This window comes from Streptomyces sp. MGP-P1 (genome assembly GCF_057766565.1).
Genome location: NZ_JBYMEM010000007.1, coordinates 2,280,131 through 2,337,801 on the forward strand (window position 1 = coordinate 2,280,131; position 57,671 = coordinate 2,337,801).

Annotated in this window: 40 protein-coding genes and 4 pseudogenes (2 of these 44 running past the window's edge); 24 read left to right on the plus strand and 20 right to left on the minus strand. The window is 71.8% G+C overall.

Features of this window, described 5'->3' with window-relative positions; genetic code table 11:
• Together AC3CH1_RS31755 and AC3CH1_RS31760 are read right to left on the minus strand one after the other, a co-directional pair.
• Window positions 1-723, minus strand: partial view of an MFS transporter gene (locus AC3CH1_RS31755; RefSeq protein WP_488466009.1) — the 5' portion only. 648 nt of this gene lie to the left of the window's left edge; 723 of the gene's 1,371 nt are visible here — the first part of the coding sequence; its start codon is at window positions 721-723; the stop codon falls past the left edge of the window.
• A 539-nt stretch (window positions 724-1,262) separates the two neighbouring features.
• On the minus strand, window positions 1,263-1,658 hold the full coding sequence (locus AC3CH1_RS31760) for a RidA family protein (protein WP_488466785.1): 396 nt from the start codon (window positions 1,656-1,658) through the stop codon (window positions 1,263-1,265).
• Between the two features lie 144 nt (window positions 1,659-1,802).
• Between AC3CH1_RS31760 and AC3CH1_RS31765 the strand changes: the two genes are divergently transcribed.
• The gene (locus AC3CH1_RS31765; protein ID WP_488466010.1) at window positions 1,803-2,771 is read left to right on the plus strand and encodes a helix-turn-helix transcriptional regulator; all 969 of its coding nucleotides are present in this window, start codon (window positions 1,803-1,805) and stop codon (window positions 2,769-2,771) included.
• Here the strand turns inward: AC3CH1_RS31765 and AC3CH1_RS31770 are convergent.
• From AC3CH1_RS31770 to AC3CH1_RS31790, 5 genes and pseudogenes are all read right to left on the minus strand, one after another.
• A complete protein-coding gene (locus AC3CH1_RS31770) occupies window positions 2,743-3,294 on the minus strand; it encodes an FBP domain-containing protein (protein ID WP_488466011.1) in 552 nt (183 codons plus the stop codon). The two genes, AC3CH1_RS31765 and AC3CH1_RS31770, sit on opposite strands and share 29 nt — an antisense overlap.
• Before the next feature lie 124 nt (window positions 3,295-3,418).
• Window positions 3,419-3,850 carry an RNHCP domain-containing protein gene (locus AC3CH1_RS31775; protein ID WP_488466012.1) on the minus strand — a complete coding sequence of 144 codons (432 nt, stop codon included), beginning with the start codon at window positions 3,848-3,850 and terminating at the stop codon, window positions 3,419-3,421.
• A 26-nt stretch (window positions 3,851-3,876) separates the two neighbouring features.
• Complete coding sequence (locus AC3CH1_RS31780) at window positions 3,877-4,257, minus strand: RNHCP domain-containing protein (RefSeq protein WP_488466013.1); 381 nt, start codon at window positions 4,255-4,257, stop codon at window positions 3,877-3,879.
• A gap of 357 nt (window positions 4,258-4,614) precedes the next feature.
• Window positions 4,615-4,710: pseudogene (locus tag AC3CH1_RS31785) on the minus strand (type II toxin-antitoxin system Rv0910 family toxin); the annotation flags it as partial.
• Between the two features lie 150 nt (window positions 4,711-4,860).
• Window positions 4,861-5,055 carry a hypothetical protein gene (locus AC3CH1_RS31790; RefSeq protein ID WP_398068782.1) on the minus strand — a complete coding sequence of 65 codons (195 nt, stop codon included), beginning with the start codon at window positions 5,053-5,055 and terminating at the stop codon, window positions 4,861-4,863.
• A gap of 244 nt (window positions 5,056-5,299) precedes the next feature.
• On the opposite strand from AC3CH1_RS31790, the gene AC3CH1_RS31795 reads away from it, so the two are divergent.
• From AC3CH1_RS31795 to AC3CH1_RS31805, 3 genes are all read left to right on the plus strand, one after another.
• On the plus strand, window positions 5,300-5,842 hold the full coding sequence (locus AC3CH1_RS31795) for a peptidase (RefSeq protein WP_488466014.1): 543 nt from the start codon (window positions 5,300-5,302) through the stop codon (window positions 5,840-5,842).
• Window positions 5,843-5,953: 111 nt separating this feature from the next.
• Window positions 5,954-6,991: an EamA family transporter gene (locus tag AC3CH1_RS31800; RefSeq protein WP_488466015.1), complete on the plus strand. Its 1,038-nt coding sequence runs from the start codon at window positions 5,954-5,956 to the stop codon at window positions 6,989-6,991.
• A gap of 160 nt (window positions 6,992-7,151) precedes the next feature.
• A complete protein-coding gene (locus tag AC3CH1_RS31805) occupies window positions 7,152-8,111 on the plus strand; it encodes a DMT family transporter (protein WP_488466016.1) in 960 nt (319 codons plus the stop codon).
• A gap of 150 nt (window positions 8,112-8,261) precedes the next feature.
• Here the strand turns inward: AC3CH1_RS31805 and AC3CH1_RS31810 are convergent, their stop codons facing one another.
• Complete coding sequence (locus AC3CH1_RS31810; protein ID WP_488466017.1) at window positions 8,262-8,957, minus strand: pyridoxamine 5'-phosphate oxidase family protein; 696 nt, start codon at window positions 8,955-8,957, stop codon at window positions 8,262-8,264.
• Window positions 8,958-8,992: 35 nt separating this feature from the next.
• Here AC3CH1_RS31810 and AC3CH1_RS31815 point away from each other — a divergent pair, with 35 nt between their 5' ends.
• Complete coding sequence (locus tag AC3CH1_RS31815; RefSeq protein ID WP_488466018.1) at window positions 8,993-10,324, plus strand: aminotransferase class I/II-fold pyridoxal phosphate-dependent enzyme; 1,332 nt, start codon at window positions 8,993-8,995, stop codon at window positions 10,322-10,324.
• Here the strand turns inward: AC3CH1_RS31815 and AC3CH1_RS31820 are convergent.
• Window positions 10,311-11,468 carry a DMT family transporter gene (locus AC3CH1_RS31820; RefSeq protein WP_488466019.1) on the minus strand — a complete coding sequence of 386 codons (1,158 nt, stop codon included), beginning with the start codon at window positions 11,466-11,468 and terminating at the stop codon, window positions 10,311-10,313. The two genes, AC3CH1_RS31815 and AC3CH1_RS31820, sit on opposite strands and share 14 nt — an antisense overlap.
• 74 nt (window positions 11,469-11,542) lie before the next feature.
• On the opposite strand from AC3CH1_RS31820, the gene AC3CH1_RS31825 reads away from it, so the two are divergent.
• The gene (locus AC3CH1_RS31825) at window positions 11,543-12,481 is read left to right on the plus strand and encodes a LysR family transcriptional regulator (RefSeq protein WP_488466020.1); all 939 of its coding nucleotides are present in this window, start codon (window positions 11,543-11,545) and stop codon (window positions 12,479-12,481) included.
• A gap of 38 nt (window positions 12,482-12,519) precedes the next feature.
• Here the strand turns inward: AC3CH1_RS31825 and AC3CH1_RS31830 are convergent, their stop codons facing one another.
• Window positions 12,520-12,990, minus strand: a complete 471-nt coding sequence (locus tag AC3CH1_RS31830) for a pyridoxamine 5'-phosphate oxidase family protein (protein WP_488466021.1) — start codon at window positions 12,988-12,990, stop codon at window positions 12,520-12,522.
• 199 nt (window positions 12,991-13,189) lie between these two features.
• On the opposite strand from AC3CH1_RS31830, the pseudogene AC3CH1_RS31835 reads away from it, so the two are divergent.
• Window positions 13,190-13,880 (plus strand): annotated as a pseudogene (locus AC3CH1_RS31835) (cysteine hydrolase family protein).
• Here the strand turns inward: AC3CH1_RS31835 and AC3CH1_RS31840 are convergent.
• On the minus strand, window positions 13,867-14,325 hold the full coding sequence (locus tag AC3CH1_RS31840) for a Rieske (2Fe-2S) protein (RefSeq protein ID WP_488466022.1): 459 nt from the start codon (window positions 14,323-14,325) through the stop codon (window positions 13,867-13,869). The pseudogene AC3CH1_RS31835 and the gene AC3CH1_RS31840 sit on opposite strands and share 14 nt — an antisense overlap.
• 186 nt (window positions 14,326-14,511) lie before the next feature.
• Between AC3CH1_RS31840 and AC3CH1_RS31845 the strand changes: the two genes are divergently transcribed.
• From AC3CH1_RS31845 to AC3CH1_RS31860, 4 genes are all read left to right on the plus strand, one after another.
• Window positions 14,512-17,313: an ATP-binding protein gene (locus AC3CH1_RS31845; RefSeq protein ID WP_488466023.1), complete on the plus strand. Its 2,802-nt coding sequence runs from the start codon at window positions 14,512-14,514 to the stop codon at window positions 17,311-17,313.
• 203 nt (window positions 17,314-17,516) lie between these two features.
• Window positions 17,517-19,295 carry a S8 family serine peptidase gene (locus AC3CH1_RS31850; protein WP_488466024.1) on the plus strand — a complete coding sequence of 593 codons (1,779 nt, stop codon included), beginning with the start codon at window positions 17,517-17,519 and terminating at the stop codon, window positions 19,293-19,295.
• Window positions 19,296-19,565: 270 nt separating this feature from the next.
• Entirely contained in the window at window positions 19,566-20,714 is a 1,149-nt protein-coding gene (locus tag AC3CH1_RS31855; protein ID WP_488466025.1) for a DUF475 domain-containing protein, read from the plus strand.
• A 118-nt stretch (window positions 20,715-20,832) separates the two neighbouring features.
• Complete coding sequence (locus AC3CH1_RS31860; protein WP_488466026.1) at window positions 20,833-21,459, plus strand: TetR/AcrR family transcriptional regulator; 627 nt, start codon at window positions 20,833-20,835, stop codon at window positions 21,457-21,459.
• Window positions 21,460-21,592: 133 nt separating this feature from the next.
• Here the strand turns inward: AC3CH1_RS31860 and AC3CH1_RS31865 are convergent, their stop codons facing one another.
• Both AC3CH1_RS31865 and AC3CH1_RS31870 read right to left on the minus strand, forming a co-directional pair.
• Window positions 21,593-23,338, minus strand: coding sequence for an ABC transporter ATP-binding protein (locus AC3CH1_RS31865; RefSeq protein WP_488466027.1), 1,746 nt, complete (start codon window positions 23,336-23,338; stop codon window positions 21,593-21,595).
• The gene (locus AC3CH1_RS31870; protein ID WP_488466028.1) at window positions 23,335-25,095 is read right to left on the minus strand and encodes an ABC transporter ATP-binding protein; all 1,761 of its coding nucleotides are present in this window, start codon (window positions 25,093-25,095) and stop codon (window positions 23,335-23,337) included. Before AC3CH1_RS31870 ends, AC3CH1_RS31865 begins: the two co-directional genes overlap by 4 nt.
• Window positions 25,096-25,209: 114 nt before the next feature.
• Between AC3CH1_RS31870 and AC3CH1_RS31875 the strand changes: the two genes are divergently transcribed.
• The 4 genes from AC3CH1_RS31875 (at window position 25,210) to AC3CH1_RS31890 (ending at window position 29,088) form a co-directional block, all read left to right on the plus strand.
• Window positions 25,210-26,265 carry an ABC transporter substrate-binding protein gene (locus AC3CH1_RS31875; RefSeq protein ID WP_488466029.1) on the plus strand — a complete coding sequence of 352 codons (1,056 nt, stop codon included), beginning with the start codon at window positions 25,210-25,212 and terminating at the stop codon, window positions 26,263-26,265.
• Between the two features lie 9 nt (window positions 26,266-26,274).
• Window positions 26,275-27,378 carry a FecCD family ABC transporter permease gene (locus tag AC3CH1_RS31880; protein ID WP_488466030.1) on the plus strand — a complete coding sequence of 368 codons (1,104 nt, stop codon included), beginning with the start codon at window positions 26,275-26,277 and terminating at the stop codon, window positions 27,376-27,378.
• Window positions 27,375-28,244, plus strand: a complete 870-nt coding sequence (locus AC3CH1_RS31885; protein WP_488466031.1) for an ABC transporter ATP-binding protein — start codon at window positions 27,375-27,377, stop codon at window positions 28,242-28,244. The genes AC3CH1_RS31880 and AC3CH1_RS31885 overlap by 4 nt, the downstream gene beginning before the upstream one ends.
• Window positions 28,245-28,593: 349 nt before the next feature.
• A complete protein-coding gene (locus AC3CH1_RS31890; protein ID WP_488466032.1) occupies window positions 28,594-29,088 on the plus strand; it encodes a helix-turn-helix transcriptional regulator in 495 nt (164 codons plus the stop codon).
• 107 nt (window positions 29,089-29,195) lie between these two features.
• On the opposite strand, the gene AC3CH1_RS31895 is transcribed toward AC3CH1_RS31890, so the two are convergent.
• Both AC3CH1_RS31895 and AC3CH1_RS31900 read right to left on the minus strand, forming a co-directional pair.
• Window positions 29,196-30,254 carry a methyltransferase gene (locus AC3CH1_RS31895; protein ID WP_488466033.1) on the minus strand — a complete coding sequence of 353 codons (1,059 nt, stop codon included), beginning with the start codon at window positions 30,252-30,254 and terminating at the stop codon, window positions 29,196-29,198.
• A 4-nt stretch (window positions 30,255-30,258) separates the two neighbouring features.
• Window positions 30,259-31,794: an FAD-binding oxidoreductase gene (locus AC3CH1_RS31900; RefSeq protein WP_488466034.1), complete on the minus strand. Its 1,536-nt coding sequence runs from the start codon at window positions 31,792-31,794 to the stop codon at window positions 30,259-30,261.
• Between the two features lie 316 nt (window positions 31,795-32,110).
• On the opposite strand from AC3CH1_RS31900, the gene AC3CH1_RS31905 reads away from it, so the two are divergent.
• Both AC3CH1_RS31905 and AC3CH1_RS31910 read left to right on the plus strand, forming a co-directional pair.
• Complete coding sequence (locus AC3CH1_RS31905) at window positions 32,111-33,691, plus strand: aminotransferase class III-fold pyridoxal phosphate-dependent enzyme (protein WP_488466035.1); 1,581 nt, start codon at window positions 32,111-32,113, stop codon at window positions 33,689-33,691.
• A gap of 94 nt (window positions 33,692-33,785) precedes the next feature.
• Entirely contained in the window at window positions 33,786-34,814 is a 1,029-nt protein-coding gene (locus AC3CH1_RS31910) for a methyltransferase (RefSeq protein ID WP_488466036.1), read from the plus strand.
• Window positions 34,815-34,960: 146 nt separating this feature from the next.
• Here AC3CH1_RS31910 and AC3CH1_RS31915 read toward each other — a convergent pair whose 3' ends face one another.
• On the minus strand, window positions 34,961-36,349 hold the full coding sequence (locus AC3CH1_RS31915; RefSeq protein WP_488466786.1) for an aldehyde dehydrogenase family protein: 1,389 nt from the start codon (window positions 36,347-36,349) through the stop codon (window positions 34,961-34,963).
• Window positions 36,350-37,774: 1,425 nt separating this feature from the next.
• Between AC3CH1_RS31915 and AC3CH1_RS31920 the strand changes: the two genes are divergently transcribed.
• Window positions 37,775-38,974, plus strand: a complete 1,200-nt coding sequence (locus AC3CH1_RS31920; RefSeq protein WP_488466037.1) for an NAD(P)/FAD-dependent oxidoreductase — start codon at window positions 37,775-37,777, stop codon at window positions 38,972-38,974.
• A 325-nt stretch (window positions 38,975-39,299) separates the two neighbouring features.
• On the opposite strand, the pseudogene AC3CH1_RS31925 reads toward AC3CH1_RS31920, so the two are convergent.
• The 4 genes and pseudogenes from AC3CH1_RS31925 to AC3CH1_RS31940 all read right to left on the minus strand — a co-directional run.
• A pseudogene (locus AC3CH1_RS31925) lies at window positions 39,300-40,328 on the minus strand (amidohydrolase family protein); the annotation flags it as partial.
• A 3-nt stretch (window positions 40,329-40,331) separates the two neighbouring features.
• On the minus strand, window positions 40,332-40,610 hold the full coding sequence (locus tag AC3CH1_RS31930) for an AMP-binding enzyme (RefSeq protein WP_488466787.1): 279 nt from the start codon (window positions 40,608-40,610) through the stop codon (window positions 40,332-40,334).
• Between the two features lie 218 nt (window positions 40,611-40,828).
• Window positions 40,829-42,016, minus strand: a pseudogene (locus AC3CH1_RS31935) (AMP-binding protein); the annotation flags it as partial.
• Window positions 42,013-42,240 (minus strand): acyl carrier protein, encoded by a 228-nt coding sequence (locus AC3CH1_RS31940; protein WP_488466038.1) that lies wholly within the window; start codon window positions 42,238-42,240, stop codon window positions 42,013-42,015. The pseudogene AC3CH1_RS31935 and the gene AC3CH1_RS31940, both read right to left, overlap by 4 nt.
• A gap of 436 nt (window positions 42,241-42,676) precedes the next feature.
• Between AC3CH1_RS31940 and AC3CH1_RS31945 the strand changes: the two genes are divergently transcribed.
• From AC3CH1_RS31945 to AC3CH1_RS31970, 6 genes are all read left to right on the plus strand, one after another.
• Entirely contained in the window at window positions 42,677-43,951 is a 1,275-nt protein-coding gene (locus tag AC3CH1_RS31945; protein WP_488466039.1) for a DegT/DnrJ/EryC1/StrS aminotransferase family protein, read from the plus strand.
• Window positions 43,948-45,132 carry an FAD-dependent oxidoreductase gene (locus tag AC3CH1_RS31950; protein WP_488466040.1) on the plus strand — a complete coding sequence of 395 codons (1,185 nt, stop codon included), beginning with the start codon at window positions 43,948-43,950 and terminating at the stop codon, window positions 45,130-45,132. Before AC3CH1_RS31945 ends, AC3CH1_RS31950 begins: the two co-directional genes overlap by 4 nt.
• A gap of 88 nt (window positions 45,133-45,220) precedes the next feature.
• Window positions 45,221-52,702, plus strand: a complete 7,482-nt coding sequence (locus AC3CH1_RS31955; protein ID WP_488466041.1) for an amino acid adenylation domain-containing protein — start codon at window positions 45,221-45,223, stop codon at window positions 52,700-52,702.
• 117 nt (window positions 52,703-52,819) lie between these two features.
• A complete protein-coding gene (locus tag AC3CH1_RS31960) occupies window positions 52,820-56,026 on the plus strand; it encodes a non-ribosomal peptide synthetase (RefSeq protein WP_488466042.1) in 3,207 nt (1,068 codons plus the stop codon).
• On the plus strand, window positions 56,023-57,198 hold the full coding sequence (locus AC3CH1_RS31965) for an acyl-CoA dehydrogenase family protein (protein WP_488466043.1): 1,176 nt from the start codon (window positions 56,023-56,025) through the stop codon (window positions 57,196-57,198). The genes AC3CH1_RS31960 and AC3CH1_RS31965 overlap by 4 nt, the downstream gene beginning before the upstream one ends.
• A protein-coding gene (locus AC3CH1_RS31970; protein WP_488466044.1) for a thioesterase II family protein crosses the window boundary here: on the plus strand, window positions 57,191-57,671 show its 5' portion. Its footprint extends 239 nt past the window's final position; only the first 481 of its 720 coding nucleotides appear in the window; it begins with the start codon at window positions 57,191-57,193; its stop codon lies off the right edge, out of view. The genes AC3CH1_RS31965 and AC3CH1_RS31970 overlap by 8 nt, the downstream gene beginning before the upstream one ends.

Sequence of the window (57,671 nt, forward strand, 5' to 3'; positions counted from 1 at the left end):
GCGCAGGCCTTCGACGATCCGGCGCCGGACCGGGGAGACGCGCTCCGGTACTGCCACACGCCCGAGTACGGCTTCGGGGTGGCGGATCCGCCTCAAGGACCCGAACGAAGCCGCGAAGAACAGCGCGCCGGTGGCCACGGCGACCGGCGCCGACAACAGCGACACCAACGCGCCGCCGAGCGCGGGGCCGCCGATCTGCGCCGCGGACCGGCTGCCCTCCAACGCACTGTTGCCCCGAACGAGTTGGTCGCGCCGCACCATCCGTACGAGGGACGCCTGGTACGCCACGTCGAAGAGGACCGACAGGGCTCCGACGGTGAACGCCACCACGAACAGCGCGGGCAGGCCGAGCAGTCCGAGGAGACCGGCCACGGCCGCCGCCCCCAGGGCCACGGCCCGGCCTGCGTCGGTGAGCACCATCACCGTACGGGCCCGCCACCGGTCCACCCAGGCACCCGCGAGGAGGGAGAGCAGCAGGATCGGCGCCTGCCCCACGGCGCGGAGGGCGCCCAGCTGGCCCGCGCCCGCGTCGAGCGTCAGGACGGCGAAGAGCGGCAGCACGACGAGCGTCGTGTGTTCGCCGAGCTGGGAGGCCGTCTGACCGGCCCAGAGCCTGCGGAAGTCGGCGTCCCGCCAGGGACCTGACGGCACGGCCCTGCCGGACTCCGGTACGCCGGAGGGAGGGGTGGGGGAGGAAGGAGAGGGGAAGGGAAGGGGCCGCACAGGAACCTCGTGGGTCGCCGGGCACGAGACCCGCGGCCCGGCGCACGGAAGCGTGCCCGGGCAACGGGCGGGAGAAGGGCTCGCTGTGCCGCGACCTCAAGGGCAGCACGCGATGACGGGCCGATCTGGCTACGACGTCAGCGCGCGCTCGGACGACCGGGCATGTCTCTCCGCTCCTGGTGGGGTCACTCCTGGCGAGCCATTCGCCGCCCGGAACGCTAGCGCTTGCCGAGCGGGGGAGAAAGGCAATTACGGGAGTGGGCGGGAGGGTACGGGAGGCGTGCCCGGCCTCGTACGGGTGCGACCGGGCGGTATCCCTCGGCGTCCGCGATGCGGAGCACCGGGGATCGGATCACCGCCCTGCCGTTCTCACCGCCCGTACCGTCCCCGCCGCCCGTACGGTCCCCGCCGCCCGTACGGTCCCCGCCGCCCGTACGGTCCCCGCCGCCCGTACGGTCCCCGCCGCCCGTACGGTCCCCGCCGCCCGTACGGTCCCCGCCGGTTGGGGCGACGGAAACCGTGCGGGCGGTGAGGCCGCGTCACGCGACGGCGGTGCCTTCGAGCTCGACCAGCTGGCCGGGGACCGCCAGTCGCGTCACGCCGAGCAGGGTGCTGGCCGGCGCCACTTCGGCCGCGCCCAGCCGCCCCGCCAGCGCGCCGTAGTGCCGGCGGAGCAGATCGACGTCGGTCGTATAGACGTTGAGGCGGACGAGGTTCGCGAGAGACATGCCCGCCTCGCTCAGCACGGCCTCCAGGTTGTCGATGCTCAGCGTCAACTGTGCCGCCATGTCCCCGTCGTGCTGGGGCTTGCCGTCGTCGCTCATCGAGGTCTGCCCCGAGACGTACAGGGTCCGGGTCTGCCCGGAAACGACTTCACCCTGGTTGAACCCCAGGTCCACCGACCAGGTCACCGGGTTCACGGCCGTTCGTTCCAGCGCCACTTGAGCTCCATTCGATGCATTGGATTCATGGGAGTACGGAGGCCCGTCGGCCCGGCGGTCGCCGGCCTCGACGTCCTACGGGGGAGCCTTCCAACAAATGACGACACCCTTGGTCATGTATTTCGCTACCGTTCCCGCATGCGCGCCGACCGATTGGTCTCGTTGGTACTGCTGCTGCGTCAGCGCGGGCGGCTGACCGCCGACACGCTGGCCCGTGAGCTGGAGGTGTCCACCCGTACCGTGCTGCGCGACATCGAGGCACTGTCCGCGGCCGGAGTCCCGGTCTACGCCGAACGCGGCAGGCACGGCGGGTTCGCCCTGCTGCCCGGTTTCCGGACCGAGCTCACCGGGCTGAACCACGACGAGACCCTCGCCCTGCTGGCCGCCGGATCGGGACGCGGGGAGCAGATGTTCGGCCTCGGACCGGCGCTCGCCTCGGCCATGCGGAAGGTGGTCGACGCACTGCCCGAAAGCCATCAGGCCGCCGCGAGCGACGCGGCCCAGCGGTTTCTCGTCGACCCGGAGACCGACCTCCTCTCGCGCCGGCCGGACATGGACCAGGTACCGGGCACCACCATGATCGAGGTCCGCCGGGCCGTGCTCTCCGGACACAAGCTGCGCATCCACTACGCGGCCACGGGCCGGGCGCCGCAGTGGCGCACGGTGGACCCGATCGGTCTGGTGACCGTACGGGACCGGGGCTACCTGCTGGCCACCAGATCAGGCGCGGACCGCACCTACCGGCTGTCACGGGTGCTGGCCGCCGAGGAACTGCCCGAACCGGCCCAGCGACCGAACCGGGTCGACCTGGACCGAATCTGGCGGGACCGTTCCGCGCGATTCCTCGCGGGCGGCGACCACGTCACCGCGCTGGTACGGGTCAATCCGGCGCGGCGGGAGGAACTGCTGGGCACCGTGCTGGCCGTCCGCGCGGAAGATCCCGACACGGACGGCTGGCCGCGGCTGGAGGTCACCTTCCAGGACGCACGGCACGCCGAATGGGCACTGTGGCGTCTCGGTACGGATGCGGAGGCCCTGGCCCCGCAGTCCTTGCGCAGCGCCCTGCGCGACATCGCCGTCACCCTCGCGGCCCGCTACGAGACCTAGTCGATGTCGTCCCGGTCGAGGCCTGCCGCGGTTCGGCGACCGAACGGACGAAGGTGATCGTGCGTGAGCGCAGGCCTTCCCGGCGCGAGGCGATGATCTCGTCGACCGGACGGTCGAAGGCCTCGCGGACCGGCCTGCCGTGCACCTTCACCGCGCAGTCGAGGTCGGTGCACAGCAGGAGACCGATCGCGTCGAGGCGTTGGCGTTTGTCACGTGAGGGGCGTTGGGCGGTGAACAACGAGACCTCGTTGAAGCGGCGGGCGAACCGGCACAGGTCGCACATCACCGCGCGCGAACCGCGCGCCGAGTCGTTCGGGGCCTGGCGCAGCAGCACTCCCCGCGCGTTGCCGTCGACCTCGGTGACGAGGTAGGCGTGGGCCGGGGCGCGCAGGTCTCTCCAGCCGAGGTAGTCGATCCGGTGCCATCGGACGTCGTCGAACCGGGCCGGCAGGCGGACCTTCTTCGCGGCCGGGTCCAGGTTCACGATCGCGCCGCGCACCTCTTCCCTGGTCATGGGGCGCATGGCTTCTCCTTGTGCGTCGCACACGAGTGCGATCTGTTGGGGGGCGGGGACGGGGGAAACCCTGAGCGTCAAGGCGTGGGGGTGGTGGGTGCCGTGTGCCACGGCATCGCGGGGGACGGCCGGGTCACGGCGCGAGCCGCATGCGATGGGCGACGCCGGGGTCCCGCAGGGGCTTGAGCGCCAGGCGCACCAGAGTCAGTGCGTTGTCGTCACCGGCGATGCGATTGGCGCTGAGCTCGCCGCAGGAAACGCACTGGTGGATGAGCATCCACTCGCCGTCGGGTCTGACCGACATGCCCAGGGCTTCCATCCGGGCGCGGCAGTCCGCGGCCCGGTCGCCCGGCACCCGCCGGTCGACGTGCAGGCTGACCAGGCAGTTCGGGCAGTGGTTGCGGTGCGTGGTGCCGGGTGCTTCCAGGGACACGTCCAGCCGGCAGCCCGCGCACCGGAAAGCGTCTCCCCGGTGCCCTCCCTGGCTGTGCAGGACGTCCTTGTACCGCTGCGGCCGCCGTGCGGCCCGGGCACGGCGGCGGGTGTTCTTCGCTCGTCTCGGCATGGCCGGTCCTCTCCTCTCCTACCGGTTCAGAGGTCGCCGAACGCTTCGAGCGGAAAGGGAGGTTGCGCCAGTGGCCGGACGGCCAACCGCATCAGGATGAGCTGGTTGTCGTCCGTGCGGGTGGGGTGGGAGGTCAGCTCGTCGCAGCGCACGCAACGGTGGATGACCACCCAGTCGCCCGCACGTGGCACGGCGACGGCGATCGGCGACATGCGGCCCCGGCAGTCACTGGAGCCGCCGTCGGCGGGGTCGAGAACATGCCGGTACTGCAGGCACGACGGGCAGTGATGGCGCCGTGCGCCGTCGTCGGAGACGGCGAGCACGGTCCGGCCGCACCACGCGCAGGAGGAAGCGCTGTTCGGGGTGGTGTGTGGAGTGCTGGAGAGAGTTTCGTTGGTGCTGGACACCCGGGGTGCTCCTTGCTGGGAAGTCTGTGATGACAGCAAGAGCAGGCCGAGCGGCCTCGACGAAGACGCCCACCCCGTACGACGCGACATGCGTGCGGACGGGGGCAGGGGCTGATTCAGTGCACCGGAGAGTCACGTCCGGACGCCGTCGGAGAAGGACGGCAGCAGAAGGACGGACTACTGGCTAGACGGTGCAGCGAGGCGCGCGCGGCGCGGGCCGGAACATAAGAATCTCTCTTTTCCAGGGCGCGGAAGCCCAGAACAGACCGAGGAACGCCGTCAGCGTAACCACAGCTCGGGCGGGGGGCGAGTGATTATTTCCGGGTACCGTCGCGTGCCGCGCGGTCGTGGGCGTGGTCAGGACGTGACGAGCCCGGCGAGCTTGCGCAGCGACTCCTGGAGTGCCGCCGTCGCGGAGTCCTTGAGCTTGCCGCCCATCAGTGAGACCGCCGCAAGTCCGTCAGGCGGCCCCAGACCTTCCCGGCGGGCGCCTCGATGCGTGCCTCGGCGCTGACTTCAGCCATGCGGCCACCCCTGGTTCGTCCGGTTTCGGTGTCGCGGAAGGTAGCGGGGGCCGCGTCGACATTCCATGCTGATGAGACGTCAGATCTGTTGGGGCTGCCTGTTCCGCCAGATCACCGCGGAGTCGAACCTGTCCGACGCGCGGGGGTGGGGGCCCTCGTCGTGGCAGTGGAAGGCCGCCCAGAAGAGATCGGCGGGCAGGGCGTCGTCGGGTGCGTACACGCGGTAGACGTACTGCAGCCCGTCCTGGGCGAGCAGCGCGACCATCCAGAACACCCGCCCCTCCCCTCTCGCCCCCGCCGCTTCCGTGTGGCGTGGGGGACGAGCGCGCGGGGGCCTGCGGTTGCCGCCGGGGCGTGGGACGCAAGGCGGCGCGCGCTCCGGACCGTCATGGTTGTGCCGTTCGGCACGATCTCATCCGCAAGGATGACGGACGGCTGCGGTCTCCCCAACTTCGGTGGGATGCCCAATGGGTCGCTCCGGGGATGTCTTCCGGCCGTGGGACTGATGGGGTAGAGGTGTGCAAAACCGGACGCCGCGCATGCCTGACCAGCCCGCACCGAACCACGCCGAGAACGATGCCCGCTTCACCGTGGAACTGGCATCGGTGCTCAACGGTGCGCGCAGGCGCGCGCTGCGCGACGGTGACCGGCAGATCGACACCGCCCACCTCCTGCATTCGCTGATCGAGACGGACCCCGAAGTCCGCGAGGCCTTCGACGGCGGGCCCCAGGTGGCCAAGGTGCTCGGTTATCTCGTTCAGCGCAGCATCGGCTACGGGCTCCGCTGGCAGGGCTCCGTCGAGGACTCCGGCGCCGTTCCGGTGGTGCGCGACCCGGTGGTCGACGGCTGGTCGCCCTCGGCCCTCGCCGCGATGGAGGGCGCGCTGTGCCGCGCGGCGTCGCGCGGCACAGCGCGCGCCGCCGGCCTCGATCTGCTCGCCGCCCTGGCGGCCGACACCGAGTGCCGTGCGGTGGAGGTGCTCGCCCGCGGGGGCGTGGACGCGCGGTGGCTGGCGGACCGGGTCGCCGTGCTCACGGCCGAGGCGGCGCGACACGCTTGAGCCGCGCCGTGACGGTGACCCCGCACCCCCTTCCCGTAGTCGCGGTCGGAGGGCCGTCTCGACAGGTGTCATGGGGATGACGGTGCTGTCGACTGCTGCCATGATGTGCCGATGCAAGCGTCTTCGGGATTTCAGGGCAGAAGCGCCGGGCTGGGCCTCGCGCTGGTCTCGGCCTTCGCCTTCGGCGGTTCGGGAGTGGCGGCCAAGCCGCTGATCGAGGCGGGGCTCGACCCGCTGCACGTGGTCTGGCTGCGAGTGGCGGGCGCCGCCGTCATCATGCTCCCGGTCGCCTGGCGACACCGGAATCTCGTACGGGAACGCCCCGCGCTGCTGGCCGGGTTCGGCCTGTTCGCGGTGGCCGGGGTCCAGGCCTTCTACTTCGCCTCCATCTCCCGTATCCCGGTCGGTGTGGCGCTCCTGGTGGAATACCTGGCGCCCGCGCTGGTCCTCGGCTGGGTCCGCTTCGTGCAGCGCAGGCCCGTCACCCGGGCCGCCGCGGTCGGTGTGGTGCTGGCGGTCGGCGGCCTGGCGTGTGTCGTCGAGGTCTGGTCCGGGCTCAAGTTCGACCTGCTCGGCCTGTTGCTCGCCCTCGGCGCGGCCTGCTGCCAGGTCGGCTACTTCGTTCTCTCCGACCACGGCGGGCAGGACGGCCGGGACGGCGGGGGCAAGCACGCCGAGCCTCCGCACCCCGTCGGGGTCATCGCGTACGGACTGATCGTCGGCGCGGCCGTCCTCACCGTCGTCGCCCGCCCCTGGGGCATGGACTGGTCGCTGCTCGGCGGCAGCGCGGGCATGAACGGCGACGAGGTCCCCGCCTGGCTGCTGCTCGGCTGGATCGTGCTGCTCGCCACCGTGCTCGCGTACGTCACGGGCGTCGTCTCGGTCCGGCTGCTCTCGCCCCAGGTGGCCGGAGTCGTCGCCTGCCTCGAAGCGGTCATCGCGACCGGACTGGCCTGGGTGCTGCTCGGCGAGCACCTCTCCGCACCGCAGCTCGTCGGCGGATTCGTGGTCCTGACCGGTGCGTTCATCGCCCAGTCCGCCGCGCCGAAGCCCCCGACGGGTCCCGTCGCCTCCGGTGCCGGTGCCGGTGCCGGAGCGGTGGCCGGGGCCGTCGAGGGCGAGTTGTCCGGCGGCCGGGCCCCGCATTAGTGTGACGGCCATGCATCTGACTGTGCTGCCGCCCCCTGCCGCCTAGCGCGGGCGGCCACTCCTGACGAAGACCGGGCTCGGGCAGTCCCCGAGCGGCTCGTCGCTGCCCGCATGCGGAGCCGAGCGACCTGCCGACCCTGTCCTCCTCTGGAGAAGTCATATGTCCATCCCTGTTGCTCCCGCGCTGCCCGTCGGGCGGAGCATGCTGTATCTGGTCGTCGCCGGAGTCGCCTGGGGCACCGCAGGCGCGGCCGCGTCCCTGATCTTCCGGATCAGCGATCTCGGCCCCCTCGCCCTGTCCTTCTGGCGCTGCGTGGGCGGTCTCCTCCTGCTGGCCGGGGCGCTCGCACTGCGCCCCCGCCGGACGCCCCGGGAGCCCGAACCCCGACATCGCCGCCTGCTCCGGATCCTCGGTACGGGCATCGGTCTCACCGTGTTCCAGACCGCGTACTTCGCGGCGGTCGAGGTCACCGGCCTTGCCGTCGGCACCGTGGTCACGCTCGGCGCCGGGCCCGTCCTGATCGCCTTCGGAGCGCGTCTGCTGCTGGGCGAACGCCTCGGCCGGGGCGGCCTGGTCGCCGTGACCGGCGCGCTGACCGGGCTCGCCGTGCTGGTCCTGGGCGGCGAGGGCGGCGAGGTCGTGCCGGCCGGGATGCTGCTCGCGCTGCTGTCCGCCTCCGGGTACGCGGCCATCACGCTGCTCACCCGGTGGCTCGGGCGGCACGGCGGCGGCGGTGACGCGCTCGCCACCAGCGCCTGGGCGTTCGGCATCGGAGCGGTGGGCCTGCTGCCCATGGCCCTCGCCGAGGGGATGCTGCCGCACACCGCCGAGACGGGGCAGGTGCTGTGGCTGCTGGTCTATGTGGCCGCGGTCCCCACGGCGCTCGCCTACGCGCTGTACTTCGCCGGGGCGGCCGCCGTCCGATCGGCCACGGTCTCCGTGATCATGCTCCTGGAGCCGGTGAGCGCGGCCGTCATCGCGGTGACCGTGCTGCGGGAGCGGCTGACGACGGCCACGGTCCTCGGCACGCTGCTCCTGCTGACCGCGGTGGCCGGACTGGCCCTCGCGGAGGCGCGCGGCGCGGCGGCGGCCCGCCGGAAGGAGGCGCCGGCGGTGTGACGACCCTGCCCGGCGGCGTGGCGGCGTGGCGGCGTGGCGGCGTGGCGGCGTGGCGGTGCGGCGGCGTGGCGGTGCGGCGGTGCCGGTCGCGGTGGCCATGGCCACCGCGACCTCGGTCGGTCGGCATGCCGCCGCGGCCTCCGTCGGCCTTCAGAGCATGGACAGGTACTCCGGTACGGCGATGGCCGGATCCATGTCGTCCGCGGGGACCGGTGCCGCATAGCCCCGGGTGAGCGGCACGATGCCGGTCCAGTGGGGAAGGGCGCTGTCCTCGGGCTCGTCGTTGGGCCCGCCGGTGCGGACCTTCGCGGACACTTCGTCCAGGTCCAGCCGGATCACCGCTGTCGCGGCGAGTTCCTTGGCGTCGGCCGGCCGGGAGTCGCGGGAGCGGCCGGGCACGACCTGGTCCACGATCGCGTCCAGGGCGAGCCGACGCTCCTCGGGGTCGGTCACCGTCACGGCCGTGCCGTGCACCACCACCGAGCGGTAGTTCATCGAGTGGTGGAAGGCGGACCTGGCCAGCACGAGGGCGTCGACATGGGTGACCGTCAGGCAGACCGGCAGCCCGGGGTCGGCGCTCCTCGCCGACCGCAGCGGTCGTGAGCCCGTGGAGCCGTGGACGTACAGCCGCTCTCCTATCCTGCCGAAAAGGGTCGGCAGGACGACCGGGGCGCCGTCGCGCACGAAGCCCAGGTGGCAGAGGTAGGCCTCGTCGAGGATGGAGTGGACCAGCTCGCGGTCGTAGGAGGCGCGGTCCTTGGACCGGGTGGGCACCGTGCGGTCGGTGGGCAGGTAGGGGGCGGCGACGCCGGAGCCCGTGTCGTCGGGCGTTGCGGTGTGCTGCATTGCTTACTCCATTGCACTAGTGCATACTGTTGTTTGTGCTAGGAGAGTATCGGATCAGTGGGCGGCGCGCAGCGGAGATCGCCGCCAGTGTGGAGCGCGGGGTCGGCTCCGGAGACCTTCCGCCGGGTCATGTGCTGCCCCCCATGCGGGAGTTGGCCGCTCGTCTGGAGGTCAACCCCAATACCGTGGCCGCCGCCTACCGGACGCTGCGCGAGCGCGGCGTGATCGAGACGGCGGGCCGACGGGGGAGCCGGGTGCGTCCGGCCCCGGCCAGCACGTCGCGCGGGTCGCTGCGGATCGAAGCGCCCCCGGGCGTCCGGGACCTCGGCGAGGGCAATCCCGATCCGGAGCTGCTGCCCGACCTCGGGCCGGCGCTCGCGGCGGCCGCCGTGGCAGACGCGGAGAGCCATGGTCTGTACGGGCAGGCCGCGGTGGTCGCCGAGTTCGCCGCGTACGCCCGCGCCGCGCTGGACGCCGACGGGGTGCCCGCCGGGCCGGTCGCCGTGACGTCCGGAGCACTGGACGCGATCGAGCGGGTCCTCGCGGCGCACCTGAAGCCGGGTGACGCGGTGGCGGTGGAGGACCCCGGCTGGGGCAGCGTGCTCGACCTCGTGCCGGCGCTCGGGCTGCGCGCCGTGCCGGTCGGCGTGGACGACTCCGGTCCGCTGCCCGCGGATGTGGAGCGGGCGCTGCGGGCCGGGGCGCGGGCCCTGGTCGTCACCGACCGGGCGCAGAACCCGACCGGCGCGTCCCTGGACGCGCCGCGCGCCCGGGAGCTGCGCGCGGTTCTCGGACGCCACCCGGACGTGCTGCTGATCGAGGACGACCACGGGCACGCCATCGTCGACCTGCCGCTGCACCCGCTGGCCGGGGTGACGGCCCACTGGGCGTTCATCCGTTCGGCGGCCAAGGCGTACGGCCCCGATCTGCGGGTCGCCACGCTCACCGGGGACGCCGTCACGGTCGACCGGGTGGCGGGGCGGCAGCGGCTCGGGCCCGGGTGGGTCAGCCGGCTGCTCCAGCGTGCCGTGCTCCAGCTGTGGACCTCGGGAGCCGTCGACACCCGGGCGGTGTCCCGCTCCTACGGGGACCGACGGGACGCGCTCATCCATGCGCTGGCGGAGCGCGGAGTGAGCGCCCGGGGCCGTAGCGGGATGAACGTGTGGGTGCCCGTGAGCGACGAGACCGGGGCCGTCGCCCGGCTGCTCCACGCGGGCTGGGCGGCGGCCCCGGGCGCGCGCTTCCGGCTGGACACGCCCCAGGGGGTGCGGCTCACCGTCTCCCCGCTGTCCGCGGCGGACATCGGCCCCCTGGCGGACGCGGTGGCCGCGGCCGCTGGTCCCGCACGGCCGGTCAGCTACGGCTGAGACCGGCGGCGTCCGCGTCGGGCGGCAGGGCGCGGTCCGCCGCGGGCCCCGGCGGGGCGGCGGCGACCGGAACGTCCGCGGGCTCCGGTGCGGCGGTGGCGAGAGCTTCCGTGGGCTCCGGTGGGACAGCGACAAAAGCCTCCGCGGGCCCCGGTGGGGCGGCCGGGCGGGCCCTGCTCTGGGTGAGGGCCGCCCCGACGAGGACGATCAGCGCCCCGACCGGGGTGTTCCAGCTCAGCTCTTCGCCGAGCAGGGCGACGCCTGCCGCCGTCGCGATCACCGGGATGAAGTACGTGACCATCTGGGCCGTCGTCGGACCGACCTCCTGGACCAGGCCGTACTGGAGCAGGACGGCGAGGCCCGTGCCCAGCGCGCCCAGGGCGAGCACCGAGAGCGTCGGGAGCAGCGGAAAGGACGTCGGCGCCGAGGTGAACAGCGGCGTCACCACGGCCAGTTGCAACGTACCGAGGAAGAGCTGGCTGCCCGTCAGCGCCAGCGTCGACGACCCGGTTCCGGCCAGGGTGCGGCGTACGTAGATCCAGCCGACCGGGTAGCAGAACGAGGCGAGCAGCGCCATGCCCGTACCCGGCAGGTCCAGGCCGGAGAAGCCCTGCCAGGCGCCCAGCACCGTGAGGACGCCGAGGAAGCCGACGCCGAGACCGCCCACCCGGCGGCGGGTCGGGCGGTCCTCCGACAGAGCGATCACCGAGAGCGCCATGCCCCACAGCGGCGAGGTCGCGTTGCAGATCCCGGCCAGCGTCGAGGGGATCGTCAGCTCCGCGTAGGAGAAGAGCGAGAACGGCAGTGCGTTGAGGAGGAGCGCCGCGACCGTGAGGTGCCCCCAGGTCCGGGCGGAGCGCGGAAGGCGCTCCCGGCGCATCGCCATGGCGGCGACCAGCACCGCCGTACCGGCCAACAGCCGGCCGAAGGTGACCTGGAACGGGGCGTAGCCCTCGGTTCCGACCTTGATCAGCAGAAAGCTGAACCCCCAGATGAGCGAGAGCCCCGCGAACCGGATCCGCCAGTCGAGGGCGGGGCGCCGCGCGGCGGGCGCGATCGGGGCGGGCGGAGGAGGCGGCGGAGGAGGCGGCGGGGAAGGTGCTGACGCCGGGGCCGTGACCCCCGGCTCGCAGGGAGCGCTCATGAGGTCAACCCTGACGAAGATGACGTCGTAGGACAAGCGAATCTTTCTGGGCTCGTTCGCGTAGTATCGCTTACATGTTGAACCTGGAGCGGCTGCGCACGCTGGACGCCCTCGCCCGGCACGGCTCGGTGAGCGGGGCGGCCGACGGGCTGCACGTCACGACCTCGGCGGTCTCGCAGCAACTGGCGAAGCTGGAGCGCGAGGTCGGGCAGCGGCTGCTCGCCAGACACGGCCGAGGCGTCCGCCTCACCGACGCCGGCCGGCTGCTCGCGGACCACGCCGCGCGGATCCTGTCGCAGGTGGAGCTGGCCCAGTCCGACATCGAGGCACAGCGCGGCGAGGTCGTCGGCGAGGTGCGGATCTGCGCTTTCCCGACGGCGGCTCGCGGGCTGTTCCCCGCGATGCTCACCACCCTGCGCGCGGACCACCCCGATCTCACCGTCCGTACCCGGGAGCTGGAGCCCGAACAGGGGCTGCGCGCGGTGCTCCGCGGAGACGTCGACCTGGCCGTCGTGCTCGACTGGAGCAACAAGCGGCTGCCCGTGCCCGGAGGTCTGGCCAAGGCCGAACTCCTCGACGACGCACCGGACATCGCCATGCCGGTCGGGCATCCTCTGGCGGACCGGGAAGAGGTGGAGCTGGAGGACTTCGCGGACGACCCGTGGGTGTCCTGGCCCGAGGGCGAATTCTGTTACGAGTGGCTGATGTTCACGCTCCGCTCCCGCGGCATCGAGCCCCGCATCGCCCATCTGGCGGGTGAGCACCATACGCAACTCGCTCTTATCGCGGCCGGGTTCGGCGTCTGCGTGGCTCCTCGCCTGGGGCGCGGCCCGGTCCCCGAAGGCGTGCGGCTGGTGCCGGTGCGGCAGACCATGCGGCGGCACGTCCACGCGGTCTGGCGCACGGACGCGGACCGCCGGCCGTCGGTCCGCGCCGCGGTGAAGGCGTTGCGGGCGGCGGGGGCGGGTGTGGGTGTGGGTGTAGGTGTGGGTGTGGCGGCGGACGGTGGGTGAGCCCCGGAAATCGGGGCGTCGGGGCCGCGGGCGGTAGCTCAGGCGAGATCGGCGAGCTTGCGGAAGTCCCAGGAGGTGATCGTCTCCGGGGTGAGCCGCAGCCAGGCGTGCCGTCCGTCGTGCGGCATCTCCGTCATGCCGAAGTACTTCACGGGGAACAGCCGCTCCGGCTCGACGAGTTCGGGGCAGGGCTCGCCCGTGCGGGGCGCCTCGCCGACGAACACCGCCCGGCCGGTGAGCTCCACGCCGCGCAGCTCCTCGTACCCCTCGCCGTCGTCCACGACCACGGCGATCCTGGCATCCCCGCGCAGTTGGGACCAGCGCAGGCTGCGCGTGATGGAGTAGAGCCAGAGGGAGTCGCCTTCCCAGACGAACCACAGGGCGCCGATGTGCGGGGCGCCGTCGGGGCCGAGCGTCGCCACCCGGCAGGTGCGCTGTTCACCGAGATAGGCGTCACGCTCCTCGGGCGTCATCATGATCCGGCGGCCTCGTCGCTGGGTGTCGGTCATGGTCGCCCTCCCGAAATGTGACTGGACGTCAGGAATCATGGACGCTCTTCCTTCATGACGCAATGGCCGCTACTCTCGCGCGCCCGGTCCTCCACCGAAGTCGTCCACCGAAGTCGTCCGCCGAAGTCCGTCCGCAGGAGTCCGTCCGCGGGAGCCCGTCCTCCCGGGCGGCGGTCACCGAGCAAGGAGAGGGGCGCCCGTGCCGTCGAGGTCGTCACAGGAGCGGCTCACCGAACTGCTCGACCCCGCCACCACCGTCCTGCCTGCTGACCGTCGAGAGCCAGCAGGGCGTCGTGGGCCCGGGCAGCGCCCTGCCCGAACTCGCCGCCGCAGCCAGCCCGCTCGTTGGGCGCGCTCGACAACATCGCCCGGCTCGTCGCCGCCGCCCACGGGAGCGGAGTCCAGGTGATGCACGCGGTCACCGAGAGCCGGCCCGACGGTCGCGGCGCCAACCACAATGCCCGGCTCTTCCGCGCCGCCGCCCGGCTGCCCGTCCAGCAGCACACCGGCAGCACGGCCGTCCGGGCCGCGGCCCCCATCGAGGTGGCCGACGAGGACCTCGTCGTCCGCCGGCTGCACGGCCTCTCGCCGCCGGCCGGCACCGGCGTCGACCCGCTGCCGCGCAACCTCGGCTGCCGGACGCTCGTCGTCACCGGCGTATCGGCCAACATCGCGATCCCCAACGCCGTCCTCGACGCGGTCAACCTCGGCTACACGGCCGTCGTCCCGGCCGACGCCATCGCGGGGGTGCCCGCTGAGCACACACCCCCGCGATGGTCCGCAACACGCTCGCCCTCGTCGCCACCGTCACCACCACGGACGCCGTACTCGGCGGCTGGAAGCGACCGCGCAGGCAGGGGACGGGGCAGGGAGCGGCTACGCCAGCCTGATCGAGTCGCCCTCGACGGTGATCTCGCGTGCGGGCAGCGGTTGCGTGGCGGGCCCGCCGGTCGGGCTGCCCGTGGCGGCGTCGAACGTGGAGTTGTGACAGGGGCACGTGATCGCGCCGTCCGAGACGGCCTTGACCGCGCAGCCCTGATGGGTGCACGTGGACGAGAACGCCTTGAACTCGCCCGGCTGCGGCTGCGTCACCACGACCTTCTGCGCGGCGAAGACCACCCCGCCGCCCTCCGGGATGTCCGCGGTCGCTGCGAGTACCTCTCCACCCTTCCCGCCGCCGCTCCCGGGCTGCTCGACCGCGTCCGAACCTTCCGAACCCCCCGAGCCGTCCGATCCGCCGCACGCGGTGAGGGCGGCGGCCGCTCCGGCCGCTCCCACCGCGGCGACGACCGTGCGGCGTCCGAGGAGGCTCCGGCGCTCCTGCGTTGCGCTCATCGCGGCATTCCCTTCGTCGGTCTTCTCGTCGGTCTTCTCGGCTCGGTCACTTCGGTCAGGGGTACGTGCCCCGGGGACACGATGTTCACGCCGGGATCCCGCGATGTCGGGATGCCGCTGGACGGCCCCGTCGGCCGGGGGTAGTTTCCCCGACATCTGCCGCCGCCGTCAGGGGAGTCCGCGTTCATGCTGGTCGGACGGACCGGAGAGCTGCACGCCCTGCTCGACGCGATGGCCCACCCGCCGTCGGTCGCCCTGATCGAGGGGGAGGCGGGCGTCGGCAAGACCCGGCTGATCCGGGAGGCCGTCGGACACCCGGTGCCCGGCCCCGGCCGCCCGCCCGGCGCCCGGGTCCTCGCCGGGGCCTGCCCGCCGCTGCGCGAGCCCTTCCCGTACGGTCCCGTCTTCGACGTCCTGCGCACCCTGGAGGGCGCGGTCCCCGAGCGGCTCAACCCGGTCTGCGGGGCCCTGCGCCCCTACCTCCCCGAGCTGGCCGGTCAACTTCCGCCCGATCCGGCCCCGTTGCTCGATCCGCAGGCGGCGGCCCACCGTCTCTTCCGGGCCGTGCGCGCCCTGCTCGCGGCGGTGTCCCCGGTGGTCCTCGTCGTGGAGGATCTGCACTGGGCCGACGACGGCACCCGGGACCTCCTCCGCTTCCTGGCCGACGACCCGCCGCCGGGCCTGTCCACCGTCCTCAGCTACCGCCGCGAGGACCTCAGGAGCGGGGCGCTGCCCCTGGGCCGGGCCTATCGGCACTCGCCGGGCGTCACCTCGGTGGTCCTCCCGCTGAGCCCGCTCGATGTCGCCGGAGTCAGGACCCTCACGGCGGCGCTGACCGGCCGTGACGTCCCCGCCGTCATGGCGCGCCGACTGCACGAACGGACGGCCGGCATTCCCTTCGTCCTCGAATTCGTCCTGGAGGAACCGGGCGAACTCGACGGCTCCCAGGGGGCGGTGCCCCTCCTCCTGCGCGACGCCATGACCGAGCGGGTGGCGGGCCTCTCGGAGCCGGCGGCGGCCGCCGTGCACGCCGCCGCCGTGCTGAGGGTGCCCGCCGCCGAGGAGCTGATCGGCGCGGTCGCGGACCAGCACGGCGAAGAGGCTGCCGACGCCCTGCGCGAGGCCCTGCGCGCGGGCGTGCTCCACGACTGCGGGGAGGACCGCTACGGATTCCGGCACGGACTGGCCCAACAGGCCGTCTACGAGGGGCTTCTGAGGCCGGACCGACGACGTCTCCACCGACGCGCCACCGCCGTGCTGGCAGCCCAGGAACCCCCGCCACTGGTCCAGCTCGCCCACCACACCCGCCAGGCGGGCGACCTGACCGCCTGGCGCACGTACGCCGAACAGGCCGCCGAATCCGCCCGGAAGCTCGGTGACGCGGCGCTCGCCGTCGAGCTCTACGAGGGGGTCCTGGACGACCCACTCCTCCCGGAGGCGGACCGGGCACGGCTCGCGGTGCGCCTCAGCCGGGCGGCCCTCTTCGGGCTGGCCCACCGGCGATCCAGCCGGCTGCTCCGCCGCGTCGTCTCCTCGGCCGCCTCCGCCGAACTGCCGGACGCCGTACGGGGTGAGATCCGGCTCAACCTGGGGCTGCTGCTCAACAACCAGGCGGGCCGGCACGAACAGGGCCGCCTGGACACCGAGCTGGCCGTGGACGAGCTGCGGACACGCCCCGAGCTGGCCGCCCGCGCCATGGCGGGCCTCGCCATGCCGGTGTGGGGCGAGCACCCCGTCGCCGTCCACGCCCACTGGGCCGAACGGGCCGAGGAGCTCGCCGCCCGGCACGGTGACCGCGCGCTGCGGATCGCGGTGCGGGGCAACCAGCTGGCGCTGCGGGTCTGCCTCGGCGACGGCGACGCGGTGCGCGAGGAAGCCGAGAGACTGCTCGCCGACGGGCGGAGCCCGGCCGAACGCGTCGAACTGGCCCGGATGTGCGCCAACGCGGCCGACGCCTGCGCCTGGGTGGGCCGGTCCGCCGACGCCGAACGCTTTCGGGAGGAGGGGGTTCGGCTGGCGGAAGCGGCCGGAGCGCCCTTCCTCAGCGGCATCATCGAGGGCACCGCCCTGCGCATGGCCTGGACGCGCGGCGCCTGGCGGGGACTCGCCGAACGGGCCCGTACGGTCCTGGCCGACGCGCCCGGCGTCTCGGGCATCGCGTCCGACGCCCACCTCGTCCTCGGGCTGCTCGCCGAGACCCACGGCGAGTGGGACGCGGCGCTGGAGCACCTGGACGCGGCGGCGCTCGGGGACCCCGTCAACGCCCCGGCGCCCGCACTCGCCGCCGCGTCGGCCGCCGCCGTACGGATCCGGCTGGAGCGGGGCGAGAGCGACGAGGCGTGCGCGGAAGCCGTGCGAGCGCTGGACCGGGTCCGCCGCAAGGGCGTCTGGGGCTGGGCCGCGGAGCTGGTTCCGGCCGCGCTGACGGCGTACCGCCGGGCGGACCGCGCCCCCGAAGCACACGCCGTGCTCGCCGAGTTCACCGCCGGGCTCGGTGACCTGGACGTGCCCGCCGCGCGCGCCGCGCTCGCCGCCTGCCGGGGAGACCACGCCGGCGCCGCCGAACAGTACGCGGCGCTCCCGGCCCCGTACCCGGCGGCGCTGTGCGCGGAGCGGGCCGCCTCAGGAGAGGTGGAGCGACTGCGCGAGGTCGCCGCGCGCTTCGAGGCGCTGGGCGCCGTACGGGACGCAGCGCGCTGCCGCAGCTCCCTGCGGGAGCGGGGTGCGGGAACTCCGCCCGGGCCCCGGCGGGGGCGCAGGGGATACGGCAACGAACTCTCCCCGCGCGAACGGGACGTCGCCCGCCTGGTGGCGACGGGACACACCAACCGGGAGATCGCCGACGTGTTGTTCCTGTCGCCGCGCACCGTGGAACAGCACGTCGCGAAGGTGCTCCGAAAGCTGAACGTCTCCGCCCGCGGAGAGGTGCGGGAGATCCACCCGGAGGGCGGCCCGGATGATTCCGGGCGTACGGGGGCCATTGAATAGGTGGCGCTACGCAGTGCCGTACGGATTGTTCCGACCCGGGCCGGACCGGAGAGTTGCCCCCGTCGTCGCACCGGGCACACACCCTGCCCCACGCCCCAGCCCGGAGCGGCGGCTCCTGTGTCACCCGTGCCGGGCCGCCCTCCCCAACTCTCGGCGGCCCGGCACGGTTCCCCATCACACGGAGCCAAGGGAGCAACCAGATCATGCGCACAACCAGCAGACCGCGCCTCGTCGGCGCACTGTGCACCGCCGCCGCCGCGGTCATGGTGCTCGGACTCGCCGGAACCGCCCCCGCCCACGGGGCGACCGCCCCGGCCCCGCCCGCCGAGGGCCGCGTCCTCGGCGCGGACCGGGCCGAGGCCATACCCGGCCGGTACATCGTGGCCCTCGACGACGCGCCCTCGATCGCCGCGGGCACCACCGCCGCCGACCTGGTCGCGGAGCACGGTGGCACGGTGCGCACCGTGTACTCCACCGCCTTCAAGGGCTTCGCGCTCAGGGCGACCGCCGCCCAGGCGAAGAAGCTGGCGGCCGAGCCCGGCGTCCGCTACGTCCAGGCCGACGCCGAGGTCCGGACCACCGGGACCCAGCCCAACCCGCCCTCCTGGGGCCTGGACCGGGTCGACGGCGTCAAGGACTCCTCGTACGCCTACCCCAACGAGGGCGAGGGCGTGACCGCGTACATCGTGGACACGGGCCTCTACCGCCAGCACACCGACTTCGAGGGCCGGGCGTCCTCGGGGTACGACTTCATCGACAACGACGCCGACTCCGCCGACTGTCAGGGACACGGCACCCACGTCGCCGGCACGGTCGGCGGCAAGAGCTTCGGCGTCGCCAAGAAGGCGAAGCTCGTCGGCGTTCGGGTGCTCAACTGTCAGGGCACCGGCTCGACTTCGCAGATCGTCGCGGGCATGGACTGGGTCGTCCGCAACGCCCAGAAGCCGGCCGTCGCCAACCTGTCGCTCGGCGGCGGCGTCGACCGGGCCATGGACGACGCGGTCCAGGGCGCGATCAACGCCGGCATCCCGGTCGCGGTCGCCGCGGGCAACGACAACCGGGACGCGTGCAACACCAGCCCCGCACGGTTGCCCGCCGCCATCACCCTCGGCTCCACCGACAGCAACGACGGCCGCTCCAGCTTCTCCAACTACGGCCGCTGCCTGGACCTGTTCGCCCCCGGCGGCTCCATCGTCTCCACGCGCATGGGCGGCGGAGCCCAGACCATGAGCGGTACGTCGATGGCCACCCCGCATGCCGCGGGCGCGGCGGCGATCCACCTCTCCGCCCATCCCGACGCCACCCCGCAGCAGGTACGGGACGCCCTGGTGAACAACGCCCTCTCCGGCGTCGTCACCAACCCCGGCTCCTCCTCCCCGAACAGGCTGCTGGACGTCACCGACCTCGGCGGCGGCCCGTCCGAACCCGGCAAGCCGGTCGCCGCGTTCACCTCCCAGTGCTCCACCACCACCCCGGCCTGCACCTTCGACGCCTCCGGCTCCACCGACCCGGACGGTGACATCGCCTCCTACGCCTGGGACTTCGGCGACGGAACCGAGGGCGAGGGCGCGAAGCCGTCCCACACCTACACCAAGGCCGGCACCTACGCCGTCGAGCTCACCGTCACCGACGACAGCGGCGAGATCGACACCCTGACCAAGCAGGTCACCGCCGGCACCACCGAGCCCTCGCCCGGCCAGGCCCCGACCGCCTCCTTCGCGCTCTCCTGCTGGTACGGCGACTGCTCCTTCGACGCCTCCGCCTCCAGCGACCCGGACGGCGACATCGCCTCGTACGCCTGGAAGTTCGGCGACGGCACGACCGGCTCCGGCGCCACCGTCACCCACCGCTACCCGTCCGTCCAGCGCACCTACACCGCGCAGCTGACCGTCACGGACCGGGGCGGGCGCACGGGCACGACCTCCCGCCAGGTCTCCTGCTTCGCCTTCTCCGGCGGCCAGCCGCTCTGCTTCGCGGGCTGACAGCCGTACGCAGGGAAAGCCGTGAGCCGCGGCGGGCCCGGGAGACCCCCGGGCCCGCCGCGGCTCCGCCGTAGGTCAGCGGTCGTGCCGGGCCGGCCGGCCATCGCCGCCTTCAGCGTCGACGCCGGGTTGGTCGGTCACCGGCGCTGGAGGCCCTGGACTTGGCCTGTACTTGTCAGGGTGTCGAGGTTTCGCTCTAGACTTCGATCAGTGTTCGGTGGGGCCGGATACGGTCGGCGGGGGAGCCCCGCACGGATGATGGGGTAGACAGTGATTCTGAAGACGTTCGGCTGGTCGTTCGCGGTGACCGCGCTCGGCCTCGTCGTGGCGGTGCTGTACGGGGGGTGGGCGGCCTTCGGGGTCGTGGCGATCCTGTCCATCCTCGAGATCTCGGTGTCCTTCGACAACGCCGTGGTCAACGCCGGGATCCTGAAGAAGATGAACGCCTTCTGGCAGAGGATCTTCCTCACCATCGGTGTGCTCATCGCGGTCTTCGGCATGAGGCTGGTCTTCCCCGTCGTGATCGTCGCGATCAGTGCCAAGGTCGGCCCCATCGAGGCCGTCGATCTCGCGATCAACGATGCCGAGCGTTACGAACAGCTCGTCACCGACGCCCACCCGTCGATCGCGGCCTTCGGCGGCATGTTCCTGCTGATGATCTTCCTCGAGTTCATCTTCGAGGACCGTGACATCAAGTGGCTCGGCTGGCTGGAGCGCCCGCTGGCCAAGTTCGGCAAGATCGACATGGTGTCGGTCTGTATCGCCCTGATCGTCCTGGCGATCAGTGCCATGACGTTCGCGACCCAGGCCCACCAGCACGGCGGCCTGCATGTCGACAAGGCGTCGACGGTCCTCCTCTCGGGCGTCTTCGGTCTCATCACGTACCTCGTCGTCGGCGGTCTCTCCGGCTACTTCGAGAACAAGCTGGAGAAGGAAGAGGAGCGCGAACACGAGGCCGAGGAAGAGGCCAGGAGGAGCGGCCGGCAGGTCCCCGTGGTCCTGATGGCCGGCAAGGCGGCGTTCTTCATGTTCCTCTACCTGGAGGTCCTGGACGCGTCCTTCTCCTTCGACGGCGTCATCGCCGCCTTCGCGATCACCAACGACATCGTCCTGATGTCGCTCGGCCTCGGAATCGGCGCCATGTACGTCCGTTCGCTGACGGTCTACCTGGTCCGCCAGGGCACCCTCGACGACTACGTCTACCTGGAGCACGGCGCGCACTACGCGATCGGCGCGCTGGCCGTGATCCTCATGATCTCCATCCGCTACCAGATCCCCGAGGTGGTCACCGGTCTCATCGGTGTCCTGCTGATCGCCGGGTCCTTCTGGTCCTCCGTCCGCCGCAACCGCAGGCTGGCGGCGGACGGCGGGAAGCAGACGGGTCCCCCCGAGAAGGCCGGGGCTCCCTCCGGCGTCTGAGCCGGGGCGGACCGAGGTCCGGCTCGCGCGGAAACCCGGGCCGGCCGTGGGGCTGCCAGTCGTCGCAGGCCGGGGCCCAGTGGCCGGTAACCGCCGCCGAACACGTAGACTCCGTGGAATGAGTGTGCGCCGTATCACCCCTGGACGCCCGCGAACCAAGCCCGCCGAGGAGCGGCGTGCCGACCTCTTGGACTCGGCCGAGAGGGTGTTCGTCGAGCGGGGCATCGACGCTGCTCGGATCGATGAGATCGCCGAGGGCGCGGGTATCGCGATCGGCACCTTCTACCTGTACTTCAGTTCCAAGCGCGAGATCATGCTCGCCGTACAGGCCCGCTTCATCGATCGGCTGGTCGAACGGCAGAACGCAGCGGTGCGGAGCCTTCCCGCCGACGACTGGGTCGCACGCGTGGACGCCTGGCTCAGTGACGCGGTCCGCGTCTACCTGGAACATGCCGAACTGCACGATGTGCTGTACGGCCACACCCCGATCAACGCGTCGACGGAGATCGAGGTCAGTCCCACGAACGCGCACGTCGAAGCGTTCCGGCAGCTCATCTCCGAGCGCCCCGACCCGCCGGCGGACGCCCCGGACCCCGCCATGGCGGCGCTCTTGATCTACAGCGCCTGGTACGGCGGCACCCACGCGCTGCTGCACCACGAGGCCGAGGACATCGACCGCCTGGCCGATGAACTCATCGCCGACATCACCGACCTCGCCCACCGCTACCTGCGCGCCGAGGTCTGAGCCACCGGGCCCGAGCACCGCGCGAACCGATACCCGCCGCCGACGACCCCTGTGCGGGGCCGACGGCAGCGGTGCGGTACGGGCGACGGATGGCCGGCGGGTTGCTCTCCGGAGATCCGTCACGTGTCGCCGGTCAGCCGTTCACCGGGGCGATGCGCCAGTGACGGGCCCGCTCGTACTGTGAGCTCAGCCGTGAGAACGCCCCACCGGCGCGCAGCAGTTCGTCCCTGGTGCCGGCCTCCACGACCCGGCCGTCATCGAGCGAGACCACGTGGTCCGCGGTGGCCAGGGTGGCGGGACGATGGGCGATCACGATCACCGTGCGGTCGGGGTCGTCGCCGAGGTTGGCGATGGCCCGGGTGACCGCGGCCTCGTTCTCCGGGTCGAGGGCGGAGCTGGCCTCGTCCACCAGGACGATCCGCGCCCGCTTGAGCATCGCCCGGGCGATCGCGACGCGCTGGCGTTCGCCGCCCGACAACTGCGCCCCACCCTCGCCCACCCGGGTCTGCCAGCCGGCGGGAAGCCGCTCGATCACCTCGTCGAGCCGTGCCGCGGCGGCGGCCTCCCGCAACTCGTCCCAGGTCGCGTCCGGGCGTGCCAGGCGCAGGTTGTCCTCGATGGTGTCGTCGAACAGGTAGACGTCCTGGAAGACGATGGCGATCTCGTCGAGCAGGGCGCTCGGGTCGAGTTCGCGCACATCGACGCCGCCCACGCGCACCTGGCCCGAGTCGACGTCGAAGAACCGGGCGATGAGCCGGGTCGCCGTCGTCTTCCCGGACCCCGACGGCCCGACCAGGGCGGTGGTGGTGCCCGGTCGGCAGCGCAGGGTCACGTTCTTCAGAGCGGGGGTGTCGCCGCCCGGGTAGGTGAAGGTGACGTCTGTGAGCTCGACGTCGGCCTTCGCGATCAGACGTACCGGCTCGGCCGGAACCGGCAGAGCCGGAGTGGCCAGCAGCTCCTCGATGCGCCCGATCTGGTTCCGCAACGCCCGCAGCGCGCCGATGAGTTCGATGAGATTGCCGAGCGGCTCCAGGAAGCGGGCGGCGAGCACGAGCAGCACGATCGCCGTGGCGACCTCGATACGCCCGCTGAGCATCAGCTGGGCGGTCAGGGCGAGCACCGCGACGAACCCCGCCATGATCACGCCCGTGTAGACGAAGAACGGCTGCCGCGCACGGCGCATCCCGTCGCGGTAGGTCTCGCGGTGATCCTCCAGCGCGGCGCGCATCCGGGGCGTGCCGTCGGCGTGGCCCGCGGCGCGCAGCACCGGCTGGGCCTGACCCAGCTCGATCGCCCGACTGGCCACCCCGGCCGCCGCCTGCTCCAGCTCGCTCTCGGTGATCTCGGCGATGCGTGCGGCCCGCCGCAGGGCCAGGTAGGCGACCAGCGCGATCGCGCACAGCAGCAGCGCCATCCGCCAGTCGACCGTGAACGTCACGACGACGACCGTCGCGGGCAGCAGCGTCGAGGTGATCACGGGCCCGCCGATGGTCACGGCCAGATGCGCGGCGCTGCCGACGTCCGCGGTCACCCCGCGCGCGAGCCGGGCCTTGTGCTCGGCGGTGAACCAGCCCAGCGTCAGCGTGCTCACATGGTGCATCAGCCGTCGGCGCAGTTGCGCCGCGAGCGCGCCCGCGGCCGCGAAGCCCACCGGGGTGGCGATGATGCTCAACGCCGCGTACAGCGCCGCGCCGACCGCGCCGAGCACCAACCACGGGGTGGCGGCGCCGACGTCCGGTTCGGGCCGCACGACCGCGTCCAGGATCGGGATGAGCAGAGCGAGCAGCAGGCCCTGCAGGATCGCCTGCGCAGCGGTGAGCAGCCACAGGCGGGCCAGCAGCTTCGGATTCGGCCAGAGTCGGTACAGGCGGCGGATCACGCGAGCACTCCTTCCTGTGCCGCCCACAGCCGGGCGTACAGCCCGTCCCGGGCGAGCAGTTCGTCGTGGCGGCCCTGTTCGACGAGCCGCCCGTGGTCGAGTACGAGGATCTGGGCCGCGCCCGCGATGGTGTGCAGCCGGTGGGCGATCACGATCACCGTCTTGCCCACCGCCAGGTTGGACAGCGCCTCCTGGACCGCGGACTCGCTGTCGGCGTCCAACGCGGCGGTCGCCTCGTCGAGGACCACGATCGGCGCCCCGGACAGGATCGCCCGGGCGATCGTCAGCCGCTGGCGTTCACCGCCGGAGAGACTGCCGCCGCCCGAGTCGAGCAGCGTGTCGTACCCGTCGGGCAGACCCGCGATCACCTCGTGGATGTGCGCGGCCTCCGCTGCCGCGCGGACCTCGGCGTCGCTCGCCCCGGGGCGGCCGATGCGGATGTTCTCCGACACGCTGTCCCGCAGCAGGGCGACGTCCTGGAAGACCAGCGACATCGACGCCAGCAGTTTCGCGGACGGGATCGAGCGCACGTCCACCCCGCCGACCCTGATCGCCCCCTCGGACACCTCGTAGAAGCGGGGCAGCAGGCCGGCCAGGGTCGACTTGCCGGCTCCCGACGGGCCCACGATGGCGGTCACCCCGCCCGGCGGACAGACGGCGCTGATGTTCTCGACCGCGTTGGTCACCCCGTCGTACGAGAAGGAGACCCGGTCGAACTCGACACCGTGGCCCTCGGGCGTCAGCGGAGTCGCGGGCTCGGGCAGCGGTGTGCGGGACAGCAACTGCTCGATGTTCGAAGCGCCCATCCGGCCCTTGCGCACGCCTTGGGCGGCGGTGACGGCGGGCAGGATGGAGTTGGGCAGCCCGATGGCGACGACCAGGAACGTCACCAGGTCCGCGACGCCGAGCGACCCGCGGTCGACGAGGAACAGGCCCACGGCCGCCACGGCGGTGAGGACGGCCATCTCCGAGCCGAACAGCCGCGAGACCGCGGAGCTGTGGCGCACCTCGGCGACCCAGGCCGCGAACGCCTCGGTGTGCTCGTCCACGGCGTCGTCGTAGCGGCGCAGGACACGGCCCCCGGTGCCGAACGTCTTGACCACCTGGATCCCGTCGGCGTACTCGACGCTGGCGGCGCTGATGCGCGCGTCGGCGACGACCAGTCGGTTCATATGGGTCGTCATGGAGCGCATCGAGATGCGGAAGAAGACGCCCATCAGCAGGAGCACACCCAGCACGACGAAGGCCATGCGGACGTCGACGAAGAGCAGATAGCCGGTCGCGACGGCCGTCACGGTGGTCGCCCCGACCAGCTGTCCCAGGGCGTGCGCGATGACCTCGTGCATCTCCTCCAGGTCACCGGTCATCGCCCGCTTGACCTTGCCCGAGCCGGCCGAGCGGAACCAGCCCAGCGGCAGCCTGCCGAGATGCGTCACGATCCGCACCCGTACGTCGTGCAGGATCTTCGCGTCCGCGTAGTGCCCCACCCGGGCGGACTGCACGAACAGCACGAGCCAGAGGCCCGCACCCGCGGCCCCGATGCCGACCCAGGTCCAGATGGCGGTGTGCGACGGAGTGGGGTCGTCGAGCATGAGCCGCGCGATCTCGGCCACGGCGATGTAGGGCACGATGCCCGCCGCCGCACTCAGGCACGACAGCACCGCACAGATGACGAGATGGTTTCGGATCGGGGCGAGCAGACGCATTAACGCGCCGGGCCCGGCCAGCCCAGGAGTCTGCGATGTTGATCGTTTCATTAGGGTACCCTAACATGGCGACTGAGCCTCATTCAATAAACATGCGCGTCATCCCGCACGCAGCTCTGTCCGGGGTGACGCCCTCACGGCCTCCACCGAAGGGAACGTCCCGTCATGTTCCGACCGCACTTCGACCCCCCGTCACCGAGCCGCCGCTCCCGTGCCGCTCCCCACCACCCCCGCGCCGCCGTGGTCAGCGCGGTCGTCGCTCTCACGGCGGTCGGTGCCACCGGGTGCGCGGGCGTCGAGGCGGGCCCACGCCCGGACGACAAGGCGAGCCGCATCACCTTCGAGTCCTGTAGTCGCACCGTCCAGCTCGACCGGGCCCCGCAGCGGGTGGCGATCACCACGGACGCCATAGCCGACACCCTGTTCGCGCTCGGCGTCGGCGACCGGATCGTCGCGAAGACACGCGGCGAATCCGCCCCCGCGCCCGAACTGAAGGAGCGCCTCGCCGCGCTGCCGAGTCTCGGGACGCGTAATCCGAGCGTCGAGGCGCTGATCGCCGCCAAACCCGATCTCCTGATCACCGATCAGGTCGAGAAGGTCTCCGGCAAGCAGGGCAGCCCCAGCATCGCCGAACTGAGGGAACTGGGGATCGCGACCTATGTGGTCGGCGGCGGTTGCGCCGCGGACCTGCGCTCGGACACCTCCGGACTGGACGCGCTCGACGCCGACCTGCACCAGCTCGGCACGGTCTTCGGCGTGACGGACCACGCGCACGACCTGGCCGACGAGCTGCGCGGCGAACTCGACGCCGTACGCCGCAAGACCGCGAAGGAGCCCGAGCGCAAGGTCGCCGAGCTCTCCCAGGTCGCCGGCCAGCTCTACGTGACCAGCGGCGGCCTCGCCAACGACGTGCTCGAACGGGCCGGCGGGACGAACGTCTTCGCCGACCTGCCGGGCCAGTACGCCCCGGTCAGCCCCGAACAGATCGTCGCGCGCGACCCCGAGGCCCTCGTCGTCGACAACTTCACCGCGACGGAGAAGGGCCGGAACGAGGCGCTCGCGTTCCTGAAGCGCACGTTCCCCACCGTCGAAGCGGTCAAGAAGGAGCGCGTGCTCGTCATCGACGCGGCCAGGACCGGAGCACGCGGCAGCACGCGACCGGTGTCAGGCGTCACCGAGATCGCGGCCTTCCTGCACCCGACCCCGTTCCGCTCGCAGTAGGGGCCCGCGATGCACAGGCAGAACTCCAGCACGCTCGTCACCGGCGCCGACGAGAGCCCGCGGGGCGACCCCGGGCCGACTCCGATCCGCGGCGGCCGGTCCTTCTCCCTCCCCGTCGTCGCGCCCCTACTGCTCGCCCTCCTCCTCGTCACGGTCTGCGTGGCCGTGTCCGTGGGATCCGTCGGTGTGCCGTTGGGAACCGTCACCCGGGTCACCGCCCACCACCTGACCGGGCTCGGGGCGACCCCCGGCGTCATGGACGACCAGATCGTGTGGAACCTGCGGATGCCGCGGGTCCTGCTGGCCGCCGCGGTCGGGGCGGGGCTCGCCGTCGTCGGTGTCACTCTCCAGGCGACCGTCCGCAATCCCCTCGCCGACCCCTATGTGCTCGGCGTCTCCGCGGGCGCCGGACTGATGGCCTCCATCGCCATCACCCTCGGATCGGTGGCGGTGGCCGGGCTCTCCACGTCGGCGGCGGCCTTCGTCGGCGCGCTCGTGGCGATGGCCGCGGTCCTCGGACTGTCGCGCCGCGCCGGCCGCGTCATCCCGAGCCGCCTGATCCTCGCCGGGGTCACCCTCTCCTACCTGTTCAGCGGAGCCACCAGCTTCGTCATCTTCCGGAGCGGCAACGCGGACGCGGCGCACTCGGTGCTGTTCTGGCTGCTGGGCTCCCTCTCGGAGTCGTCGTGGTCGAATCTCGTGCTGCCGGCGGCGGCCGTACTGGTCGTCGGCGTCCATCTGCTGGCGCGGTCCCGGACGCTCAACGCCCTCGCGGCCGGTGACGACGCGGCGCTCTCGCTCGGCGTCCCCGTGCACCGCGTCCGCATCCATCTCCTGGTCGTCGCCTCGCTCCTGACCGGCGTCCTGGTCGCGGTGTCGGGCGGGATCGGCTTCGTGGGGCTCATCGTTCCCCATCTCGTACGGCTGGTCGTGGGCCCGGACCACCGGCGGCTGCTTCCCGTCGCCATGCTCGTCGGCGCGATCTACCTCGTCGTCGTCGACCTGCTCTGCCGCGTTCTCGTCCGCCCGGAGGAACTGCCCGTCGGGATCGTCACCGCCGTGCTCGGCGCGCCGGTCTTCCTGTGGCTGCTGCGACGTTCGGAGGCGTCATGAGACTCGCCCTGTCCGGCGTCGGCGTCCGGATCGGCTCCACCCCGATCGTCATGGAGTGCGACCTCACCGTCGCCGACGGCGAACGCGTCGGCCTCGTCGGACCCAACGGCAGCGGCAAGACCTCGCTGCTGCGCACGGTCTACCGCGCGCTCGACCCCTTCGCCGGCCGCGTCGCCCTGTCCGGGGACGACGTCACGGATCTCAGCCAGCGCGAGGTCGCCCGACGGGCCGCGCTCGTAGCCCAGGACAGCGCCCCGGACTTCGACTTCACCGTGGAGGAAGTCGTGGCCATGGGGCGCGGACCGTGGCTCCGGGCCTTCGAGTCGGCGACCGGGGGCGGGGACGCGAAGGTCACCGCCGCACTGGAGCGGGTCCACCTGACGGAGCACCGCGCCCGCAGGCTCTCCACGCTGTCCGGCGGTGAACGGCAGCGGGCCCTGGTCGCGCGTGCGCTGGCCCAGGAGAGCCCGCTGCTCCTCCTCGACGAACCGACCAACCACCTCGATGTGTACGCGGCGCTCGAACTCCTGGAACTGGTACGGGATCTGGGGCGCGCGACGCTGTGCGTGCTGCACGACCTCAATCTCGCGGCCGCCTACTGCGACCGGCTCTACGTCCTGCACCGCGGGCGGATCGTCGCGGACGGCCCGCCGGCGGAGGTACTCAGCCCCGAGCTCGTCCGGACGGTCTTCGGAGTCGCCTGCACCCATCTGACCCACCCGGTCACCGGTGGCCTGCTCCTCGCGTTCTCACCACACCAGGACCCCTCGGCCGCCCCGGCCGCCGCGCTCGGTGAGAGAAGCGCATCGATGAGCAGCCCAGGTGCGGCCCTACCCGGCGGGAGCCCGGGCGGAATTCAGCAGTGACCATCGTCATGAACACCACCGCCAGGTAACTGCATAAAAATCTTTCACGACCCGTCACAGAGGCGGCCGGGCGCTCTGAGAGCAGGTCGTCAGGGCGGTCTGTTCGGGCTGCTTCGGCACCATGATTCCTCCTGTTGACGGCAGTCGAAACCGTGGTAACAATTCCCTCCAGGTTCCGGATCACCTGTCGATGAACATCATCGAACCGGCCTTCCGGGGCGCTCTCGGATTACCTCGGATTACGCGAAGTCATCGGCATTGTGAAGTGATTCTCACGAAGCCGTAAGCCCGAAGCGCTCGTTCCCATGCGTCGTCCAAACGAAAGGCGAATCACCCGATGGTTGATCGTGTGAATGTCATACCGTTAACGGAACGCCAGGATGCAGACCAAGCCGAGGCGGCCATCGTCCAGATCGACGAAGTGCTGATCCTTCTCCAGGAGCTCGGTGACGTCGCACGCCGTGCACGCAAGGATCTGGTCTCCCCGCGGCACCGGGGCTCCCACGGCGTCCCGGTCCAGGCGACGCCCCCTGGAGCGCCACGTCCGCCGACACGGTCCGAGAGCGATTCCACCGGCGAGGCCGGGACCCGGGACAACCGGCCCGGCGCCACCCAGAAGCCCCTGACGCTCACCCGGCGTCAGGAGGAAGTGCTCAACCTGCTGGCCCAGGGCCTGTCCAACCGCCGGATCGGCCGGGCCCTGCATATCACCGAGCAGACGGTGAAGGCCCATCTGCACATGGTTTACCACAAGCTCGGCGTCGCGGACCGTACCGAGGCCGTGGTCCTGGCCATGCGCCAGGGACTGGTCCAGCACCAGCGCCGGGAGGACACGCCTACCTGACCGGCCCGCACGCGGGGGCGAGTGTTCCGCCGTGACCGGTGAGAAGGCACGGGCAGGGAGAGGGCGCGGTCCCGGCCGGGCGAAGGCTCGGCCGGGACCGCTCGCCGTCAGACCGCGGTGTGGGGGACGGCCTCGATCAGCGACGCGTTCAACTCCTGGGCCAGCGGCGCGACCTGGACGACACGTAGCCCCGCCCGGGCGCAGAGCGCGGTGTACTCCGCCCCGGTGCGCTGCCGGCCGCCGATGGTGACCAGCATGTGCAGATCGGTCAGATACGGGTTCTCCAGGGCGGCGTGGTTGAGGCTGTCCGCGTCGGCGACGTCGGGCAGCACCGGCTCGGCGATGAGCAGCGTGCCGTGGTCGGGCATGGCGGCCCGGACCCGGCTCAGGATCGTCGAGGCGCGTTCGTCGTCCCAGTTCAGCACCACGTTCTTGATGAGGTAGAGGTCGGCGCCCTCGGGCACCTCGGCGAAGAAGTCTCCCGCGACCGCGCGGCACCGCTTCTCCAGACCGGACGCGCTGATGGTCTCCCGCGCTCGCGCGGTCCCGGCCTCGGTCTCGTACACGGTGCCGGTCAGCCGAGGGTGCCGTTCGAGGAACGCGGCGAGCAGCGTGCCGTCGCCACCCCCGACGTCGACCACCGTGCCGAAGCGGCTCAGGTCGTAGGCCCCGGAGATCGCCTCGGCCATCTCCACCGGCAGATGGCGCTTGCTCATCGCCGCGTGGAACAGGGCGGCCAGTTCCGGTTTGCCCGCCAGGTAGTCGTACACCGGCTCGCCGAAGTGCGTGTCGAACGCGGGTCGGCCCGTGCCCAACGACTCCCCGAGATTCAGCCAGTTGCGCTGGAAGACGTCGTGGGTGAGGAAGGCGGCGAAGTCCAGCAGCGACGCCGGGGTGTCCCGGCGCAGCAGTGCCCCCGCCTCGGTGAGTGCGAAGCGTCCGGGCCGGGACTCGACACACAGGCCGAGGGAGGCCAGGGCACGCAGCAGCCTGCCCAGCTGTTCGGCGGGCACTCCGCAGGCGAGCGCCAGGTCGTCGGTCCCGGCCTCGCCGTCGCCGATACGGTCGGCCAGCTCCAGCCGCGCGGCAGCTCCTACGGCCTGGGTGGCCAGCGTCCCGAAGATCGCTGATATCACGGTGCGGCGGGCGTCGGCCTCGGTCGTCATGAACTCACCATTCCTTCTGCGTCGTTGCTTGAGGGCCCGTGATGGACAAGGTGTGGTGGAAGATGTTCAACGGATCCCACTTCGCCTTCACTTCTTGCAGCCGGGGATAGTTCTCGCCGTAATACAGCTCGTGCCAGGGAATGCTGGACGTGTTCCACTGCGGATCCGCCAGATCGATGTCCGCGTAATTGATGTAGGCACCCGTGTTGACATCGTTCGGCACCGGGACGCCGCCCGTCGAAGCGTGTATGTCCCGGTACAGTTCGCGGATCCACCGCATATGCCGGTCGTCCTCGGCGGGGTCCTTCCAGGTGACCATGTAAAAGGTCTTCACCAGGGCGCCCCGCGGTATGGCCGTGGCGGTGGTGGGCACGGCATTGACCCTGCCGCCGTACGCGATGTACTCCACCGCCGCGTACGTGCCTCGGTAGTCGTCGCGGGTCAGGTGCCCGTGAAGAGTGGCGAGCTGTTCCGGAGAGTGCGGGGCGCGCAGATCCGCCGACTTGACCTTGCACCGGAGTCCGATGGCGGTCGGACCGGTGTCGGGGACCGCCAGATACCGGCTCGCGGCCAGCCACGGCAGGGACGTGCGCCGGACGGTCGGAGCGGTGCCGACGCCGGCACCGAGCGCTTCGAGGAACGCGTCCATGCGGGCGTGGGCGCGCGGTGAGTCCACGGGCAGATGGGCGTGGAGGGTGAGGTCCCCCGCCGAGCGATGGGGGCAGTCGAGCAGGGCGTACAGGTCGGCGTCGGGCGAGTCGACCGCGCTGTTCGCCAGCTGCCAGCGCAGGAAGTTGCCGGTCAGCCGGACGAAGTCCGTCTCGGTGAGCCCGTCCCATGGCCAGCGCGCCTCCGCGATGTGCAGAGCGCTCGGCGGGCGGGGCAGCAGGCCGGCCGGATCGGTTCCCCGCGCGTCCGGGGAACGCATCCAGTACCGGGTGACCACGCCGAAGTTGCCGCCGCCGCCCCCGGTGTGCGCCCACCAGAGATCGCGGTTGGGGTCGCTCTCCTCGCGGGTCGCCACCACCGTCGACACGTTCCGGTCCTGGTCGACGACGACCACTTCGACCGAGTACAGGTGGTCGACGCTGAGCCCCAGCATCCGGGAGAGCGGTCCGTAACCGCCGCCGCTGATGTGCCCGCCCGCGCCCACGCCCATGCAGAAGCCGACGGGGATCGTGACTCCCCAGTGGTGGAAGAGGGCGTCGGTCATCCTCCCCACCGAAGCGCCCGCCTCGATGACGAAGGCGTTGCGCTCGCGGTCGAAATCGACGCGGGACATGGGGGAGAGGTCCAGGACGATCCGCACGTCGGGCGCGGCGACGAAGTTCTCGCCGCAGTGCCCGCCCGACCGGACGGCGATCCGCTTCCCGGCCTCGACCGCTTCACGGACCGCTTCCTCGACCTGTCGCGGCGAATGGGCCAGCCGGAAATAGTCCGGCTTTGCTAGGAACCGGTAGTTGTAGGCGTGGCGAAGATTCTCGTAGCGAAGATCGTCGGGTGTGACGATCGTGGAAATCGGCGTCGGGTCGGATAACACATCTTCCTCATCACCGTAACTGTCGTCGCGTTTCATGGGTCTGTCCGTCATCTCCGCCGTTCGATCCGCGCGAGGGAGCGACCGTGAACCATGATGAGCCGTCCCGGAACGCGCCTCTGGTCGTTGGGTCACCGTACTCCGGCAGAGCAGCCCGCCCGGGCGAACATAAACGAAGGTTCGAGCTGTTTAGACCCGGCGATCTAGACCCGTTGCCGGTGCCGGACAGACGCCTGTAAAGTCCGGAACCACCAAAACGGACAGGTGATTGCACGATCCCTGACAGGGTTCATCGGCAGTGATACGAAAGAGGCGTGGTATGAGCAGTGCAGCCAGTGATCCCGTCTTCGCGGACCGTCTGCTGAACGACTGGCTGAGCAGCGTGGGGCTCGGAATCGAGTATTCCCGGGCCGAGGCCAACACACTGTACTTCCGGGACGAGAACGATCAGGAAGTAGCGGTGCTCGACCAGGTGTGTGGATTCGGATCGCTGATATTCGGCCATAACAACCCGGACATCACGGAGCACGCGAAGTCCGTGCTGGACCAGCAGATTCCGGTGCATGCCCAGCTGTCCCGGCAGTCGCACGCGAACGAGATAGCCACCGTGTTGAACGCGATCGTGCGGCGGGAGGTGCCGGGCGAGGACAACGGATACGCGGCGATATTCGCCAACAGCGGTGCCGAGGCCGTCGAGATCTGCGTGAAGCACGCGGAACTGGAACGCCGTGCCCGGATCGTGAAGCTCACGGACGACATCGCCCGGCACATCGAGGAAGCGCGGGAAGCCGTCGGCGCCGGGCGGGCGACCGTCGTCGAGAATCCGTACGTTCCGGTCGGCCGCGGGCGCGACGACAGGGAAAAGCTCGAACAGCTGATCGCGGAAATCGACCGCAGGAACGCGGAGCTGGTCGCGCGGGGGCCGGTCCATCTGGCGCTGGAGAACGCCTTTCACGGCAAGCTGGTCGCCAGTGTGCAGCTCACCCAGAATCCGCACTGGCGACTTCCCTTCACCGCCCTGTCCTCCTCGACCCGCTTTCTCCACCCGGACCGGCCGAAGGAGATGAAGGCGGCTGTCGAGGAGCTTCGCGAGAACCTGCTGGACATCGTGGTGGACGACGATGCGGTGACCGTGGTGGAGCGGGAATTTCCCGCCATCGGGGCGTTCTTCGTCGAACCCGTCCAGGGCGCGAACGGCATGCGCCCCTTGTCCGAGGTTTCGGCGCGCGAGATCAGGGAGGTGTGTGACGCGGTCGGGTGCCCTCTGATCGTCGACGAGATACACAGCGGCATGGGCCGGACGGGCGCCTTTCTCGCCAGTTCGCACATGGGTCTGCGGGGCGACTATTACACCCTGGCGAAGAGCATCGGCGGAGGAATCGCCAAGAACGCGGTGGCCCTCTTCCGCCAGGACCGATTCCGCCCGGAATTCGAGGTCATGCACAGTTCGACCTTCGCCAAGGACGGATTCTCCGCGTCCATCGCCCTGAAGGTGTTGGAGATGCTGGAGGCCGACGACGGCCGGGCGTACCGGGTCGCCGCCGAACGGGGGAGTCGGCTGAAGGAGATGCTCGGCTCGGTCCGGGCCGACTTCCCGGAGGTGGTGGACACGGTCGCCGGCCTCGGCCTCATGGTCGCGCTGGAGTTCACGGACCAGACTCGGGCGTCGTGCGAGGTGCTGCGGGAGAAGGCCGGCGCGGGCATGCTCGGATACGTCGTCGCGGGCCACATCCTGCGGGAGCACCGGATACGCGTCCTGCCGGTCGGGCCCGTGGGGAACTCGGTGCGGTTCGAACCCTCGATCCATCTCACGGACGCCGACATCGCCCGTACGGAGTCCGCGCTGCGTGATGTCTGCACGATCCTCCGCGACCAGGACGGCCACCGTCTCCTGCCCTGACGGGGGGACGAGGGCGTGCCCGTCGATGGCCGGCGGGCACATCGCCCGCGCGGCTCACGTTCACGATCAGTCGAACCGGCAGAGAGGTTTCCCCATGAGCAGTGCGGTATCCGCCGAGTCATTGGTGTCGGGACTGATGGAGCACGCGCTCAGTGCGGCATGCGCGGCGTCGGTGCGCGCGGCGGTGACCCTGGGCCTGCCAGAGGCGCTCGGCGACGAGGCGGCGACGGCCGACGAACTCGCGTCGGCGGTCGGCGCGCATCCGGCGGCGCTTCGGCGACTTCTGCGGTCGCTGACGTCCTACGGTGTGTTCGCCGAGACGCCGGCGGGCTCGTTCGCCCACACCGACACGTCGCTCGTCCTGCGGGAGGACGCACCGAACAGCGTCAAACACCTGGTGCTGTGGTGCACCGAGCCGTGGCTCTGGTCGCTGTGGGGGGATCTCGACGAGGCGGTCCGGACCGGGGGCGAGGTCTTCACCAGGGCGCACGGCCGGAAGTTCTACGAGCAACTGCACGCCGAGTGGCCGGAGTCCGCGCGGACGTTCGAGCGCGCCATGACGCAGCAGACCCGGGTGTCCGCACTCGCCATCGCCGACCTGCTCCCCCTCTCCGGCGCCGGCACGATCGCCGATGTCGGCGGAGGGCAGGGACTCGTCCTCGGCACGCTGCTGGAACGCCATCCGGAGGCGAGGGGGTTCCTCCTCGACCTCCCCGACGTGGTGGCCAACGCGGATCCGCGACTGCACCCGGGCGGTGAACTGGCCGACCGCGTGACGCTGGTGCCGGGCGACTGCCTGAGGGAGATCTCCGTCGAGGCCGACGTCTATCTCTTCAAGAACATCCTGGGGGCGGACGACGACGCCTCGGTCCGGATCCTGCGCAACGCGGTGCGGGCGGCACCGCCCGGAGCCCGGATGGTCATCGTGGAGAACTTCGTCGACGACGGTCCCGGACAGCGGCTCGCCTCCGCGCAGGACCTGCGGATGCTGCTGGTCATCGGGGGACAGAAGCACACCAGGGCCGGGCTGCTGGGGATCGCGGAACGGGCCGGGCTGACCGTGCGGAACGTTCGCCCGGTCGACTCCTCCCTCCACATGATCGAGGCCACCGCCCCGGTGTAGCCGCGGACGGGCCGCACCGCCCGGACGGTGCGGCCCCGCGAACAGCGCGAGCACCCGTTCGGCCTCCGGCGTCTGACGCCGGAGGCCGAACGGGTGGGAACGACACGGATGCGGGGGCGGCGAAACGTAACGACGTCCCCTGGTGGTCAATCGACGACGACCGCCTTGGTCCGCATGAGGAATTCACCGAGGTACCCCTCGTGGGGGAGGCCGGGAAGCGTCCAGGTGGTCGGACGGTCCCCGACATGGATCTTGTCGATGGACGGCTCGGCGACCAGTGAGGTGATGAGCTCGCCGTCGTCCGTGAAAACCGTGAGCGCCAAGGTGTCGCGCAGGGCCGACAGCGCGTCGCCGTCGCGTCGCCACGGCAGCACCCAGACACACGGGAAGCCCAACTCGATCCGGGCCTGCGGGGCGTCCGGACGGTCCAGGACGAACACCGCCGGACGCAACACCGCGGAACCGTCGCCCAGTTCGTAGACGATCGTGTCCCCACCCAGCAGCGCCCGTGCGTCGCCCGCCTGGGCCCGCAGATAGGTCTCCATGGCGCGCGCGGCGGCGACCGGGCGCACCGGGAGCCTCGCGCGCTCGTCACCGGGCGGGAGCGAGGGAAGCCTTCCCAACCGGTCGGCGAGAGCCTTCGCGACGGGCTCCGGGTCGCCCTCCACGAACACCGCGGTCGCGTTCACACAACCGGTGCCGGCGTGCCCGGCGACGGAGCTCGCGATGGTGTCCAGATGGTCCAGGGCGTTCACCCCGGCTGTGATGAGGATCTTGGACCGGCCGGGCCCGAACGGCATGACCAACGTGCTGGACCCGTACTTGCGGGCCACCTCATCGGCGCCGAACGCGATGGCGACGTCCGCCTCGGCGACCAGCCGGTCGGCCGTCTCGTGGTCCGTGGGCAACAGGGCGACCTGATCATGGTCGAAGCCCGCCTGGCGCAGCGCCGAGACCAGCCGGTGGGCGGTGAACGGCTCCCGTTGCGACGGCCGGACCGCCACGCGGTAGCCGAGCGCCAGGGCGTCGAGCCACGAGGTGTGCACCGCGAGGGAGTTGGCGGGCGCGTGCACCACCAGCACCTCGCCACGACGGGTCCACACCCCGCAACCGCCTCGCGCCCGCGGGTCGCGCCAGCTGTCCACCGCGCCGATCGGACGGGCCTGACGCACACTGTCGTACGCGGTCTCCGCGTACGCGCCTACCTGCCGCGCGGTCTCCCGTACGGTGGCGATCGGCAGACCGGACACGTCGGCCACGGCCCGGGTGTAGACGTCGGAGGAGACCCCGCCCACCTGGCCGCTCGCGAAGAGCCAGCCCGCACGGGTCAGGAGCCTCCTGCGCCGCTCCACCTCCGGCGGAGCGGCCCTGCGCAGCGCCGTGATGGTCCGTTGCGCGAACAGCCAGGGCACCAGGCTCAGTTCGGCCACCGGGCTGCCCCGGACGTCATGGACGACTTCGCGGTTGCGGCTCCGGAAGGGCCCTCCGGTACCGAGTGCGGGGAGGTCCACCGGTGCGGCTGGGGCGTCTCGCACGTCAGTAGACCCCTTCGACCACGGGGAGGCGCCGAACTCCCGTACCGGCTTGAACTCGGCCACGGCGTCGCCCGGCAGGCCCAGGCGGTGCGGGTGGCGGATCCCGGTGTCCCGGTCCAGGTTGTTGGGCAGGAACAGGTTCCGGGTGACGTGATGGGTGACGACCTGGCCGCGCTCCCCGTACGGCACGTTCTTCCCGGTGTCCGGATCGATCACCGAGAACATGGAGAACGGTGACGGCGGGTCAAAGACCGGTGCGTCGTCGGCCGGCGTCCCGGGCCGCTGCGGCATCGCGCAGAAGATCATCGTGCTGCCGAAGATGCTGACGAAGTCGATCTGCGGGAAGAGCTCGGTGCGGAACAGGTGCCGGGTGTCCTCGTCCATCGAGGTGCCGCCGTAGATCACCGTGTTGACCTTCGCGTTGATCAGCTCCACCAGGTGATCGCGGCGGCAGACCGCCTCCAGGAGCGGCGGTGTGATGACCATGACGCGGATGTCCTGGCTCCGCAGGATCCATTCGATCTGGTCGACCAGGTGGGAGACGTAGGCCTTCGCCTCGTCGGCGGCCCCGCGGCCCATGACACGCTTCGCCCACCGGGGGTCGAAGTCCAGGGTGAAGAAGATGCTCCCGAAGCGGTGGGCGGTGTCCTGGGCCAGGATGCCGGCCATGTGCGGTCCGCCCGGCATGATCCCGAGCCAGTTGTCGCCCGCCGCGATGCCGTGCTCCACCAGTCGGTTGTAGTACCAGGCCCAGGACTGCTCCCGCACATCGGGCAGCATGAACACCCGCTTCGGCGCCCCGGTCGTTCCCCCGCTCTCGCCCACCACGGGCGGTGCGGGCAGCTCCGCGATGTCTCCGTACCCCCTGGGGACCAGATCCTCGATGCGCGCGTCGCGCAGCTCGTCGACGATGTTGGGGAACAGTGAGAGATCCTCCACGGTCCGCACGTCCTTGCGCGGATCAAAGTCCAGCCTTTTACTCTGTTCCTGCCAGAAAGGCGATCCCGTCGCGGGATCGAAATGCCATGCCATGGCTTCCTGAAGAAGTTCCTGCGCATCTGGCGGGCTGTCCCACGGAGTGTCGAGTGCGGATGCGGCGCGTGAGGTCATCGTCCTGCTCCTCGGCATTGTCTTTCGACGGTCGGCTGAGTGGAGGGAAAGAATGCATCCGCTCGAACTCGTGCGCCCGGACCGCTGGTCGGGCGCAGCCTCCGGAATCTCTTTGAAGGTACAAGGCCGATACCCCTCCCGCCAGCCCCCTTTCCTCGTCCGATGGATTACCTGGTTTTACAACCGTGGATCTAGACTCATTGCCGCTCGCCCGGTGGCGTGATTAGTCTGCGGGGTGCTGTTCCGATTTCCGTAAAGACGTGCGAACAGCCTCCATCCGACGGGCCGTCACATGAGTGCGGGCAGGAGTGGAAGATGAGCGAGAGCCGCTACGACGTGATCGTCGTGGGTGCGCGGTGCGCGGGGTCGCCGACCGCGATGCTGTTGGCGAGGAGGGGGTACCGGGTCCTGGTCGTGGACCGGGCGACCTTTCCCAGCGACACGTTGTCGACCCACCTCGTGCACCCACCGGGCGTCGCCGCGCTGCGCAGGTGGGGTCTGCTCGACCGGCTGGTGGCCACGGGCTGTCCGCCCATCCACACCTACGAGTTCGACTTCGGCCCGCTGGTCCTCCCCGGCGCTCCGGGTACGGAGGCCGAACCGTACGCGTACGCGCCCCGCAGGACCGTCCTGGACGCGATGCTGGTGGACATGGCGGTGGAGGCAGGGGCCGAGGTGCGTGTGGGGTTCACCGTCTCCGGGCTGGTCTCCGACGACGCCGGCCGGGTGGTGGGCGTACGGGGGCGGGGGCCCCGGGGGCCGGAGGTGACCGAGCGCGCGCGGGTGGTGCTGGGGGCCGACGGTCTGCATTCGCTGGTCGCGCGTGCGGTGGACGCGCCGCGCTACGACGAGCATCCGAAGCTGATGGTCGGTTACTACAGCTATTTCAGCGGGCTGGAGATGGAGGGGGTCTTCAAGGCCCATTCCCGTCCCTACCGGAGTTTCGGGGCATGGCCGACCCATGACGGCCTGACGCTGGTCGGCGGCTGCTGGCCGTTCGCGGAATTCAACGCCATCCGGAAGGACGTCGAGGGGAATTACTTCAAGAACTTCACCCTGGCACCGGCATGGGCGGACCGTATACGCGAAGCGAAGCGCGAGGACCGGATCGTCGGTGCGGCGCTGCCGAACTTCTTCCGCAAGCCCTTCGGACCCGGCTGGGCGCTGGTCGGCGACTCCGGCTACTGCAAGGACTTCTTCACCGCCCAGGGCATCAGCGACGCGTTCGTCTCCGCCGAGCTGTGCGCCGCGTCGCTGGACGACGCGCTGTCCGGACGCGTGCCGTTCGACGCGTCGATGGCCGCCTATCAATCCGCCCGCGACCGGCATGCGCGACCCGTCTACGACTTCACGCTCCAGGTCTCCACGCTGGACCCCCTCTCCGCGGACTTCGAGAAGATCCTGGAGGGCATCGACGGAAACCGGCAGGGCATGGACGCCTTCGCACGGGTGAACGCGGGTGTGACGTCGATGGAGCGATTCCTCGCCGACTGGGGCCCTTCCCCCGCCGCCTGAGACGCGCACGCCGACGCACGGAGACCGTCCGCTGTCCAGCGGACGGTCTCCGTGCGTCGGCGTGGCGGACGCCGGGCCGTTCAGGCGGCCCGCGCGGTGGCCGCACCCGCTGCGGCGTTCCGGTGGACCAGCTCCCCGGCCTTCCACACCCGCGCGATGCGGTCCGGGTCGGCCAGCACGGCCACGTCGGCCAGGGGATCTCCGTCCACCGCCAGAAGATCGGCGTCGTGACCGGCGGCCAGCCGGCCGGACCGGGCGCCCGGGGTCCCAGCGTGCCGGGGCCGTGGGCGGTGGCCGCCGTGATGGCCTCCAGCGGGCTCAGGCCCGCGGCGGTCAGATGGGCGAACTCGCTCGCGTGTCCGCCCCAGGAGAGCGGGCCGCCGCGGTCGCTGGTGCCCAGATCGGTGCCGAGCGCGATGGTGACGCCGGCCCTGTGCGCGATCGCGATCGCCGCGAGGTGCCGATCGGCCATCGCCGCGAAGCGGTCCCGCCAGGCGGGCGGCAGCGCGGCGGCGTTCTGCCGCAAGGCCTCGTAGATCGTGCGCGTCGGCACGAGCGTCATGCCCCGCTCGGCCATCAGGTCCGCGGTCTCCTCGTCGAGCTCCGTACCGTGCTCGATCGTGTGGCATCCCGCGTTGATCGCGGCCAGGATCCCGGCCCGCCCGTGGCAGTGCGCCGCCACGACCCGGTCGGCCCGTGCCGCCTCGGTGACGATCGCGGTCAACTCCTCGTCGCGGTACTGCTGGTGCACCGGGTTGTCCACCTCGCTCAGGACACCGCCCGAGGTACAGATCTTGATCAGTTCGGCTCCCGCCCGCAGTTGCAGGCGCACCGCGCGCACGCACTCGTCCACCCCGTCGGCGATGCGCAGCGTGCCGCCGCTCCGGCAGGGGTCGGTCACCCAGCGGTAGGGCAGGCGGTGCGCGTCGCTGTGGCCCCCCGTCTGCCCGATGACCTGGTTCGCGCTGTAGATGTTCGGGCCGGTGAAGGTGCCTTCCCGGACGGCCTCGGCGAGGACGCAGCCATGGCCGCCCATGTCCCGCAGACTGGTGAAGCCTGCGTGGAGCGCCGTCTCGGCGTCCTTGACGCTGCGCGCGACGGCCAACGCCTGGGGAGTGAGCATCAGCTCCTCGGTGCTGACCCGGCCACGGATCCCGGCGAAGTGCACATGGCAGTCCCACAGTCCGGGCAGCAGGGTGGCCACCCGGGTCGGCTGCAACGACCGGTAGTCGTCGCTCAGTTGGGCTGTCGGCCCGGCGAAGAGGATACGGCCCTCCGCGTGCACGACGCTGCCGTGCGCGACGGGTGCGCCGGCGCCGGGGATGAGCAGGTCCGCGTCGATGCGCTCTGTCATGGGCTATGCCTCCAAGGCCGTACGCCGTGCGAGATCTTCGCGGAGCGCCTTCTTGTCGATCTTGCCGATGGCGGTGGTCGGCAGCTGGGCCACGACCTCCACCCGTTCGGGCAGCTTCCAGACGGCCAGCCCGAGCCCGCGCAGGAACCGGCGAAGCTCCAGCAGCGTGGGTTCCCGACCCGTCTCAGGGACGACGTACAGGCAGACGGTCTCGCCGTACAGCTCGTGAGGAGCGCCGACGGCGGCACTGGCGCGCACGCCGGGATGGCGCGCCACCGCCATCTCCAGGTCCTCGGCGGGGATCTTCTCGCCGCCGCGGTTGATGATGTCGCGCACCCGGCCGTTGACGACGAGGGCGCCCCGGGCGTCCGGGTCGCCAGATCGCCCGTGCGGTAGAAGCCGTCCGGGGTGAACGCCTTCGCGGTGGCGGCCGGGTCCCGGTAGTACCCCGCGACGGTGTAGGGGCCCCGGGTGAGGAGTTCCCCCGTCGCGCCGTCCGGCACCGGGCGGCCGTGCTCGTCCACGATGAGCACCTCGTCCATCGGGGAGGCGGGGCGGCCCTGGGTCTCGACGATCACCGTCTCGTGGTCGTCGAGCGCCGTGTAGCAGAGCAGCCCCTCGCTCATCCCGTAGCACTGCTGGAGCGTCGCTCCCAGGACGGGGCCGATCCGGCGCGCCAGCTCGGGGGTCGGGCGGGCGCCCCCGGTCTGGAGCACCCGCAGGCTGCTGAGGTCGGCTGCCGCCCCGTCGGCGGCCGCCAGCCACTGCATGGCCACCGTCGGCACGAGAGCGCAGTGCGTCACCCGTTCGCGTTCGATCTGGGCGAGGGCCTGCCGCGGGTCGGTGGTGTCGCCGAGCACGACCGTGCCGCCCTGGGACAACGTACCGAGCACTCCGGGGCAGTTGAGGACGAAGCCGTGCGCGGCGGGCATCACCGCCAGGTAGACCGTGTCGTGCGAGACCCCCGCGATCCCGCAGGCCGTCCGCATCATGTACGCGTACCCCGCGTCGCCCCGCGGGATCACCTTCGGCGGGCCCGTGGTGCCGCCGGACAACAGGAACACGGCGGCGTCGGTCAGGGCGGACGGACGCGGGGGCCGGGCGCCCGCGACAGCGGGGCCGACCGGTCCGTCCCAGGGCCCGGCCGGATCGCACAGGGCGGCGAGGTCGACGTCGCCGGCGCCGACGTCGCCGAGGGAGAGGACATGCCCGAGGAATTCGTGTTCCGTCCGCAGCCGCCGGGCCGACTCCACGGGGTTGGCCGCCCTGCCGCCGGCGCTCACCGCGATGGCCACCGGCCGGGCGGCGCGCACCACATGGCCCAGCTCGTAGTCGCCGAACCCGGGCAGGACCAGGACCGGCGGCGCTCCGATGTCGAGCAGGGCCAGGACCAGGACCACGAACTCCGCGCGGTTCGGCAGTTGCACCACCACCCGGTCCCCGGCACGGACGCCGAGCCCCTCCAGGCGCCGGCCGGCCGTGGTGACGGCCGCGTGCAGTTCGCCGTGGGTCAGCCGTGTCGTACCGCTCACCACGGCGAGCCGGTCGGGGTGGCGCAGGCGCGCCTCACGCAGCAGATCGGCGATCCGCTCCTCGCGCCACAGTCCGGCCCTCAGATAGGCCTCGGCCCGTCGCCGGTCGATCACCGGGACGTCCCCGTCCAGCGGCCGGGCCCCGAGCGGGCTCATCGGGGGGCCTCCGCTATCCCGCGGGTCAATTGATCCACCGTGTAGTCGTCCTTGTCCCACAGATCCATCCTGACTCCGAACCGTTCGCGCAATTGAATCTCCAGGTCGGTGGTCTCGACGGAGTTGAGACCGATGTCGGCGCGGAGCCGGGTATACGGTTCGACCTCGCTCAGGGTCTGCTCCGAAATGCCGATATCGAGCAGCAACTGCTTGATGACCTCCATGGACACGGCGGCTCCCTGATTTTTGATGTCGAGGATGCAAGGCGGTGACGTTCCGCCGTTTGCGCGAAACTCCGTATGGAGCGCAGGCCGAGGCTAATCGACGCCCTTCGGCCTGACAACGGACTAGTACGCCGGTACTAGGGCCTCGTTCCGTTCCCGGCCCGGGCCACGGAGGTTGTCCATCGCTGGGGGAGAAGCGCGGTGTGGAAGGCGTAGACCGGCCTTACACCAAGCGGTGTATTTCCGATTCCGGTGAGATTTGAGAGTGTTGCGCTTGTGCCGGACGAATATTGCAAGCCTGCGGTGCGTTGTGGATGGTGACCGCGGGAAATTCGACCCGTTGATCGGCGCGCTGCCGATCCGGACTGGAGCCTATCGATGCCCGAATTCTCGGGTGACACGTGTTCAGGCGTTCGGGAAGTCATGGGGGTAGACGGTGCAACAGTCGTACGAAATTCCTTACCCGGAGCTGGGGTCCGTACTCGGTGAGCAGGAAATCGGCGTTCTGGCCCGGTTGCTCGAATCCGGGGAGAACCTGTCGGGGGGAAGATGCCGAGAGGAGTTCGAACGGTGTTTCCGCGAGTACCTCGGAGTGCCGCACGCGCTCTCGGTGACCAGTGGGACCGTGGCGCTGGAGATCGGGATACGGCTGCTCGACCTGAATGAGGGCGACGAGGTCATCGCGACCCCGCAGACGTACAAGGCCAGTGTGCAACCGCTGTTGAACTACCCGGTGAAAGTGCGCTTCTGCGATGTCGAGCCGGACACGCTCAATATCGACCCCGACCACTTCGCATCGCTGATCACCGCCCGGACCAAGGCTCTGATCCTCGTCCACTACGGCGGGCTGCCCTGCGACATGGACCGTGTCATGAAGATCGCTCGCCGGCACGGCATCACCGTCATCGAGGACTGCGCGCACGCGCTCGGCGCGGAGTACCGGGGACGCAAGCCGGGTGCGCTGGCCGACATCGGCTGCTTCAGCTTCCACTCCAGCAAGAACATCACCACCCTCGGAGAGGGCGGGATGATCACGCTGTTCGACCGGACACTGGCGGAGCGGGCGGACCGCATCCGGTCCAACGACGCCGACGCCGTCTACCGCGCGCAGGCACGCGCCATCGGAGAGTCCACCAGTGCCCACCCATGGATGATGCACCCCGGTTTCGCCTTCACCCACGACTGCTCGAGGATCCGCTACGGCGGCACGAACGCCACCCTCGCGGAGCCGAACGCGGCGGTGGGCACCGTGCAGCTGGCCAAACTCGACCAACTGGTCAGCAGGCGGGCGGAGATCGCGGCCGCCTACGGCAAGGTCCTCGAACGGTACCCCGGGGTACGGGCGCACCAGGGGCCCGAGCCGGTGCGGCACGGACACCATCTGTACACGTTCTTCGCCGACCCGGCCGACGGCATCCTGCGCAACCGGCTGGTCTCCCGGCTCGACGCACTCGGTGTGCAGATGCAGCTGCGCTACTTCCCCCTCCACCTGCTCGCCGAATGGCGGGCCAGGGGGCACGCCGCCGGGGAGTGCCCGGTCGCCGAGCGCATGTGGTTCGAGCAGCAGGTCAACCTGCCCTGCCACCCGGGCATGACCGACCGGCAGGTCGAGCAGGTCGTGGCCCGGCTCGACACCGTCCTCGGCCAGGAGGCCCGGGGCGTACCCATCGCGGAGGGAACGCCGCGGACGACGGAGGGCCGGACCCGGTGACCGAAGCAGAGCACTACGACATCGTCGTCATCGGCGGCGGCCCGGTCGGGCTCGCCTCCGCCTGGCACGCCGCCCGCCGCGGCGCGCGGGTCGCGGTCTTCGAGCAGTACGCGTTCGGCAACGAACAGTGCGGCACGAGCGGGGCGGAACGGCACTGGCGGCTGCAGTACACCGAGCCGGATCTGTGCCGGCTGACCGGGGAGGCCCTGCCGCTCTGGCGCGAACTCGAACGGGCCACCGGAAGTCGGCTCCTGCACGCGTTCGGCAGCCTCTGGTTCGGCGACGTCGACGTCGCCACCAACGAGGGCAAGATCTCCGAGACCGCGCGGACCATGGACGACCTGTCGATCCCGTACGAGTGGCTCACCGCGGCCGACATCGAGCGCCGCTACGGCTTCACCCGCCTCCCCGGCCACTTCGAGGGTTTCGTCCAGCCCGACGGCGGAGCCGTCGACGTACGCGCCACGGTGGAGGGCCTGCTGCGGCTGACCGAGGCCGCGGGGTGTGTGCTGCGGGCACACGAGCCGGTGCTGGAACTGGTCCCCGACGGCGAGGGGGTGCGGTTGCGCACGTCACGCGGCTGGTGCAGGGCGGGCAAGGCGGTGGTGGCCAACGGCGCCTACGCCAACGACCTGCTCGAACCGTTGGGCGCCCGGCTCGATCTCAACGTGTTCGAGATGGCCCTGGTGACCCTGCGCCAGCGCGATCCCGACGCGCGCTACCCGTTCTGGTTCGTCTTCCAGGAGCCGACCGAGGAGGACACCAACCTCTTCTACGGCTTCCCGCCCAACGCGTGGCAGGACACGGACAGGGTCCGGGTAGGCCCGGTGTTCGAGGTCAACGCGCTGGCCGATCCCGGGCAGGCGACCGGCGCCCCCGACCCGCGGCACGTGGCCCGGATGTGTGAGTGGGTCGAGCAGCATCTGCCCTCGGTGGACCCGCGCCCCCTGGCGCGCGAGACCTGTCTCGCCGTGCTGCCCGCCGACCCCGAGCGGCAGTTCTTCCTCGGCACCGCCGAGGGCAAGTTCGACGGCGGGGAGAACGTGGTGGTGGCCACCGGCGGGTGGGGGTTCAAGTTCGTGCCGTTGCTCGGCCGAATCTGTGCCGACCTGTGCGTCGACGGCGCGACCGACTACCGCGTCGACCGCCTGATGCTGCCGCCGGACGCCACCCGTCCCTAAGGACGACGGCGCGAACGCGACGCGACGCCCCTGGGCGCGTCCGGCGATCCCGCATGGCCGACCCTTCCTCTGCAAAGGAGATTCCCCGGTGGTTTCCGAAGATTTCGCCACGGGTGTCCATCACGACGGCACGTCCGTCGACATCGCCGTCGTCGGCATGGCGGGCCGCTTCCCCGGCGCCCCCGACATCGACGCCTACTGGCACAACCTGCGCTCCGGCGTCGAGTCGATCGAGCAGCTGACCGAGGACGACCTGCTGGCCGAGGGGCTCGGCAGGGAGGTCATCGACGCGCCGGGCTACGTACGGGCCGCGCCGACGCTGGAGGGCATCGAGCTCTTCGACGCCGGGTTCTTCGGCTTCACGGCCCGGGAGGCCGCCCTGCTGGACCCGCAGCAGAGGCTCTTCCTGGAGAGCGCGTGGCACGCGATGGAGCACGCCGGGATCGACCCCGCCCGGTGCGGGAGGACCGCGGTGTTCGCCGGCGGCAACATGCCCGCGTACCTGATGTCCAACCTGCTGGGCGGGGCCCGGATCGTGCTCGACTCGGCCATGTTCGAGCTGCAGATCCACAACGACAAGGACTACCTGGCCAGCCGGACCGCGTTCAAGCTCGGCCTGACCGGCCCCGCGGTGAACGTGCAGACGGCGTGCTCCACCTCACTGGTCGCGGTGCACCAGGCCACCGCGGCCCTGCGCTCCGGCGACTGCGAGCTCGCGCTCGCCGGCGGGGTGTGCGTCCGGGTGCCCCACCGGGTCGGCTACCGCTACGAACAGCAGCTGATCTACTCGCCGGACGGGCGGTGCCGTCCGTTCGACGCCGACGGCGCGGGCACGGTCTTCGGCAACGGGGCCGGCGTGGTCGTGCTCAAGCGGCTGGCCGACGCGCGGCGCGACGGCGACCGGATCCTCGCCGTGCTCAAGGGCTCCGCGGTGAACAACGACGGTGCGGACAAGGTCGGTTACACCTCACCGAGCGTGCGCGGGCAGGAGGCGGTGGTCGCCGCCGCGATCGCCGACAGCGGGGTGCCCGCCCGGTCGATCACCGCGATCGAGGCGCACGGAACGGGTACCCACGTCGGCGACCCCATCGAGATCACGGCGCTCACCAGGGCGTTCGGACGGCACACCGAGGACAGGCAGTTCTGCGCCGTCGGTTCCGTCAAGTCGAACATCGGGCACCTGGAGTCGGCGGCGGGCATCGCCAGTCTCATCAAGGCCGTGCTGCAACTGCACCACCGGACGCTGGTGCCGAGCCTGCACTACGAACGGCCCAACCCGCGCATCGACTTCGCCGCCACTCCGTTCTTCGTCAACACGGAACTGCGCGACTGGCCCGAGGGGGAGTCCCCCCGCCGGATCGGGGTGAGCTCGTTCGGCATCGGCGGCACCAACGCCCACGTGGTGCTGGAGCAGGCGCCCGAACCGAGCCCCGGCCACCCCTCCGGCCGGCCCGAGCTGGTGGTGGTCTCGGCCAGGACCCCGGCAGCCCTGGACACGGCCGCCGAGGCACTCGCGCGGAAGCTCGCCGGACTCGACCGGCACCCGCTCGCCGATATCGCCCACACCCTCCAGACCGGTCGCGCGGCCATGCGCTACCGCCGGGCGGTGGTGGCCGCCGACACGGCCGAGGCGGCGGCCCTGCTGTCCGGGGCCGACCCGGGCAGGGTGCGTGGCGCGGACGCGGGCAACACCCCGGCGAAGACGGTCTTCCTCTTCCCCGGCCAGGGCTCCCAGTACGCCGGCATGAGCCGAGGGCTGTACGAGAGCGAACCGGTCTTCGCCGAGGCGATGGACGCCTGCGCCGGCCTGCTGGCCGAACCGCTCGGCATCGACCTGCGGACCGTGCTCTACCCCGACGCACCCGGCGAGGACGGGCTCACCCACACCACCCTCGCGCAGCCGGCCCTCTTCGCCACCGAGTACGCGCTGGCCGTGCTCCTGCGGTCCTGGGGAGTCGAACCCGACGTCATGGTCGGGCACAGCATCGGCGAGTTCACCGCGGCGGTGCTCGCCGGAGTGCTGTCCCTGGCCGACGCGGCACATCTGGTCGCCCTGCGGGGCCGGCTCATGCAGGACCTGCCGACCGGGGCCATGGTCTCCATCGCCGCCGCCGCGGCCGACATCGAGCCGTTCCTGCCGCCCGGGGTGTCCATCGCCGCCCTCAACGCACCCACGCTCTGCGTGGCCTCCGGCCCCCACGAAGCGGTGGCGGAACTCGGCGGGATCCTGGCGGGCAAGGAGATCACGGTCCGCCCGCTCCACACTTCGCACGCCTTCCACTCCTCGATGATGGACCCGGTCGTGGAGCCGTTCACCCGGGCCGTGGCCGACACGGCGCTCGCCGCACCCCGCCTGCCGTTCGTCTCCTGCGTCACCGGGGAGGCCATCACCGCCGAGCAGGCCACGGACCCCGCGTACTGGGGCACACATCTGCGCCGCCCCGTGCGCTTCGCCGACGCGGTGCGCACCGCGATCGGCGACGGCCCCGCCGTCCTCGTCGAGGTGGGCCCGGGCAACACCCTGAGCGTCCTGGCCCGCGCCGGCACGGGGGCCGCGGGGCCCCGGGCCGCGGCCGTCACCACGATGCGCAGGCCGGACGAGACCGCCGACGACGGCCAGGTCCTGCGGACCGCGGTCGGGGACGTCTGGCTCTTCGGCGGCGCGGTGGACTGGCCCGCCCAGCACGAGGGGCGGCGCACCCGGGTGGAACTGCCCGGCTACCCCTTCCAGCGCGACCGCCACTGGATCGAGCCGCGCGGCACGGCGACGGGCGTGCCCCTCACCATGGGGATCGCCGACCACGAGGAGCCCGAGGCGGAGCAGCCCGCCAGGGCGACTCGGCCGAGCACCCTGGTGACCTCCTATGTGGAACCGGCGGACGAACTGGAGCGCACCATCGCCGGGATCTGGGAGGAGATGTTCGGCATCGCGCCGATCGGCACCACGGACGACTTCTTCGAACTCGGCGGCCACTCGCTCCTCGCCATTCAGGTGCTCAACCGGCTCCACACCGCCTCCGGGGCGACGGTGGAACTGGGCAAGTTGCTGGCCACCCCCACCATCGGGGGCATGGTCGAACAACTGCGCGAGATCGGGGCGGTCGGGGCCGAGGACCGGCTCGCCACCGTCGTCCCCCGGCCGGACCGGCGGTACGAGCCGTTCCCGCTCACCGAGATGCAGCAGGCCCAGTGGATCGGCCGGCTGTCCAGCTTCGACATGGGCGGCGTGGCCCCCCATCTCTACTTCGAGTTCGACAGCCGCACCATCGAGACCGACCGGCTGGAGCGGGCCTGGCAGCGGGTCGTGGAGCGGCACGACATGCTGCGCATGGTGGTCCTGCCCGACGGCCGGCAACAGGTCCTGGCGGACACGGCGCCGTACCGCTTCGAGGTGCTCGACCTGCGGGAGACGGAGCCGTCGGAGGCCGAGAGCCAACTGACCCTGATACGCGACCGGATGAGCGCCGAGGTGCGCCCGGCGGACGTCTGGCCGCTCTGGGAGGTACGCGTCAGCCTGCTGCCCGACCACCAGGTCCGGGTCCACATCGGCTTCGACCTGCTGGTCGCCGACGTCTCCTCGTTCTTCTACCAACTCCTCCCGCAGTGGCGCGAGTTCTACCAGCAGCCCGGACTGGACCCCGCCCCGCTCGCCCTCTCCTTCCGGGACTACGTGCTCGCGGAGGAGGAGCTGCGGCGGACACCGAGGTACGAGCGTTCGCTGGAGTACTGGCGCAAGCGGGTCCGCGAGCTCCCCGCGGCACCCGAACTCCCCACGGTGCAGGCCACCGGGGACGGCGAGCGCCTGGGATTCGTCCGCCGGCACGCCCGGCTGGACGCCGAGCTGTGGGGCCGGATCAAGGCGAAGGCCGGCGAGTTCGGCGTCACCCCGTCCAGCGCGATGCTCGCGGCGTTCGCCGTCACCATCGGTACCTGGAGCAAGACCCAGCGCTTCACCCTGAACTTCACGGCCGTCAACCGGCTCCCCGTGCACGAGGACGTCGACGACCTGGTGGGCGAGTTCGCCTCCTTCGACCTGCTGGAGGTGGACGCGGTCTCGGCACCCGACTTCGCCGAGCTGGTGCGCGAACTGCAACGGCAGAGCTGGGCGGACTTCGACCACCGCTACGTCAGCGGCGTACGCATCCTGCGCGAGCGGGCCCGGGCGCGCGGCGGCGCGGGCGACGTCATGCCCGTCGTGTTCACCAGCGCGCTCGGCGGCGACGTCGACGGCAAGCCCGCGCCGTCGCCGGTGGACTGGCTCGGTGAGCAGAGCTACTTCATCTCGCAGACCCCGCAGGTGACGATCGACCACTTCCTGCTGGAGTTCGGGGGCAATCTGGAGCTGGCGTGGCATGCCGTCGACGGGATCTTCCCCGAGGGGCTCATGGCGGAGATGTTCCAGGCCTACCAGGACTTCGTGGTGGGACTGGCGGAGAGCGACGGCTGGCAGCGCCCCCCGGTGCTCGACCTGCCCGACACGCAGCTCGCGGCCCGGAACGCGGCCAACGACACCGCCGGCGAGCTGCCCGCCGACGTCCTGCCCGCCCGGGTACTGGCCCGCGCCGACTCCACCGAACCGGCCGTGATCACCGGGGACCGCACACTCGGCTTCGCCGAACTCGCGGGCCGAGCGGTCGCGTTGGCCCAGAAGTTGACCGAGGAGGGCTTCGGCCGGGGAGCCGTGGTCGGCATCGGACTGGCCAAGGGATGGCGGCAGATCGTGGCGGCACTCGCGGCCTCCGCGGCCGGCTGTACGTATGTACCCCTCGACCCCGGCCTCCCGGAGCCCCGACGCCGCTGGCTGGTCGAGCAGGCCGGGATCGGCTGTGTACTGGCCGAACCGGACACGGCCGCGCACTGGCCGAACGCTCCCCGGGTGCTGCCGGTTCCCGAGGACGCGCCGTGGGACCCGGCGGCCGCGTCGGCGTGGACCTGCCCCGCCCGGCCGGACGACACCGCCTACGTCATCTACACCTCGGGCTCCACCGGAACCCCCAAGGGCGTGGCGGTCAGTCACCGCGCCGCCCTGAACACCCTGGTGGACATCGAGGAGCGGTACGGCATCCGGCCGGGCGACCGGGTCCTGGCGCTGTCCGCGCTCAGCTTCGACCTCTCCGTCTTCGACGTCTTCGGGATGCTCTCGGCGGGCGGCGCCGTCGTGCTGCCCGCGGATGCGGACCGGCGCGCCCCGGACCGCTGGACCGAGTTGTGCCGGCTCCACGGGGTCACGGTGTGGAACTCGGTGCCCGCCCTGATGCAGATGCTCGTCGAGCACCTGGAGAGCCGGGGCCCGGCCGACGGTCCGGGCCACCTCCCCGACCTGCGGCTGACCCTGCTGAGCGGCGACTGGATACCGCTGTCCCTGCCGGACCGGCTCCGGGCGGTGGCTCCCGCGACCGAGGTGGTCGGTCTGGGCGGCGCGACCGAGGCCGCCGTCTGGTCCATCGCCCACCCGATCGGCGAGGTCGCGCCCGACTGGCCCTCCATCCCCTACGGACGCCCCCTGCGCAACCAGCGCTTCCACGTCCTCAACGACCGGCTGCGGCACGCGCCGGTGTGGGTGCCGGGCCAACTGCACATCGCCGGGGCCGGACTGGCCGAAGGGTACTGGCGGGACGAGCGGCGCACCGCCGAGTCGTTCATCGTCCACCCGGAGACGGGGGAACGGCTGTACCGCACCGGCGACCTCGGGCGGTATCTGCCCGACGGCACCATCGAGTTCCTCGGCCGCGACGACTTCCAGGTCAAGATCGGCGGCTACCGCATCGAACTGGGCGAGATCGAGCACGCTCTGAGCGGCCACCCCGACGTCCTCAGCGCCGTGGTGTCCGCACCCGGGGAACGTACGCGGCAACGGCTGGTCGCCCATGTCGTCCCGGCCCGCCCCGGGCTGCGGGACGCCCCGGACTTCGCCGACCGGTTGCGGGCCCACCTCGCCGCGACCCTGCCCTCCTACATGACCCCGTCCGACATCGTCCTCATCGACGCGATGCCGCTGAGCGGCAACGGCAAGGTCGACCGCTCGGCCCTGCCCGACCCCCGGCACGCGGGCGAGGCGACCGCGAGCGCGCCGGAGGACGAGGAGGAGCCGGCGACAGGGGCGCTGGGCACCCTGCTGGTCCTGGCCGCCGATCTCCTCGGCGTGGAGCGGCCCCGGGGGCGGGACAACTTCTTCGAGCTCGGCGGCGACTCCATCATGGGGGTACAACTCGTCGGGAGGGCCAACGCCGAGGGCATCCCGATCACCCCGCAGAATCTCTTCGAGACCTCCAGCTTCATCGAACTGGCCGGGGCCGTACCCGCCGGGACCGGCGTCGGCGACGTGGGCGCGCCCGTGCCGCTCACCCCGCACCAGGCGGTGGCACGGGCCCAGGCCGGATCGGTGCTGCTGGACGTACCGGACGCGTTCGACCCCGTGCTGGCCGGCCGCGCACTGACCGCGCTGGCCGACCGCCATCCGGCCCTGGGCGCCCGGGTGCGGGCCGAGGACGGCCGGCCGTTCGTGGTGCGGACCGACCGGAGCGAGGACCAGGAGGTCCCGGAGATCGACCTCGGCGCACTGCCCGACGACGTACGGGCCGATGCGATGACGCAGATGCTCGACGAGATGGCCGGGGAGCTGGACATCGAGGCCGGGCCGACGGTCAAGCCCGCGGTGTTCCGCCTGGGCGAACGGGGCAGCGTGTTGGCCTGCACGGTGGCGCAGGGGCTGATGGACGACGCCTCCGTCCTCCTGCTCTGCCGCGAACTGATCCAGGCGTACGACCGGTTGGCCGCCGATCAGCCCGTGGTGTGGAGCGCGGGCGCGGGGTCGCCGCAGGCGTGGAACCAGGGCCTGCGCCGGAAGCCGGCGCACCCGGCGGGGCTCGACGCGCTCCCCGGGGCGCCGCGGGCGCTGCCCCGGCAACGGACCGTCGAGCTGGACGCCCCACGTACGGCGGAGCTGTTCACCGCCGCCGCGGGCAGCTACCACCTGGACCCGACCGAGGTGCTGGTGGCGGCGGCGTCCGCCGCCCTGGGCAGGGCCCTGGACGAACCGCCGCAGCTGCTGGTCGAGCGTTCGCTGCGGGCCGACCTGGCCGCCAGCGACGAGCCGGCCGGCCGCCTGGTGGGCCGGGTGACCGAGCTGCGGACCATGGAGCCGACGGCGGCTCGGACCCCCCTCGCCGAAGTGCTCACCTCGGTGAAGAGCCGGCTGCGGACGACGGACCCGCTCCCGGTCCGGGGGGCGACGGTCGCGGTCAGGGAGGTGGTGACCTGGGATCGCGGCGACGACGCGATCACGGTCCCCGCGGACTTCACCGGAGTGGCCGGGCTCGCCGGCTGGCACGACGGGGCGGAAGGACAGCTGAGCGCCGCCGTGCTGGACGGCGCCCTGCGCGTCCGCTGGCTCCTGGGCGCCTCCGTGTCCGAGGAAGGGGCGACCCGCCTGGCCGACGCCTTCGAGACGGTGCTCGGGGAGATCGCCGAGCACTGCGGCGCGGCGGCGGGGACCTACGAACCGTCCGACTTCCCGCTGTCCGGCCTCTCCAAGGACGAGCTGGACGCGTTCCTCGACGAACTGCGGTGACCGGTGACCGGTGACGGCGACGGCCGGCCGGGCACGGCCGACGACGGCGAACGGGCCGAGGAAGCCGCGACGGCGGGCAGAGGGCTGCGATGACTGACGACTGCGGACGGGGCTGTGATGACTGACAACGGTGGATGGGGCGGCGAGATGACGGACAACGGTGCTACCGAGCGACCTGCCCGCGATATCGCGGACATCTACGAACTCTCACCGATCCAGCAGGGCCTGCTCTACGAGCAACTGGCCCAGCCGGGAGTCGGCGTCTACGTGGAACAACTGCAACTGGAGTTCGCCGGGACGCTGCACCCCGAGAGCTTCGAGCGGGCCTGGCAGCTGGTGGTCGACCGGCACCCGATCCTGCGCACCTCCTTCCACTGGCGCAGGAACGGAAAAGTGGTGCAGGTCGTGCACGGCTCCGCCCGGCTGCCGGTGGAGACGCTGGACTGGCGCGATCTCGACGAACCTGCCCAACAGGAGCGGCTTCGGGCGTCGCTGGAGGCCGAGCGGAAGGAAGGATTCGACCTCGCCGACGCGCCGTTGATGCGCGGCACCCTGATCCGGCGCGGCGCGGAACGGTGGACGTTCTCCTGGCGGTTCTCGCACCTGCTGATGGACGGCTGGTCGTTCACGCTGGCCATCCAGGACTTCCTCGGCCACTACCGGGCGCTGTGCCGGGGCGGGCGGCCGACCGTCTCCCCGGGGCGGCCGTACCGCGACTACCTCTCCTGGTGGCGCGACCGGGACCCCGAGGAGGCGCGGGAGTTCTGGCGCAAGGAGCTGGCCGGCCACCAGCCGGTGGAGGACGTGCACCTGGGCGGGACCGAGGTGCCCGCCGGGGAGCCCGTCCACGCCCACGTCGAACGGATCCTGGGCGACCTGGCGCCGCGGCTCACCGCACTGGCCCGCGCGGAACAACTGACACTCGCCACGCTCGCCCAGGGAGCCTGGTTCGTCGTCCTCGGCCGCTTCCTCGGCGTCACGGACCTCACCTGTGGCATCACCATGGCGCACCGGCCCCCCGACCTGGTCGGCTCGCAGGACATTCTCGGACCGATGATCGCCACCCTCCCGCTCCGCAGGACGCTGGACCCCACGGCCCGTCTGCGCTCCTGGCTGCGGGAGTTCGGCCGAAAGGTCGTCGAGGCGAGCGGGCACAGTGCCGTGCCCCTGTCCGAGATGCCGGAGCTGCTCGGCCGGGACCCCGCGATCCCGGTCCTGCAGAGCAGCGTCTCGTACGAGAACGTACCGATGCCGGACTTCGACCTGGCCGACGTCGGCGCGCGGATGACCGAACTGGTCTACGACGGCAGGCCCCACTTCCCGATCACCATGGTGATCATGCCCGGCGACGCCATGCCGCTGCGGATCGTCCACGACCGCCGGAAGGTGTCCGACGCGGTGGCGGAGCGTTTCGCCGACGACGTCGTCGCGGTGCTGACCCAGCTGACCGAACGTCCCGACGTCACGCTGGGGGAGCTGGCCTTCCCCAGCACTCCGGAGCCCGTGACCACCCCCCTCACCGAACCGGGCGACGTCACCCTGCACGAGACGTTCCGGCGCCTTGCCCGGCTGCGCCCGGACGCGGTCGCCGTACGCCACGGGAGCCGTACGCTCACCTACCGGGAGCTGGACGCGTACTCCGACCGGGTCGCCGCCGCCCTGCGCGAGCGGTGCCCGGACGTGAGCCGCGTGGGCCTGTGTCTGACCCGCTCCACCGAGCTGGTGGCCGCCATGATCGGGGTGCTCAAGGCGGGCGCCGCCTACGTCCCCCTGGACCCGGAGTACCCGGCGGACCGGCTGGCCGAGGTCCTGGCCGACTCGGCCGCGGAACTGGTCCTCACCGACGGCGCCGCGGACCACGCGCTCACCGTGGCCGAGGCCCGGGTGGTCACCCTCGCCGAAGTGGACCGGCAGACGGCCGACAGCGCCCCGCCGACAGCCGCCGACCCGGACGCACCGGCCTATCTCCTCCACACCTCGGGATCGACCGGACGGCCCAAGGGCGTACCGATCACCCACCGCAACGTGCAGAGCCTGCTGGCGGCCGGCCGCGAGGTCTTCGGCTTCACGGCCGAGGACGTGTGGACCTTCGCCCACTCCTTCGCCTTCGACTACTCGGTGTGGGAGATCTGGGGCGCCCTGGGCAACGGCGCCACGCTGGTCGTGGTGGACCGCGAGACCGGACGCGACCCGCGCGCCTTGGCCCGGCTGATCGCCGAGGAGCGGGTGACGGTGCTCAGCGAGACGCCCTCGCTCTTCGAGCACCTGGTGCTCGAGCTGCCCGGGGACACCGCGCTGCGCAGGGTCTTCCTCGGCGGCGACCGGCTGGAACCCGCGATCCTGCGGCCCTGGTTCGCCCGGTTCGGCGATCGGGACATCGAGCTGTACAACCTCTACGGGGTCACCGAGGCCACCGTGGTCTCCACCTACCACCTGGTGCGCGGGGAGGAGGCGGACGCCGGCCTGCCGATCCCGATCGGCCGCGCGCTGCCCAACCAGCGGGTGTACCTGCTCGACGCGTACGACCGCCCGGTACCGGTGGGCGCCACCGGCCGGCTGTGCGTGGCCGGGCACGCGGTCGCCTCCGGATACCACGACCGGGACCGGCTCACCGCGGAGCGCTTCGGCGTGGACGCGCTGACGGCCCTGCCCTCGACCGGCCCCCTGTACCGCACCGGCGACCTCGCCACCGCCACCTCCGAGGGCGAGTTCCGCTTCCTCGGCCGCGCCGACGCACAGGTCAAGGTGCGCGGCTTCCGGGTCGAACCGGGCGAGATCGAGGCAGCGCTGCGCGCGGTGCCGGGAGTCGGATCGGCAACCGTGTCCGTGTTCGGCTCCGGCGCGGCACAGCGCCTCGTGGCGTACGCCGTGCCCCAGCGCCCGGACGAGGCGCTCGCCGCCGGGCCCCTGCTCACCGACGTGGTACGGGAGACACTGCGCGCCCGACTGCCCGAGCACATGGTCCCGGCCGCCGTCTACTGGATCGACCGGATCCCCACCACCCCCGGCGGCAAGGTGGACGCCGCCGCCCTCCCCGTACCGGACACCGGGGGGCGCGACCGGCACACCGCCCCGGGGACCGACGCCGAGCGGCTGGTCGCCGGGCTGCTCTCCGAACTGCTCCAGGTCTCCGACGTGGGCGCGGACGACGAGCTGGGCGACGTGGGCCTGCACTCGCTCGGAGCGATGCGGCTGGCCGCCCGGCTGCGCGGTGAGTACGCGCTCGACCTGGCGGTGGGCGAACTGCTGGCCGCCCGTACGGTGGCGGAGCTGGCGAGCACGGTGGACGCCGCCCGCCGGGCCGTGCCCGGGGAGGACCGGTGAGAGCGACACCCGTGCCGCACGCCGCGGACCACCCCGACAGCCCGGAGAACCAGAGGTGGCGGGAGAAGGTCCGGCGGTTCGCCGAGGAGGAGATCGCCCCCCTCTCCGCCACGATGGACAGGAAGGCGGCCCTGGACGCCACCCTGCGCGAACGCCTCTTCGCCGAAGGCCTGATGGCGGTGGAGATCCCGCGCGGCTACGGCGGCGCGGGCGGCACCCTCTGCCGCCTGATCCTCACCATCGAGGAGGTGGCGCGAGTGGACCCGGGAGTCGCCGTCGGGATCCACGTGCACAACGTCCTCGTCGCGGGAACGCTGCTGCGCCACGCCACGGGCGACCAACGCAGGCAGTATCTGCCGCAGTTGGCCACCGGGAGGATCGGGGCCTTCGCCCTGTCCGAGGAGCGGGCGGGCAGCGACGCGTTCGCCCTGAGCACGGTCGCCGTCAAGGAGGGCACGGGCTATCTGCTGAGCGGTCGCAAGCGGTGGACCAGCAACGCGCGCAACGCCGATCTGCTGCTCGTCTTCGCCCTGGTCGACGGCAGCGGCCCCACGGCGTTCCTGGTCCCGGCCGACGCGCCGGGGCTGTCCCTGGACGCCCGGGTGGAGCAGCTGGGCGTGCGGGCGGCAGCCACCTCGGACGTGATCCTCGACCGGGTCCCGGTCCGTGCCGCCCAGCGCGTCGGCCCGCCCGGCGGCGGCCAGACGGTGGCGATGGCCGGCCTGGACCTCGGGCGGCTCGGCATCGCCGCACAGATGGTCGGGCTCGCCCAGGGAGCCCTGGACGTGGCGGTCGGCTACAGCCTGTCGCGCGAGCAGTTCGGCAGCCGGATCGCCGACTACCAGGGCGTTCAGTTCCCGCTGGCCGACGTGGCCAGCAGGCTGGCGGCGGCCCGGGCCCTGCTGTACCACGCGGCCGACCACCAGGGGCGGGGCGCCGACCCGGTGGAGACGATGCGGCTGTCGGCCATGGCGAAGTACGTCGCGTCCGAGGTGGCCGAAAGGGCGGCCTCGGTCGCCCTGGAGACCCTGGGCGGGAACGGGTACACCGACGCGTACCCCGTCGAACGTTTCTACCGGGACGCCAAGGCGGGCAAGATCTACGAGGGCACCTCCAACGTGCTGCTCCGAACCATCGCCTCGATCATGATCGGGGTGAGCGCGGGTGACTGAACCGCTGCGCCTGCTGTGCTTCCCCTACGCGGGCGGCAACGCCCGGACGTACATCCGATGGCAACGGCACCTGGGACCGGACATCGAGGTCTGCCCCATGCAACTGCCCGGTCACGGCGAGCGGATCGGCGAGACCCCCCGCCACCGGTGGGAAGACCTGCTGGCGGACCTCCGGACCCGTCTCCCCGGTCTGGCGGACCGTCCGATCGCCTTGTTCGGACACAGCCTCGGCGCCCTGCTCGCGTTCGAGTGCGCCCGCATCCTCGTGGCCGAGCACGGCGTCCAGCCGGCCCGGCTGCTGGTGTCGGGCCACCGGGCTCCCCACCTTCCCCTGCGGGAGGAGGCGTTGCGCCACCTGCCGGACCCGGAGTTCCTGGCGAGGCTCGGCGAACGCTCCCGCACGCTGCGCGCGCTGACCGACCCCGAGTTCCGCAAGCTCCTTCTGCCGGTGCTGCGGGCCGACTTCACCGCTT

Excerpts from the sequence above, each read along its gene's own strand:
- AC3CH1_RS31765 (WP_488466010.1), top strand. The coding sequence starts at position 1,803 with ATGCGCGCCGACCGATTGGTCTCGTTGGTACTGCTGCTGCGTCAGCGC.
- AC3CH1_RS31770 (WP_488466011.1), bottom strand. The coding sequence starts at position 3,294 with ATGCGCCCCATGACCAGGGAAGAGGTGCGCGGCGCGATCGTGAACCTG.
- AC3CH1_RS31775 (WP_488466012.1), bottom strand. The coding sequence starts at position 3,850 with ATGCCGAGACGAGCGAAGAACACCCGCCGCCGTGCCCGGGCCGCACGG.
- AC3CH1_RS31800 (WP_488466015.1), top strand. The coding sequence starts at position 5,954 with ATGCAAGCGTCTTCGGGATTTCAGGGCAGAAGCGCCGGGCTGGGCCTC.
- AC3CH1_RS31805 (WP_488466016.1), top strand. The coding sequence starts at position 7,152 with ATGTCCATCCCTGTTGCTCCCGCGCTGCCCGTCGGGCGGAGCATGCTG.
- AC3CH1_RS31810 (WP_488466017.1), bottom strand. The coding sequence starts at position 8,957 with ATGCAGCACACCGCAACGCCCGACGACACGGGCTCCGGCGTCGCCGCC.
- AC3CH1_RS31820 (WP_488466019.1), bottom strand. The coding sequence starts at position 11,468 with ATGAGCGCTCCCTGCGAGCCGGGGGTCACGGCCCCGGCGTCAGCACCT.
- AC3CH1_RS31825 (WP_488466020.1), top strand. The coding sequence starts at position 11,543 with ATGTTGAACCTGGAGCGGCTGCGCACGCTGGACGCCCTCGCCCGGCAC.
- AC3CH1_RS31830 (WP_488466021.1), bottom strand. The coding sequence starts at position 12,990 with ATGACCGACACCCAGCGACGAGGCCGCCGGATCATGATGACGCCCGAG.
- AC3CH1_RS31840 (WP_488466022.1), bottom strand. The coding sequence starts at position 14,325 with ATGAGCGCAACGCAGGAGCGCCGGAGCCTCCTCGGACGCCGCACGGTC.
- AC3CH1_RS31845 (WP_488466023.1), top strand. The coding sequence starts at position 14,512 with ATGCTGGTCGGACGGACCGGAGAGCTGCACGCCCTGCTCGACGCGATG.
- AC3CH1_RS31850 (WP_488466024.1), top strand. The coding sequence starts at position 17,517 with ATGCGCACAACCAGCAGACCGCGCCTCGTCGGCGCACTGTGCACCGCC.
- AC3CH1_RS31860 (WP_488466026.1), top strand. The coding sequence starts at position 20,833 with ATGAGTGTGCGCCGTATCACCCCTGGACGCCCGCGAACCAAGCCCGCC.
- AC3CH1_RS31870 (WP_488466028.1), bottom strand. The coding sequence starts at position 25,095 with ATGAAACGATCAACATCGCAGACTCCTGGGCTGGCCGGGCCCGGCGCG.
- AC3CH1_RS31875 (WP_488466029.1), top strand. The coding sequence starts at position 25,210 with ATGTTCCGACCGCACTTCGACCCCCCGTCACCGAGCCGCCGCTCCCGT.
- AC3CH1_RS31880 (WP_488466030.1), top strand. The coding sequence starts at position 26,275 with ATGCACAGGCAGAACTCCAGCACGCTCGTCACCGGCGCCGACGAGAGC.
- AC3CH1_RS31885 (WP_488466031.1), top strand. The coding sequence starts at position 27,375 with ATGAGACTCGCCCTGTCCGGCGTCGGCGTCCGGATCGGCTCCACCCCG.
- AC3CH1_RS31895 (WP_488466033.1), bottom strand. The coding sequence starts at position 30,254 with ATGACGACCGAGGCCGACGCCCGCCGCACCGTGATATCAGCGATCTTC.
- AC3CH1_RS31905 (WP_488466035.1), top strand. The coding sequence starts at position 32,111 with ATGAGCAGTGCAGCCAGTGATCCCGTCTTCGCGGACCGTCTGCTGAAC.
- AC3CH1_RS31910 (WP_488466036.1), top strand. The coding sequence starts at position 33,786 with ATGAGCAGTGCGGTATCCGCCGAGTCATTGGTGTCGGGACTGATGGAG.
- AC3CH1_RS31920 (WP_488466037.1), top strand. The coding sequence starts at position 37,775 with ATGAGCGAGAGCCGCTACGACGTGATCGTCGTGGGTGCGCGGTGCGCG.
- AC3CH1_RS31930 (WP_488466787.1), bottom strand. The coding sequence starts at position 40,610 with ATGGCGGTGGCGCGCCATCCCGGCGTGCGCGCCAGTGCCGCCGTCGGC.
- AC3CH1_RS31940 (WP_488466038.1), bottom strand. The coding sequence starts at position 42,240 with ATGGAGGTCATCAAGCAGTTGCTGCTCGATATCGGCATTTCGGAGCAG.
- AC3CH1_RS31960 (WP_488466042.1), top strand. The coding sequence starts at position 52,820 with ATGACTGACAACGGTGGATGGGGCGGCGAGATGACGGACAACGGTGCT.